This window comes from Catellatospora paridis (assembly GCF_009720365.1).
In the GTDB taxonomy this organism is placed as follows: domain Bacteria; phylum Actinomycetota; class Actinomycetes; order Mycobacteriales; family Micromonosporaceae; genus Catellatospora; species Catellatospora paridis.
This window is the reverse complement of sequence record NZ_WBZD01000044.1, coordinates 54151-111198: the sequence shown is the minus strand read 5'-3', so window position 1 is coordinate 111198 and position 57048 is coordinate 54151. Positions and strand designations below refer to the sequence as shown.

The following is a 57048-nucleotide window of genomic DNA, read 5'->3' as shown; positions in this document are numbered from 1 at the left end:
CGCGGCGATCACCGTGACGCCGATGCCGACCGCGAACGCGCTGATCACCGCGGCGAGCGGCAGGCTGATCGAGGCTAGCACGAGGCTGCTGAAGTCGGCGGCGAGCTTTGCCAGCAGCGCGCCGACGCCGACGCCCGCGGCCAGGCCCAGCACCGAGGCGAGCAGTCCGATGGCCAGGGCTTCGACCATGACCGAGCCGATGACCTGGCGGCGGCTCGCACCCAGCGCCCGGCTGAGCGCGAGTTCCCGGGTCCGCTGCGCCACGATGATCGAGAACGTGTTGAGGATGAGGAAGGTGCCGACGAACAGCGCCACTCCGGCGAAGCCCAGCAGGATGTTGTTGAACAGCGACAGGATCGTCTTGAAGTCGCCGGCGATGGCCGCGGCGGCCTCCTGCCCGGTCTGCACGACGTACTTGTCGCCGAGCCGCGACTTGATCGCATCGCGCAGGGCGGCGGGGTCGGTGCCGGGCGCGGCGGTCACGCTGAGACTGGTGTACGCGCCCGGCGCGCCCAGCATCAGCTCCTGGGCCACCGGCTCGGTGAACCGGACCTCGTGCACGGGCCCTTGGCCGGGCAGCCCGCCCTCGTAGCCGAAGACACCGACCAGCGTGAACAGCTTCTTGGGCTGGGTGGTCAGCACGCCGACCCGGTCGCCGACCTTGAGCTTGCTCAGCTCGGCCAGGGTCACGTTGACGGCGATCTCGTCGGCGGAGGTCGGGCCGCGGCCCTCGCGCAGCTCCAGGCCGCCGGTCTCGCCGGTCCAGTTCGCGCCGAAGCGGGGCGGCCCGAACGAGGCGACGACCTTGCCGTCCGTGCCGATGACGCGGGCGCCGTCGGCCTGCACCACGCCGACGACTTCGGCGACGCCGGGCACGGCGGCCACCGCGTCGCGGTCGGCGGCGGCGAGCATGCCGGGCACCGACTCGCCCTCCAGTTCGGACACGTCGATGGCCGGCCGGGCCGTGACCAGCACATCGGTCTCGGCCATCGCGGAGGAGAACATGTTGTCGAACGAGCGGCCCAGCGCGTCGGTCAGCACGAACGAGCCGGACACGAACATCACGCCCAGCAGCACGGCCAGGCCCGACAGGACCAGGCGCAGCTTGCGGGCGAGCAGGCTCTTCAGGGTGGCGCGCAGCATCAGAGTTCGGTCCCCGGCTGCGCGGTGCGGTCCAGGCTCTTGAGGGTGTCCAGCACACGCTCCGGGGTCGGGCCGGTCAGCTCGGCGACGATCTGGCCGTCGGCGAGGAAGATGACCCGGTCGGCGTACGAGGCGGCCACGGCGTCGTGGGTGACCATGACGATGGTCTGGCCGTACTCGGTGACGCTGCGGCGCAGGAAGCCGAGCACCTCGGCGCCCGAACGGCTGTCCAGGTTGCCGGTCGGCTCGTCGGCGAAGACGACCTCCGGCCGGGAGACGAGAGCGCGGGCGCAGGCGACGCGCTGCTGCTGGCCGCCGGAGAGCTGGTTGGGGCGGTGGCCGAGCCGGTCGCCGAGGCCGACGGTGTCGATGACGGTCTGGAACCACTGCTGGTCCGGCTTGCGCCCGGCGATGGCCAGCGGGAGCAGGATGTTCTCCTGCGCGGTCAGCGTCGGCAGCAGGTTGAACTGCTGGAAGATGAAGCCGATCTTCTCGCGGCGCAGCCGGGTCAGCCCGGCGTCGTTGAGGCCGGTGACCTCGGTGTCGCCGACGAACACCTGGCCGCGGCTGACCGAGTCCAGGCCCGCCAGGCAGTGCATGAGGGTGGACTTGCCGGAGCCGGACGGGCCCATGATGGCGGTGAAGCGGCCGCGTTCGAGCTCGACGTCGACCCCGCGCAGGGCGACGACCTGGGCCTCGCCGGTGCCGTACACCTTCCACACCTGGGATGCGCGGGCGGCGGAGGTCTCCGCGCGCTGGCGGATCAGGGGCGGGGCTGCTGTTGTCATGAGTTCTTCCCTCGGCCGGTCGGCGACATGGACCGGCCGGCCGCGTTGCCAAGGCGGGGCACGCGACCGGCCGGTGTACTCATCGTCGGCGGGGAAACGCCCGCGGACCTCGGCCCGCGGGGTGAGCCTCCCCGGGCTTCCGCACGCGGGGAAGGCCCCACGCCCGGGTCAGGGGCGACCCTGACCCGGGCGGGCGGCTCACTCGTAGGAGATGGCGTCCAGCACGTTGAGGCGGGCCGCCATCCGCGCGGGGATGACCGCCGCCAGCACCCCGGCCACGACCGCGGCCAGGAGGTACTGCGCCAGTTCCAGCCACGGGATCGCGATCACCGTCGCGAACTCCAGCGTCATCAGCGCCTTGGTGAACGCGGCCCCTAGACCGACCCCGAGAGCCAACCCGAGGAAGACACCGAACACGGTGATCAGCACCGACTCGACGGTGACCATCCAGACCAGGCCGCCGCGGCTCAGCCCGACCGCGCGGACCAGGCCCAGCTCGCGGGTGCGCTCGACGATGCTGAGCACCAGCGTGTTCAGGATGCCCAGCAGCGCGATGACCAGGGCCACCAGCAGCAGGATCTGCACCGCGATCAGCAGGAAGTCGTAGCTGGCGGTGGCCTGGTCGACGTAGGACTGCCGGTCGCCGACCTGCACGCCCGGGTAGTCCTTCATGATCGTCTCGATCTGCGTGACCACCGGGGCCGCGTCGACGCCGTCGTTCAGCGAGACGAAGCCCTGGAACGCCAGCGGCCCGGGGAAGTCCGCGACCGCGGGCTCGCCGACCAGGATGCCCTGGATGAGCGGGGTCGCCCGGTACACGCCGACCACCGTGTAGTCGCGGGTCACCCCGCCGATCACCACCGGGGTCCGGTCGCCCGCCTTGAGCTTGAGCGTCTCGGCGATGTTGTCGTCGAGCACCAGCTCCTGCGCGGCCAGGGTGCGGATCGTGCCGTCGGTCGCGTCGATCGGGAACATGCGCGCGGCCTGGCCGACGTCGGTGGCGAAGATGCCGAACGCCTGCGGCTGCCCCGCCACGCTGACCCCCAGCGCGTCGAAGTGCCAGGCCGCGGCCTCCTTTACGCCTGGAATGGCGCGCACCTGCTCCAGCGCCTTCGGGTTGAAGCCCTGCCGCCCGTCGGGCGCGGCGGTGACGCTCGCCTGGATCATCACCTCCACGCCGATGTTGTCGCCCATGATGTCCGTAAGGCTCGTCTTGAAGGACTGGACCACGGTCGCGGTCATGCCGATCACGGTCACGCCGATGATGATCGCGGCGGCGGTGACGGCGGTGCGGCGCGGGTTGCGCGCCGCGTTGCGCACCCCGAGATTGCCCGCGGAGCCCCGGCCGACCAGCGCGCCCAGCCCTCGCACGATCGGGCGGGCCAGCAGCGGCGACAGCAGCAGCGCCCCGATGAACACCAGCACCGCGCCGCCGAGCAGCACCAGGAACGCGGTGCCGCCCAGGTCGGCGAACGCGCCGAACAGCACCAGGCCGACGCCGGGCAGCGCGAACACCGCGCCGACGATCGACAGTGCGGTCAGCGACTTGTCGGGGCGCACCACGTCGCGCATGGCGGCGACCGGCGGCACCGACGAGGCCCGCACCGCGGGCACGAACGCGGCCACCAGCGTCACCACGACACCCAGCAGGTACGCCAGGATCACCGTCAGCGGCGCGACGACCAGCCCGGCACTGGGCAGCGCCACCTCGCTGGTGATCGCCGCCTCGCCCGCCGCGGCGACGCCGATGCCGGCGGCGAGGCCGACGGTCGCGCCGACCAGGCTGACCACCAGCGCCTCCAGCAGCACCGAGCCGGCGACCTGACCCCACCCGGCGCCCAGCGCACGCAGCAGCGCCAGCTCCCGGGTGCGCTGCGCGACGATGATGTTGAAGGTGTTGAAGATCAGGAAGATGCCGACCACACCCGCGACCACCGCGAACCCGATCAGGATGTACTTGAACACGTCGAACAGCACGCCGACCTGCGCCGACTGCTCCTCGCTGCTCTCCTGCCCGGTCAGCGCCTTGAACCCGTCCGGCAGCTGAGCGGCGATCCGCTGCTTGAGCGCGTCGTCGCTGACGCCCTCCTCGGCGGCGAAGGACGCGCCGCCGTAGAGGCCGGTCGCGCCGTAGAAGGTCTGCTGCGCGAACGACTGCTGGAACATGACCACGACCTCGCCGGCGAGGCTGTCCCGGCCGCCGGAGTAGCCGGCCACGCCGACCACGGTGAACGTGCGCGGCTCGTTGAGCACCGGCAGGTACACCTTCAACTGCTCGCCGCGCTTGACCTTGGCCAGCTCGGCGGTGTGCGCGGTGATCGCGACCTCGCCCTCGGCGGTCGGCCAGCGGCCCTCGCGCAGCTCGACCAGGCCCAGCGGGTCGTCGTTGCCGTCCACGCCGAAGCCGAGCGCCGCGTCGGCGCTGACCGGCTCGCCGTCGGTGGCCCGGAACGGGATCACGCCCTGGGCGCTGACGTCCGGCGAGACCGCCCTGACGCCGTCGACCTCGGACAGGGCGCGCAGCTGCGCGTCGGTCAGCCGGGCAGGCTCGACCGCTTGCGGGTCCTTGGCCTGCACCACCACCGACACGTTCTGGTTGATGGTGCTGAACAGGGCGGTGAACCGCGCGTTCAGGGTGTCCGACAGCACCAGGCTGCCGGCCAGGAACGCCACCGACAGCACGATGGCGAAGACGGCCAGCGACAGGCGCAGTTTGCGCTGCAGCAGGCCGCGGAGGCTGGCCTTGATCATTCCGTGGCCCCCGTGGCGGTCGCTGACGGGGAGTCCTCGACGGTCCGCTGTCCAGGCGGGCCGTCGGGACGAGCCGTTGGCGAAGACATGACGTCCAGGCGCTTGATCCGGTCCAGCACCGCGTCGGCGGTCGGTTCGAGCAGCTCGTCGACGATCTGCCCGTCGGCCAGGAAGATGACCCGGTCGGCGTAGCTGGCCGCGTTCGCGTCATGGGTGACCATGACGATGGTCTGGCCGTGCTCGGTGACGCTGCGGCGCAAAAAGCTCAGGATCTCCGCACCGGACCGGCTGTCCAGGTTGCCGGTCGGCTCGTCGGCGAAGATGACCTCGGGCTGCGACACGAGCGCGCGGGCGCACGCGACGCGCTGCTGCTGGCCGCCGGAGAGCTGGTTGGGGCGGTGGCCGAGCCGGTCGCCGAGGCCGACGGTGTCGATGACGGTCTGGAACCACTGCGGGTCCGCTTTGCGCCCGGCGATGGCCAGCGGGAGCAGGATGTTCTCCTCCGCAGTCAGCGTCGGCAGCAGGTTGAACTGCTGGAAGATGAAGCCGACCTTCTCCCGGCGCAGCCGGGTCAGGCCCGCGTCGCCCAGCCCGTTCAGGGCCGTGTCGCCGATCGTGAGGTGGCCCCGGGTGGCCGAGTCCAGGCCCGCCATGCAGTGCATCAGGGTGGACTTGCCGCTGCCGGAGGGGCCCATGATGGCGGTGAACCGGCCGCGTTCGAGCTCGACGCTCACCCCGCGCAGGGCGATCACCTGCGCCTCGCCCGAGCCGTACACCTTCCAAAGATCTGCCGCGCGGGCCGCGGCGCCGGCGCCCGCGGCGGGTGTGTCGATTACCGGAGAAGTCATGCCCCACAGGCTGTCAGCGCCTGTCCACCCCTCCCTCAGACCTCGGGACGGTCTTGCGGGCGGCGGCCTCCTCCTCAGGTAGTAGAGCCGGGTCGTACCAGGCCGGTCTCGTAGGCCAGCACCACGGCCTGCACCCGGTCACGTAATCCCAGCTTGGTAAGCATGTGCCCGACGTGCGTCTTGACCGTGGTCTCGCTCACCGTCAGCGCCCGCGCGATCTCCGCATTGGACAGTCCGCGGGCCACGTTCACCAGCACCTCGCGCTCGCGCTCGGTCAGCGTGCTCAGCGAGTGCGGCACGGTCGCGTCCGGGTCGGGCAGCAGCCCGGCGAAGCGGTCCAGCAGGCGGCGCAGGATCCGCGGCGCGACCACCGCCTCGCCCGCGGCGACGGTGCGGATCGCGGCCACCAGCTCGTCGGCGGGCACGTCCTTGGCCAGGAAGCCGCTGGCCCCGGCGCGCAGCGCGCCGACCACGTAGTCGTCCAGGTCGAACGTGGTCAGGATGAGCACGTGCACCGGCAGCTTCGCCGCGGTGATGTCCCGGGTGGCGGCCACCCCGTCCCGGCGCGGCATGCGCACGTCCATCAGCACCACGTCGGGCAGCAGCCGCCGGGCCAGGTCCACGGCCTCCGCGCCGTCGGCGGCCTCGCCGACGATGTCCAGATCCGGCTCGGCGCCCAGCACCATCCGGAAACCGCTGCGCAGCAGGGGCTGGTCGTCGGCGAGCAGCACCCGGATCGGCTTCACCACGCCACCACCGTCACCCTGCGACCTCCGCTTCCGCCTCGGGGGCCGCCGCGCCGGCCGCCCCTGCCTGTTCGATGGGGATCCGCGCGTGCACCCGGAACCCGCCGCCGGGCCGGGGCCCGGTGCGCAGGGTGCCGCCGTACACCGCGACGCGCTCGCGCATGCCGAGCAGGCCGTGGCCGGTGACCGCGCCGATCGTGATCCCGTCCGCGGACAGGGTACGCGCGTACGGTCCCCGGCCGGTGTCGAACACCTCGATCGTCAGCAGCCGGCCGTCGACGGTCAGCCGCACCTCGGCCCGCGCCGGCCCGGCGTGCTTGAGCGCGTTGGTCAGCGCCTCCTGCACGATCCGGTACGCCGTCAGCGCCACGCCCGGGTCGACCTCGCCCAGCTCGCCGTCGACCCGCAGCGAGGTGGACAGCCCCGCCTCGCAGACCTGCTCGACCAGCGTGCGCAGCGCGGACAGGCCCGGTTGCGGGCTGCGGTCGGCGTCGTCGTCCCGGGCGCCCTCGGAGCGCAGCACGAACAGCAGCCGGCGCAGCTCGCGCAGGGTGGTGCGGCTGGTCTGCTCGATGGTCGCCAGGGCCTCGTCGGCGGCGGCCGGGTCGCGGTGCAGCATGCGCCGCGCGCCGGTGGACATCACGCCGATCACGCTGACGTGGTGGGCCACCACGTCGTGCAGCTCCCGGGCGATCCGCCGGCGCTCCTCGGCGACCGCCTGCTCGGCGTGCGCCTGCCGGCTGCCCTCGGCGGCCAGGGCCCGTTCGGCCAGCGCCGCCGACGCCTCCCGGTGTGCCCGCACGGTGCGCCCGATCAGGAAGGTGATCACCATCACCACGAGGTTGATGACGATGCCCGCGGACATCGAGATCAGTTTGGTGCCGTCGGCGGCGACCATGAAGTCGTGCTGGTACGCCCAGACCCAGATCAGGTCGTTGACCAGCCACAGCGCCGCGGTGCCGAGCAGGGCCCGCCACCAGCGCTGGTGCGCCGCCGCGGTGTAGGCCAGCACCCACAGCGCGACGCCCTGCCCGCCCAGCAGCGAGTCCGGCCACAGCAGGCCGACCGCGGTGAACGCCGCGGTCGCGCCGATCGCGAGCCACAGGTGGGTGCGGCGGATCACCACCGGCAGCAGGGTGACCGCGCTCCACAGCACCGTGGTCAGGTCGGTCCGCATCCGCCAGCCCGGCTGGGCGTACGCCAGCAGCACCTGCACCCCGAACAGCCCGGCGGCCAGCGCCGCGTCCGCGCGCAGCGGCGTCCACCAGGCAGGCTTCCACCAGCTCAGGCGCTGCGTCAGCGGGGTCAGGGGCACGCGGGCAGGCTACCTGGTCGGGTCACGCCTCGGGCTGGGCCGCGGCCAGCCGGGCCTGCCGGCTGTCGACCGTCTGCACCGTCACCTGTTGCGGGAACGGCGGCATGGTGCCCCCGAACTCCGGGCAGCGCTGCTGGTGGCTGCACCACGCGCACAGCTTGCTGGGCTTGGGCCGGAAGTCCTGCGCGGTGGTCGCGGTCTCGATCGCCTTCCACAGCGCGAACAGCGTCTTCTCGAACCGGGTCAGCTCCTCGGCGTCCGGGGTGTAGTCGCACACCTCGGCGTCCTTGAGGTAGAGCAGCCGCAGCACCCGCGGCACCACGCCCCGGGTGCGCCACAGCACCAGCGCGTAGAACTTCAGCTGGAACAGCGCCCGCGCCTCGAACGCCTCGCGCGGCGCGCCGCCGGTCTTGTAGTCGACCACCCGGATCGCGCCGTCCGGGGACACGTCGAGCCGGTCGATGTAACCGCGGATCAGCAGCTGCTGCTCGCCCTCGGCGCCGAGCACGGCCTCGATGAGCTGCTCGCGCTCGGCCGGCTCCAGCCGCCGCGGGTCCTCCACCGCGAAGTAGCCGCCGAGCAGGTCGGTGGCCGAGGACAGGAACTCCTCGCGGCTCATCGACTCCTCGGCGTCGAACAGGGTCGCCAGCTCTGGCTGCTCCTCGACCAGCCGCTCCCACTGCGGCGTGACCATCTCCTCGGCGACCGGCCGGGTGCGCTGGGCCGCGGGGGAGTCGAACAGCTTCTCCAGCACCGCGTGCACCAGCGTGCCGCGCACCTGCTCGGGGGTCGGCTGCTCGGGAATGCGGTCGATGCTGCGGAACCGGTAGAGCAGGGGACAGGTCTTGAAGTCGGCCGCACGGGACGGCGACAGCGAGGGGAGGGGGAGACGTGCCTGCTCGGTCATGACCCACAGGTTAGGGGAGCGGTACGACGGGGCCGAGCTCGCCGCACGACATAGCATGGTCACGATGGAGACGACGTCGTGAGCGATTCGACACCCAAGTCCGCTTCGCGTGGCGAGCGGAAATCCGGCTTCCAGGTCGGCCGCATCCTCGGCTTTCCGCTGCGTCTGAGCGTCTCCTGGGTGATCATGTCGGTGCTGATCACCGTCTGGTACGCCGACCGTCTCGGCGAGACGCTCCACCTGGAAGGCGCGGCGCGTTACCTGGCCGGGCTCGGCTTCGTGGCCTGCCTGCTGCTGTCGGTGTTGTTACACGAACTCGGCCACGCGCTGACGGCCCGCCACTACGGCATCGGCGTCAAGGGCATCACCCTGGACCTGCTCGGCGGCTACACCGAGTTCGACCACGACTCCCCGCGGCCCGGCGTCGAGCTGGCCACCGCGCTGGCCGGGCCCGCCGTGTCCGCGCTGCTCGGCATCGGCTCGGTGATCGCCACGCTGCTGCTGCCCAACGGCACCATCGCCGACCAGATCGCCTTCCAGCTCGCGCTGTGCAACATCATCGTCGCGATCTACAACGCGCTGCCAGGCTGGCCGCTGGACGGCGGCCGGGCGCTGCGAGCCGTGGTCTGGGGCATCAAGGGCGACCGGGACGCGGGCCTGATGGTGGCGGGCTGGTCGGGCCGGGTCGTCGCGGTGGCCACCGTGCTGATCTCGGTGTGGCTCTACTTCACCGGCTGGTACCAGCTGGCCGGGGTGCTGGTCGGCCTGTTCGTCGCGTTCAGCATCTGGCAGGGCGCGGCGGGCGCGGTGATGACCGCCCGGGTGCGCTCGCGCTACCCGCTGGTCGACCCGGTGCGCCTGGCCCGGCCGCTGTTCACGGTGCCGACCGGCACCTCGCTGGCCGAGGCGAGCCGGCGCGCGGCCGAGGCCGGGCACACCGCCCCGGTGCTGGGCGTCGCGGACCCGGACGGGCGACTGATCGCCCTGGTCGTGCCGGAGCGCGCGGCGGCCGTGCCGGAGCAGCGCAGGCCCTGGGTGACCGTGGAGACGCTGGCCCGCGCCATCGACGCGGTGGCCACCATCCCCTCGGGCGCCCGCGGCGCGGACGTGATCAAGCTCTTGCGGGGGGACCCGGCCACTCCTTACCTCGTGGTCGACGGGGAGAATGTGCTGGGCGTGCTCACCGTCATGGACGTGGTGCAGGTGCTCGACCCCGCGGCGCTCAAAGCCGCAGACTGACGTGAGACAGGAACCTGACGGATCATGACCGAACCGACGAATGAACATGGCTCGTCCCGGGGCGCCGCCGCTCTCGCGGCGCCCCAAGCGACTCCCCACGTTCAGCCCGCGCGACGCGGCAACTTCGTCGCCGGCGACCGGGTGCAGCTGACCGACCCGAAGAACCGCATGCACACCATCGTGCTGGAGCCCGGGAAGGCCTTCCACACCCACCGCGGCATCCTCGCCCACGACGACCTCATCGGCCTGCCCGACGGCAGCGTCGTGCACTCCTCGGGCAGCACCGCCTACCTGGCGCTGCGCCCGCTGCTGGCCGACTACGTGCTGTCCATGCCGCGCGGCGCGCAGGTGATCTACCCCAAGGACGCGGCACAGATCGTGGCCATGGGCGACGTCTTCCCCGGTGCGAAGGTGCTGGAGGCGGGCGTCGGCTCGGGCGCGCTGTCCTGCTCGCTGCTGCGCGCGGTGGGGTCGCAGGGGCAGCTGTGGTCTTACGAGCTGCGTGACGACTTCGCCGCGGTGGCCCGCAAGAACGTGCAGAACTGGTTCGGCAGCACCTGGGCGGACGACGGCAAGCCCGCCGACCCGCTGCAGCCGTCGTGGCACCTGAACGTCGGCGACGTCGCGGACAACACCGAGACCGGTTTCGACCGGATCATCCTGGACATGCTCACCCCGTGGGCGGCCCTCGACATGGTCGAGCGGTGCCTGCTGCCCGGTGGCGTGTTCATCGGCTACGTGGCCACCACGCCGCAGCTGTCCGAGCTGGTCGAAGCGCTGCGCGAGCGCGGCTTCACCGAGCCGCTGGCCTGGGAGTCGCTGGTGCGCGACTGGCACGCCGACGGCCTGGCCGTCCGCCCGGACCACCGCATGATCGCGCACACCGCGTTCCTGGTCCGCGCCCGCAAGCTGGCCCCCGGGGTCACCGCGCCGCCGCGCCGCCGCAAGCCGAGCAAGGGCCGCGAGGCGTACGAGCTGCGCAAGAAGGCCGCCGCCCCCGCTGAGACACCCGACGCCGGCGCTGTCGCCGACGAGGTCTGGGAGTAGGAGAGACACCCGTGAACGTGCCCTCGGCCGTGTTCCCCGACTGGTCGCCGTACCCGGACCTGGACAGCGCGGCCCGGGCATACCTGCGTGATCCGGAGGTCGCGCTGGACGCCCTGGAGGGCGTCCTGCGCGGCACCCAGGTGCTCGGGTTCACGCTGGAGCGATTCGTCAACGAGTTCAACGGCGTGTGGCAGGAGGTCGTCGTCTGCGACGGCTCCCGGCTGCTGCTGTGGCACGGCGAGGACACGGCCCCCGGGGACGGGCCCGCCGGCTCGATGATCTCGTCGCTGCGGGTGGTCCCGCTGTCGGTCATCACCGAGGTCGGCTGCCGCCGGCGCCTCAGCCGCACCGCCGGCAACCACCTGCGCGTTGACAGCGTCGACGTGTACCTGCTGCTCAGCTCGCTGGACGAGTCCAGCAACGGCCATCCGCTGGACGACCCGCAGCACGTGGTCCGCCAGGACGCGCTCCGCTTCGGCAAGACCCTCGAAGACGGCGGCTCCGGCCAGATCGCCCGGCTGGAGGAGTTCGCCCAGCTGGTCGCATCCCTCGCCGGCCGCCCGATGCTCTGACGGCCGCCGCGCCGCCAGGCCGCTGACCCGCCGCCGGGTGGAGATCGCTGGTTCGTGTCGGAAAGTGCGGTCAGACCGTACTTTCCGACACGAAACGCCGATCATGGACACCGGCCCGGGGGCGGTGGGTGACGGCGGGGGTCCGGGTGTCCGGATGGTGGGACGGGGGAAGGTCAGCGGAGCGTGGCGCGTTCTTCCTCGGACAGGGGTTCCCCGTCATGGGTGCGCTGGATGTGGATGCACTCGCCGGGGCACTCCTGGGCGGCATCGATGACCTCCAGGCGCAGATGGGCCGGAATCTCGACGGTCGCACCCGGGCTGAGCAGCAGTTCCCCGTCGTCGCCCTTCACGTACGCGAGGCCGTCGACGTCGAACTCGAACACCTCGGGGGCGTACTGCACGCACAGGCCGTCGCCCGTGCAGAGGTCCTGATCCACTCGCACCCTCAGCTCACTCACGTGTCCGACCCTAGCGCCCCGCTCCGAGCGGATCCGGGGGAGGTCGGCCGACAGGGCAGATTCTCGATCGAGTTCTGGGTACGGGGGTGTCGGGAGGGTTCAACTGAGGCGATCAGCCGCTAGTGTTAGGAGCACCCTAAACGTCGGCCGAACGAGGTAGGACCGGCGGGAGGACACCCCCGGGGAGGTGGGACGTGGCAAAGAGCGACGACGCGGATGCGCGCGCCGCGCGGTGGGAGAAGGAAGCCAACGATCTCTCCACTCAGGTCGCGTTCCTGCAAGAGGAGCTCGCCCTGTTGCGGCGCAAGTTGAGTGAGAGCCCGCGGCACGTGAGGCAACTGGAGGAGCGGCTCGCCGCGACCCAGGCCCAGCTGTCGCGGCTCACGGAGAACAACGAGCGGTTGGTGGCCACGCTCAAGGAGGCGCGCGCCCAGATCGTGACGCTCAAGGAGGAGATCGACCGGCTGGCGCAACCGCCCAGCGGGTACGGCGTCTTCCTCGCGCGGCACGAGGACGGCACGGTGGACGTCTTCACGGGCGGGCGCAAGCTGAGGGTGGCAGTGTCGCCGTCGCTTGACGTCGATGCGCTGCAACGGGGACAGGAGGTGCTCCTCAACGACGCCCTCAACATCGTCGACGCGCTCGGTTTCGAGCGGGCCGGCGAGGTGGTGACGTTGAAGGAGATCCTCGACGGGGGCGACCGGGCACTGGTCGTCTCGCACGCCGACGAGGAGCGGATCGTCCTCCTGGCGGAGGGCCTGATCGGCGGTGCGCTGAAGTCCGGCGACTCCCTCATGATCGAACCCCGGTCCGCATACGCCTATGAGCGCATCCCCAAGAGCGAGGTCGAGGACCTGGTTCTGGAGGAGGTGCCGGACGTCGACTACCACGACATCGGTGGCCTGGTCTCCCAGATCGAGCAGATCCGCGACGCCGTGGAGCTGCCCTTCCTGCACGCGGAGCTGTTCCGCGAGCACCAGCTGCGCCCGCCGAAGGGCGTGCTGCTCTACGGTCCTCCCGGCTGCGGCAAGACGCTGATCGCCAAGGCGGTCGCGAACTCCCTGGCCAAGAAGATCGCCGAGCGGCGCGGCGAGGAGAAGAAGACCAGCTACTTCCTCAACATCAAGGGTCCGGAGCTGCTCAACAAGTACGTCGGCGAGACCGAGCGGCACATCCGGCTGATCTTCCAGCGGGCCCGGGAGAAGGCCTCGGAAGGCACGCCGGTGATCGTGTTCTTCGACGAGATGGACTCGATCTTCCGTACCCGTGGCTCGGGTGTCTCCTCGGACGTGGAGAACACCATCGTTCCCCAGCTGCTCAGCGAGATCGACGGTGTCGAGGGCCTGGAGAACGTCATCATCATCGGCGCCTCGAACCGCGAGGACATGATCGACCCGGCCATCCTGCGGCCGGGGCGACTCGACGTCAAAATCAAGATCGAGCGTCCGGACGCCGAAGCGGCCAAGGACATCTTCAGCAAGTACATCCTGACCGGCCTGCCGTTGTCTCCGGACGACCTGGCCGAGCACGGTGGCTCCGCCGAGGCGTGCGTGCACGCGATGATCAATTCGGTGGTGCTGCGGATGTACTCGGAGACCGAGGAGAACCGCTTCCTGGAGGTCACCTACGCCAACGGTGACAAGGAGGTCCTTTACTTCAAGGACTTCAACTCCGGCGCCATGATCCAGAACATCGTGGACCGCGGCAAGAAGATGGCGATCAAGGAGTTCCTGTCCTCGGGCAAGAAGGGCCTGCGCCTCCAGCACCTGCTGGACGCCTGCCTGGACGAGTTCCGCGAGAACGAGGACCTGCCGAACACCACCAACCCCGACGACTGGGCCCGCATCTCCGGCAAGAAGGGCGAGCGGATCGTCTACATCCGCACGCTGGTCTCCGGCGGCAAGGGCACCGAGTCGGGCCGGTCGATCGAGACCGCCAGCAACACCGGTCAGTACCTCTGACCGCAGGCGCAAAGATGGCGCCCGTCCCCTTCCGGGGCGGGCGCCATCGCCGTCCGCGGGCCGCGGTCAGCGCGCGAGGACCGGCTCGGCAGCCTCCGCCGAGTCGTACCCGACGATGTACGTCGGACGGCCCTTGACCTCGGCGTACAACCGGCCCATGTACTCACCCAGCAGGCCCAGGCACAGCAGCTGCACCCCGCCCAGGAACAGGATCGCGGTGAACAGCGACGTCCAGCCGCTGACCGTGTCGTGCATGACGAAACGCGCCACGCTGTAGCAGCCGAGCACGAAGCACGCGAAGAAGCTCAGCAGCCCCGACCAGGTCGCCAGGCGCAGCGGCGCGGCGGAGAAGTTCGTGATGCTGTCGATCGCCAGCTTGACCATCTTGCTCAGCGGATACTTCGTGCTGCCCGCGGCACGCACGTCCCGGCGGTAGGTCACCTCGCCGCTCGGGAAGCCCAGCCACGGCACCAGCAGCCGGTACACCGGCTGGCTCTCCGGCATCGTGCGCAGCGCCTCCACCGCGGCCCGGCTCAGCAGCCGGAAGTCGCCCGCGTTGTGCGGCACCTTCTTGCCGACCAGCCGCCGCATCACCCGGTAGTAGGCCTGCGCGGTGTGCCGCTTGAAGAACGTGTCCGTGGTCCGGTCGTCGCGCACCCCGTACACGATGTCCAGCGACTCGGCCCGCGCCAGCGCCAGCATCTCCAGGATCTTCTCCGGCGGGTCCTGCAGATCCGCGTCGATGCTCGCCACGTACTCGCCCCGCGCCCGGTGCAGGCCCGCGGTCAGGGCCGCCTGGTGGCCGCTGTTGCGCCGCAGCCGCACCACCCGCAGCCGCGCCCACTCCCGGCAGGCCAGCAGCAGCATCGGCGCGGTCGCGTCCGAGCTGCCGTCGTCGACCGCCACGACTTCGTAGTCCAGCCCGGCTCCGTCCAGCAGCGGGCGCAGCCGCGCGATGAGCAGGGGGAGCACCTCCTGCTCGTTGTACATGGGGATTACGACAGACAGCGTCGGAGGGGTCATCGCGGGGTCCTTCATTGCAGTGCCGAGTACAGAACGGGGATGGTATCCCGGTCGCCCGCCGCCCGCGGGAGGGTGGCGATCGCAGGTGGCATGCGGGTGTACGAAAGGCGCTGAACCTCCCAGGCTGGCCCGAACACGGATGCTCTCCTCGTCTCACCGGTCAGGGTGTGAGAGGCTTCGTTGCATGAGCGTGCGGCGGATCATGGGTACCGAGATCGAGTACGGGATCTCCGTACCGGGACAGCCCGGGGCCAACCCGATGGTGACCTCGTCCCAGGTCGTGAACGCCTACGGGGCCCGCCCCGAACTGGCCCGCGGCGGCCGTGCCCGCTGGGACTACGAGGAGGAGTCGCCGCTGCGCGACGCGCGGGGCTTCAGCTACACCGGCGCGGCGTACGACCCGGCGGAGGCGCTCGCCGACGAGGACCTGGGCCTGGCCAACGTCATCCTGACCAACGGCGCCCGGCTCTACGTCGACCACGCCCACCCGGAGTACTCCACCCCCGAGGTGACCAACCCACTCGACGTGGTGCGCTGGGACAAGGCCGGCGAGCAGGTGATGGCCGAGGGCGCACGCCGCGCCGCGACCATCCCGGGCAGCCACCAGATCCACCTCTACAAGAACAACACCGACAACAAGGGCGCCTCGTACGGCGCGCACGAGAACTACCTCATGCGCCGGCAGACCCCCTTCGCGGACATCGTCACGTACCTGACCCCGTTCTTCGTGACGCGGCAGATCTTCTGCGGCGCCGGCCGGGTCGGCATCGGCCAGGACGGCAGCCAGGCCGGGTTCCAGATCACCCAGCGCGCCGACTTCTTCGAGGTCGAGGTGGGCCTGGAGACCACGCTGAAGCGGCCCATCATCAACACCCGCGACGAGCCGCACGCCGACGCGGACAAGTACCGCCGCCTGCACGTGATCATCGGTGACGCGAACCTGTCGGAGATCTCGACCTACCTCAAGGTCGGCACCACCGCGCTCATCCTCACCATGATCGAGGAGAAGGCGCTCACCGCCGACCTCGGCATCGCCGACCCCGTCGCCGAGCTGCGCGCGGTCAGCCACGACCCGACCCTCAAGCACACCATGCGGCTGCGCGACGGCCGCCGGCTCACCGCACTCGACCTGCAGTGGGCCTTCTTCGAGCGGGCACACGCCTTCGTCGAGGCACGCACCGGCGCCGACACTGACGAGCAGACCCGCGACGTGCTCGAGCGCTGGGAGAGCGTGCTGAGCCGGCTCGGCGACGACCCGATGCAGCTCGCCGACGAGCTGGACTGGGTGGCCAAGCTGCGCCTGCTCGAGGGCTACCGCGAGCGGGAGAACCTGGGCTGGGCGTCGTCCAAGCTCCAGCTCGTCGACCTGCAGTACAGCGACGTGCGCCCGGAGAAGGGCCTCTACCACCGCCTGGTGGCCCGCGGCGCGATGAAGACGCTGCTGGACCCCGAGTCGACCCGCGCCGCGATGACCGAGCCGCCGGACGACACGCGGGCGTACTTCCGCGGTCGCTGCCTGGCCAAGTACGCGTCCGAAGTGGTCGCCGCGAGCTGGGACTCGGTCATCTTCGACGTGGGCCGCGAGGCCCTGGTCAGGGTGCCCATGATGGAGCCCGAGCGCGGCACGAAGAAACACGTCGGCGCGCTTTTCGACCGTTGCCCCAGCGCAAAGGATCTTCTTGAAGTGATCACCGCCGGGTGATCGCTTTCGTCGGTCCCGCGCGCTACGTTTAAGGCCCACAGGCGACGTCAGGGAGGCGCAGATGGCCACGCAGGACGGTGGACAGTCACAGTCGGGCCGCTCGAAAGGTGAGCAGGAGGCCGAGTCGGTCGCGCCCGAGGTGAACCCCGAGGTTGCCGAGCGCGTCGAGAAGATCGGCGAGGACGTCGACGACATCCTCGACGAGATCGACGCCGTCCTCGAGGAGAACGCCGAGGAATTCATTAGGGGCTATGTTCAAAAAGGGGGGGAATAGTCCCGAATGTCCGTTTCACCGGATGAGGCGCAGAAGAAGTGTCCCCAGTGCGAACGGATGCTCTCCAGCAGCCAGTTCTACAGCAACAAAAGTCGGCCCGACGGTCGCAGCTACTACTGCCGATCCTGTACCAGGGCGCGGCTGGAGGGCTACCGCCGGGCCAACGGTGTCGCTCCGCAGAAGAAGGCAGACCGTGAGGTGCCCGATGGTGCCAAGTGGTGTCCGGACTGTGCTCAGATCAAGCCGATCGCAGAGTTCGCCAAGTCGCGGACGAAAGCCAGCGGGCTGCACTCCTACTGCCTTGATTGCCACAATCGGCGAGGTGTGACAACTAAGGAAAAGCACCACGGCAGTACACGCGAATACCACCTCCGGCGTCGGTACGGCATGACGCAGGAGGACTTCGAGACGCGGCTCGCGTGGCAGGGCGGCGTGTGCGCCATCTGCGGCGCACCGGACCCCGAGCACGTTGACCATGACCATGAATTCGGTAACGTACGTGGCATCCTGTGTTTCAACTGCAACGGCGGTCTTGGACAGTTCAAGGACAACGACCAGTCACTTGCCAGGGCGATCGAGTATCTGAAGGAGACAGCGTGTCAGCTGGTCTTGGTTCACCCGGGCGTCTACCAGCTAGTTTCACCACGCCGGGAACGTCGTCTTTCACGGACTTCCTGACCCAGGTCGCGCCGGAGATGCTGCCCGGCCGACGGACCCTGCCCGCGGGCATGAACGCCGACCTGGCCCCCCACGCCACCACGATCGTCGCGATCAGCACGAACGAGGGCGTCGTGATGGCCGGTGACCGGCGCGCCACCATGGGCAACCTCATCGCGAGCCGCGACATCGAGAAGGTGCACCCCGCCGACCCGTACTCGCTGATCGGCATCGCGGGCACGGCCGGCGTCGGCATCGAGCTGATGCGACTGTTCCAGGTGGAGCTGCAGCACTACGAGAAGATCGAGGGCGCGATGCTCTCGCTCGACGGCAAGGCCAACCGGCTGGCCACGATGATCCGGCAGAACCTCGGCGCGGCCATGCAGGGGCTGGCCGTGATCCCGCTGTTCGCCGGGTTCGACCTCGACGCGAAGACGCCCGGCAAGGTGGGGCGCATCTTCAGCTTCGACATCGCCGGGGGCCTGTACGAGGAGCACGGCGGCTACGACGCGATCGGCTCCGGTTCGCTGTTCGCGAAGTCGTCGCTGAAGAAGCGCTACAAGCAGGGGCTGGGTATCGCCGAGGCGGCGCAGCTCGCGGTGGAGGCGCTGTTCGACGCGGCCGACGACGACACCGCCACCGGCGGCCCCGACGTCATCCGCAAGATCTTCCCCGTGGTCATGACCGCGACGGCAGAGGGCACGCAGCGCCTGACCGACGAGGAGACGGCGGCCATGGCCCAGACCGTCATCGCGGCGCGGGCTCTGCAGCCGGGCGCCTGACCCTCATCCGCTCTCCCGAAACTCCATAAGGAGAAGACACGCCGTGGCCATGCAGTTCTACGCCTCGCCTGAGCAGATCATGCGGGACCGCTCGGAGTACGCCCGCAAGGGCATCGCGCGCGGTCGCAGCGTGGTCGTGCTGACGTACGCCGGTGGTGTGCTGTTCGTGGCGGAGAACCTCTCCACCACGCTGCACAAGGTGAGCGAGATCTACGACAAGATCGGGTTCGCGGCCGTGGGCCGCTACAACGAGTTCGAGAACCTCCGCAACGCCGGCGTGCGCATGGCCGACCTGCGGGGTTACTCCTACGACCGCCGGGACGTCACCGGGCGGGCGCTGGCCAGCGCGTACGCGCAGACCCTGGGCTCGATCTTCAGCGAGCAGGGCAAGCCGTACGAGGTGGAGATCTGCGTCGCCGAGGTGGGGACCGCGCCGGAGCACGACGAGCTGTACCGGCTGACCTATGACGGCTCGGTGCAGGACGAGCCGGGGTTCATGGCGATGGGCGGGCAGGCCGAGGCGATCGGCAACATTCTGCGCGCTGAGCACAGCGTGTCGCATACCCTCGGCGACGCGCTGAAGCTGGCGGTCAAGGCGCTGAGCAGCGTCGGTGGCGAGGGCGGCGCGGCGCGTACGCTGGCTCCCGAGCAGCTGGAGGTCGCGGTGCTGGAGCGGGCCCGGCCGGGCCGCAAGTTCCGGCGCGTGACGGGCGCGGCGCTGACCGCGCTGGTGAACCCGGCGAAGGCTGATGCGCCGAAGGCTGATACGCCTAAGGCGGAGGCGCCGAAGGCCGAGCCGCCCAAGACGGAACCGCCCGCGGCGGAGTAGCCGCGCCCGACGATCAGACGAGCTGACGCCCGTGCCGAGTAGGCACGGGCGTCAGCTCGTTGCCGAGGGTGGGTCGCCGCGGTGGGTGGTCTGCGGGGTGTGGCCGCCGGGCGTGGCGAGCCGGGTGCGCACGTGATGGGGCGCCGAGGAAGCCCGCGCCGCCGGTGGCCCGAGTTTCCTGACAACGGAAGTTGAAGTCACGTTCCGTGGCGACCCGTGCGCGACCTGCGGTTGCGGCGGTGGTCGGGGATCCGTCGCGATTACACCGGCGACGTCAGACCGTACGAGAGTGACCTTGGGCGTTCGGGCGGCTAGTGTCTGTGTATGGACCGACGAATCTTCGGACTCGAGACCGAGTACGGCGTCACCTGCACCTATCGGGGACAGCGACGGCTGTCGCCCGATGAGGTGGCGCGCTACCTCTTCCGTCGGGTCGTCTCATGGGGACGGTCCAGCAATGTGTTCCTGCGCAACGGCGCACGCCTCTACCTAGACGTCGGTTCCCACCCCGAGTACGCGACCCCCGAGTGCGATTCGGTGGTCGACCTGGTGGCGCACGACCGGGCCGGGGAGCGGATCCTGGAGGGTCTGCTCGTCGACGCGGAGAAGCGGCTGCACGACGAGGGGATCGCAGGTGAGATCTACCTCTTCAAGAACAACACCGACTCGGCGGGCAACTCCTACGGCTGCCACGAGAACTACCTGGTGTCGCGGCACGGGGAGTTCGGCCGGCTGGCGGACGTGCTGATCCCGTTCCTGGTGACGCGGCAGCTGATCTGCGGTGCGGGCAAGGTGCTGCAGACCCCGCGAGGGGCGGTCTACTGCCTGTCGCAGCGGGCCGAGCACATCTGGGAGGGCGTCTCCTCGGCGACCACCCGGTCGCGGCCGATCATCAACACCCGGGACGAGCCGCACGCCGACGCCGAGCGTTACCGGCGGCTGCACGTGATCGTCGGCGACTCGAACATGAACGAGGTCACCACGCTGCTGAAGGTGGGCAGCGCGGACCTGGTGCTCCGGATGATCGAGACCGGGGTGGCCATGCCCGACCTGGCGCTGGAGAACCCGATCCGGGCCATCCGGGAGGTGTCGCACGACATCACCGGGCGCCGTAAGGTGCGGCTGGCCAGCGGCAAGGAGGCCAGCGCGCTGGAGATCCAGCGGATCTACCACGAGAAGGCGACCGAGTTCGTGGCGCGCCGCAACGGCGACCCCGCCGCGCAGCGGATCATCGACCTGTGGGGCCGGGTGCTCACCGCGGTGGAGTCGGGCAACCTGGGCGACGTGGGCCGGGAGATCGACTGGGTGACCAAGTTGCGGGTCATCGAGGCGTACCAGCGCAAGCATGATCTGCCGCTGTCGAGCCCGCGGGTGGCGCAGATGGACCTGGCGTACCACGACCTGCGCCGCGGCCGGGGGCTCTACCCGCTGCTGGAGAAGCGCGGCAAGGTCGACCGGGTGGTGACCGACCTGCGCACGTTCGAGGCGAAGGAGACTCCGCCGCAGACGACCCGGGCGCGGCTGCGCGGCGAGTTCATCCGGCACGCCCAGGAGAAGCGCCGCGACTTCACCGTCGACTGGGTCCACCTGAAGCTGAACGACCAGGCCCAGCGCACCGTCCTGTGCAAGGACCCGTTCCGCGCCCACGACGAGCGCGTGGAACGCCTCATCGCCAGCATGTGACGTGAGGAAGGGCACCTTCTTATCGCTCCGCGATGTAGAAGGTGCCCTTCCTCGGTGGTCCGTGGGGCGGTGTGGTGGGACAGGGCGGCCGGTGGTCGGGGCGGGGTGGGGCTGGCTAAGCTCGCTGCACTATGAGCGAGCACCACGATCCGCGGACCGAATCGGTCGAGCGCACCGGCGAGGAAGTGCGATCCAACTGGGTCCAGCGCCGCCGGGACAAGATCTACAACGAGATCTCCGCCAACCGGCGCGGCGAGTACACCGTGCCGACCTGGGTGCTGGCCGCGCTGCTCGGCCTGTTCGTCGCCGGCTGGGTCGCGCTGGTCGTCCTCAAGTAGGCCCGGCTTGCGCCACTGAATCCGCAGCTCAGCCGCCTCCGGCGGATGGGAAGGTGCCCTTCCTCTACGCCCGGCGTTAAGAAGGTGCCCTTCCTTCAGGGGGTGGCGAGGGCGGCGGCGTGGCGGCCGGCGGCTGCGCAGGCCAGGAAGTAGGCGTGGTCGCCGTCCAGGTCGCGGCCCATGGTCGACAATTTGACGGGTGCGGCGCGCAGTGCCTCGTCGAGGCCTGTGGTGGGCACGGTCACGATGCGGTGGCGGACCGCGAGGGGCGCCAGGGCGCGGGCGACGTCGGTGGCGAGCGGCTCGGGCAGGTCAGCCGGGACCACGAGGTCCGCGGGGGCCAGGGCGACCCGGCCGAAAGAGGTCAGGCTGTGGTGCGACACGCCGCGGTGGCGGGGGCGCGGGTCGGCGTCGGAGATGCGCAGCGCGCCGACGGGCCGTCCGCCGAGCACGGCTGCGGCGTTGACCGCCTCCCCGGCGGCGACGCCGGAGAATCCCCAGGCCGTACCCGTCCCGAGGTTGCCGGGGCCCTGGCTGAGGATGGTGATGTCGGCGCGCAGCACGTGCCGGGCGGCGAGCAGCCCGGTGTGCACGTTGACGGCCTCCAGGTCGCCGCCCCAGGCCTGCCCGGTCGATACCGTGCCCGCCAGCCGGTCGCGCAGCGCGTCGAGGGTGCGGGAGAAGCCGGCTGCCAGTGCGCCGCCGTCGGTGAGCAGGTAGGCCACCCGGGCGGTCGGCGCGTCGGCGTGGATGCCGGCCAGGATCGCGGGCAGCGCCGAGTGCAGGTCGGCCACGACGACCGGCATGCCGCCGAGGTCCTGTGCGGCGGCGAGCACCGCGCGGTGCGGGGAGGCCTCCTCGTCGGCGGCCACCCGGATCGTCTGCAGGGGGCTGTAGCGGGCCTTGACGATGTGCCCCGGCACGGGTGTGTCCTCGGGCAGCCGCCCCGGCAGCGCGACGACCATGGCGTAGCCGCCGGTGCCGAGGCCGAGGGCGAGGGCGTTCGTGTTCAGCAGCACCTCGTCGCCGACTTCGGGCTGCCCGACCAGGTCGGGGTAGGCGAGCGCGCGTACCGTCGCGGGGTCGTCGGGGGTGCGGGCGACGAGGGCGACGGTGAGTTCCTGCGCGCCGTGCCAACTGCGGCCGAGCCGCTCCACCGTGCCTGTCCGCCACCGAATCACGCCCCGACCCTATCGGCCCGCCCGCTGCCCCCCGCCCACGACGCCCCAGCGGCCGCGCCCCGACGCGCGCCCTGGCCGTCATGGCGGGGCGGGCGGTGGGCGGCGTGCCGAGGCGAGGGGTCGTGACGGGGTGTGGTGGGGTGGCCGACGGGGGGTGAGCAGGTGTCGGACAATCGGTGCGCGGGTGGGGGAACAGGCGCTTGCCGGTTACCGCTCCGAGCGCTTGCGCTGCTAGCGTGGCGGACGTGTCGCGCAGTCGAACCGAACGCCTGGTCAACCTTGTGATCTGTCTGCTGTCCACGCGGCGCTTCCTGACCGCCGCGCAGATCGCCGCCACCGTGCCCGGATACGAGCACAATGCCGACGACGCCCGTGAGCACGAGGCGTTCCAGCGCAAGTTCGAGCGGGACAAGGCCGAGCTGCGCGCGCTCGGCGTGCCGCTGGAGACCGGCACCGCCAGCGTCTTCGACACCGAGCCCGGTTACCGCATCGCCCGGCGCGACTACGCGCTGCCCGCGATCCCGCTGGGGCCCGACGAGGCCGCCGCGGTCGGCGTCGCGGCGCGGCTGTGGCGTCACGCCGGGCTGGCCGCCGCAGCGACCTCGGGTCTGGCCAAGCTGCGCGCCGGCGGGGTCGACGTCGACCCGCACGCGACCCTGGGCGTCGAGCCGGTGCTCGCCGTCGACGCCGCGTTCGAGCCGCTGACCGGCGCAGCCCGGGCCCGCCGCGAGGTGACCTTCCCCTACCGGGTGCCCGAGGACGACGCGCCCACCACCCGGCACCTGCAGCCGTGGGGCGTGGTCTGCTGGCGCGGCCGGTGGTACGTCGTCGGCCACGACACCGTCCGCGACGCGCCGCGCTGCTTCCGGCTGTCGCGCATCGTCGGCCCGGTGCGCCAGGTCGGCGAGGAGCGCGCCTTCGAGCCGCCGGCCGACCTCGACCTCATCAGCTACGTGGCCCGCTGGTCCGGGCCGGTGGAGCGCAACCGCACCACCCGGGTGCTGGTGCGGCCCGGCCGCGCGGCGGGCGTGCGTCGCTGGGCGGCGAACTGCACGTCCACCCCCGAGGGCGACGTGCTGGAGCTGCGCTACGCCGACGCGGACGGCTTCGCCGCCTGGCTGGTCGGCTACGGCGCGGATGTGACGGTGCTGGAGCCGGCCGAGGTGCGCGAGGCGACCATCGCCCGGCTGCGCGAGATCGCCGGTGTGAGCGCCGCCGCCGAGCTGGCGGAGGTGGCCTGATGAGCGAGCGAATCAGCAGGCTCGGTGATGCCGCCGACGAGCGCAGCGAGGAGAAGGCATGAGCAGCGCCAAGACGTCCGCCGACCGGCTCGCCCGGCTGCTGAACCTGGTGCCCTACCTGCTCGCCCGGCCGGGTATCGAGCTGGTCGAGGCCGCCGCCGACCTGGGGGTGTCCGAGCGGCAGCTGCGCGAGGACCTGGAGCTGCTGTGGGTGTGCGGCCTGCCGGGTTACGGACCGGGTGACCTGATCGACATGTCGTTCGACGGGGACCGGGTGACCATCACCTACGACGCGGGTATCGACCGGCCGCTGCGGCTCACGCCCGACGAGGCGACCGCGCTGGTGGTGGCGCTGCGTATGCTGGCCGAGACGCCGGGCGTGGCCGACCGGGACGCGATCCACCGCGCCCTGACGAAGATCGAGCAGGCCGCGGGCGAGATCGACGCGCCGGTCGCGGTGCGGCTGCCCGGCAACGACGACCGGCTGGCCGACCTGCGCTCGGCGCTGGAGCGCGGCAACGCGCTGCGGCTGAGCTACTACTCGGCGGCGCGGGACGTGTCCAGCGAGAGGGTCGTGGACCCGATGCGGCTGCTGTCGGTGTCCGGGCGCTCGTACCTGGAGGCCTGGTGCCGTTCGGCGGGCGCGGTGCGCATGTTCCGGGTGGACCGCATCGACGCGCTGGTCGAGCTGGACGAGCGGGCTGCGCCGCCGGCCGAGGCGCAGTCCGGTGACGTCGCCGAGGGCGTGTTCCAGCCCGACCCGGACGCGCCGACGGTCACCCTGCGGGTGGGCCGGGGCGGGCGCTGGATCACCGAGTACTACCCGTGCGAGTCGGTGGTCGAGGTGACGCCGGAGGAGTGGCTGGTCTCGCTGCGCGTCAACGACATGGACTGGGCGCGCCGGCTGGTGCTCGGGCTCGGGCCGCAGGTGGTCGTGGTCGCTCCGGCGGAGCTGGCCGAGGCGGTGCGCGACAGCGCGGTGCAGGCGCTCGCGGCGTACGCGTAGGCCACGGCGGCACGGCGGTCCGCGCCGCGCGGCGCACGCGTTAGGCTGCTGACGTGGTGGCGTGGATCGTGGTGGCCGTGGTGTTGCTGAGCCTGGTGTTCCTGGGGCTGGTGCTGCGCGTGCTGCTCTGGCGCCTGGCGGGGCTCAAGGAGGCCGCAGCCGAGCTCCAGCTCGTCGCCGTTCGGGCGCAGGAGCTGGCCAAGGTCGCCGAGGGGCTGCAGGCGCACGGCGACTCGTTGCGCGTCCGGGTCGAGCTGACCCAGGAGCGGCTCAACCTGATCAAGGAGAGCAAGGACTCCCTCAAGATCAAACGAGGTTGATCCCGGTTCATCCGGCGGTCGATGGCTGGTCACTACCGTTGCTGCAGGAATCTGCAGCACCTCCCGCATCGCGTTGACGCTGCTTCCGGTGATGGTCGACACTTCACCTGCGGGCACACCCCGCCGGGCCGCGTACCATTAGTCCGGAACAAGTTGGTTCAACCCCCTCATCTTTCTGACTGGAGCAATCATGGGCGCCCTTAAGCCGTGGCACCTCATCCTCGTGGTCGTGGTGCTGGTGATCCTCTTCGGCTCGAAGAAGCTGCCGGACGCGGCCCGTTCGCTCGGTCGCTCGATGCGCATCTTCAAGGCCGAGACCAAGGCGCTGTCCGAGGACGGCAAGGACGGCAAGGACGCGACCGCCGAGAAGGCCGACGCCCAGGTGACGGCGCAGCAGCCGCTCGACGGCCAGGCCTCCGCCAAGCCGGTCGTGGACCCGGTCCAGCGCCAGCAGTCCTGAACCCCCTCCCCGGGCTGAAGACGTGAAGAACCCCCTGGCACGTCGCGGGCCGTCCCAGCGTGACCGCGCTGCGGACGGCTCGATGACTCTCATCGAGCACATCCGGGAGCTGCGCAGCCGGCTGTTCAAGGCCTCGCTGGGCATCATCGCGGGTCTGATGGTCGGCCTGTACTTCGCCGAGCCCATCCAGGACTTCATCAACGCGCCCTACTGCAACTTCAAGGGCGATGTGATCTGCCAGTTCAACTCGACGTCGCCGGTCGACCCGTTCCTGCTGCAGCTGAAGATCGGGCTGTACGCGGGACTGATCATCGCGTCGCCGATCTGGCTCTACCAGCTGTGGGCGTTCATCGCCCCCGGCCTGCACAAGCACGAGAAGCGCTACAGCTACCTGTTCACGGCCATCGCCGTGCCGCTGTTCGCGATGGGCGCGTTCCTGGCCTTCTTCGTCGTCACGAAGAGTCTCGTGTTCTTCCTGCAGATCTCCGACGGCTACGAGATCAACGTCGACCTGACCGGGTACTTCGACTTCGTCACCGGAGTGATGCTGCTCTTCGGTTTCGGGTTCGAGTTCCCGCTGATCCTGTTGATGCTCAACGTGGCCGGGGTGCTCACCGGCAAGCGGATGCTCGGCTGGTGGCGGGTGGCCATCTTCCTGATGTTCCTGTTCGCCGCCATCGTGACGCCCACGCCGGACCCGTTCGGCATGACCGCGCTCGCGCTGGCCATGGCGGTGCTCTACTTCATCGTCGTCGGTGTGTCGATGCTGAACGACAAGCGCCGCAACCGCGGCAAGTCGATCTACGAGGGCATCGAGGACGACGAGACGTCTTCACTCGACGACTACGACACCGATAGCATCACGCCCGGCGAGCGCATCGAAGCGGTCGCGCCGGTCGCCTCCGCGGAGCCGATCGAGCGGCGCTTCGACGACATGACCTGATCGCGGCGGCTCGTCCCGCGGCACGAGGAGCGGGCATGAGCGAGATCGTGGTGCTGAGGAACCCCGGCGCCGGCAGAGGCCGGCACCGGGGTTCTCTGCCTGGAGTGCTGGAACGCCTCGGCGCGGCCGGCCGCCCGGTCCGCGTGCTCGACGCGCCGACCGCCGTCGAGGCCGAGCAGGCCTGCCGCGACGCCGTCGCCGCGGGCGCGGGCGCGCTGGTCGCGATGGGCGGCGACGGCACCGTGCACCTGGCCCAGCAGGCCGTGGCCGGCACCGGCGTGCCGCTGGGCGTCATCCCCGCCGGCACCGGCAACGACTTCGCCACCAGCGTGGGGGTGCCCGCCGACCTGTACGCGGCCGCGGACGCGATCGCCGCCGCGCTGCGCGAGGGCCGCACCCGGGCCCTGGACCTGGCCCGCATCACCTGCCTCGACGGCACCGTGCGCTGGTACGGCGCGGTGCTCGCGGCCGGCTTCGACGCCATCGTCAACGAGCGCGGCAACCGCATGCGCTGGCCCCGCGGGCCGATCCGGTACGACCTCGCGGTGCTGCTGGAACTGGTCAGGCTGCGGCCCCGCCGCTACACGGTGACCGTCGACGGGCAGACCAGCGTGCTGGACGCGGTGCTGCTGGCCGTCGGCAACACCGCGGCGTACGGCGGGGGCATGCGCATCTGCCCCGACGCCGACGCCACCGATGGCCTGCTCGACATGGTCTGGGCCGAGCCGGTCTCCCGGGCCACCCTGATCCGCATCAAGCCCCGCGTCTACCAGGGCACCCACATCACCCACCCGAAGGTGCGCTCGCTGCGCGCCCGCGAGATCACGCTCGCCGCCGAGGGCATCGTCTGCTACGCCGACGGCGAGCGCATCGGCCCGCTGCCGGTGACCATCACCGCCGTCCTGCGGGCGGTCCACCTGCTCGGCTGAGTCGGCGCCGCCCCGCCTGACAATGACGTCGGCCTATCTGGATGACTTCGATCGAAGATTTCTCATCCAGATAGGCCGACGTCTATCAGCGGGAGGGAGGGCCGGCGCCCGGCGGTGCGACAGGTCAGGCCGGGAGCACGCCGTCGTAGGCCACCGGGAGGTGGATCGGACCGCGCAGCACGGGGCTGGGGCGGTACGGCGGCGGGTCGGCCAGCAGGCGCGGGTTCTGCAGGCGCTTGGCCAGTTGGGTCAGCGCGAGCTGGGCCTCCAGGCGGGCCAGCGGAGCGCCGAAGCAGTAGTGCACGCCGTTGCCGAAGGCCAGGTGCACGTTGTCGGCGCGGTCGGGGTCGAACCGGTCGGCGTGCGGGATGCACTCGCCGTCGCGGTTGCCCGACGCGAGCACCAGCACGACCGGGTGGCCCTTCCTGATCGTGGTGCCGCCGATCTCGATGTCGGCGACCGCGATGCGGTTGGGCACGAAGTGCACCGACGGCTCGTACCGCAGCAGCTCCTCGACCATGCGGATGCTGAAGTCGGGCTCGGTGCGCAGCCGCTGCAGCGCCTCAGGATGGCGCAGCAGCGTCAGCCAGCCGTTGGCGATCAGGTTGACCGTCGTCTCGTGTCCGGCGATGAGCAGCAGGATCAGCGTGGCGAACAGGTCGCCGCCCTCCAGCTGCCCGTCCGGGCCGTCGTCGGTGACGTATCCGGACAGCATGTCGTCGCCGGGATCGGCCTTGCGGCGCTGCGCCAGCTGGAACATGTACATACCGAGCTGCTGAAACGCCTCCTTGGCCTGCTCTTTGCTCTCGGGCGTGGGCTGTCCCGCCGAGTTCACGATCGGGTCGACCCAGGCGCTGAAGCGCGGCTCGTCCTCCTCCGGCACGCCGAGCAGTTCGCAGATCACCGCCACCGGGAACGGGTACGCCACGTCGTCGACGAGGTCGCACTGGTCCTTGCCGACGAGGCCGTCGACGAGCCGCGTCACGATTGCCTCCAGCGCGGGCACCAGCTTGTCGATGCGGTCGGGGCGGTGCGGCGGGCCGAACTGGCGCATCGCGATGCGGCGCAGCGTGTCGTGTCGTGGCGCGTCGGTGCGGATGAAGCTGGGCGGCAGCGCGCCCCCGCCGTCGGAAAGCGGCCCGGCCTTGTGGGCGAACTCGGGCAGCAGGTTGGCCGCGTCGGAACTGATCCGCGGGTCGTGGAACAGCGCGTAGATCTCCCGGAACGTGCTGACCACGAAGGTGCCGTCGGCCTCCTGCCATACCGGCTGGGTGCGCAGCTTGTCGTAGAGCGGCCACGGGTTGGCCCGGTTGTGGAAGTCGACGATCTCGTCGAACACGCTGGGCTCGGTCATGACGGTTCCTCGCTTCGATCGTGACCGCCATGCGGTACGGGGACTGCCTGCCTCATGACGACCCTTCAGCGCCGCCGGGACGGCCGGACCAGGGTGGCCCGGCGCTCGCTGGGGTCGTGCCCGGTGACCACGACGGTCGCCTCGCGGCCTGGGTACTGCCGATCCGGGAACTCCGCCGGGACCGGCACGGGGTCCGGCGGCGGGTTGGTCATGTCGTACGGCAGCGGGAACGGCGCCGCCTGCTCGATCAGCTGCTGGTAGAAGTCCAGCCACTTGCCCTGGTTCCAGCTGACCGCGCCGACGACCCGGCCCTTGTAGCCGTATGCGGCGACGAACTGCCGGCTCTCCACGGACCCCTGCGTGATCGCGATCTGGTCCGCGATCGGCGGCACGCCCACCGACTTGATGTTGTGGCCGAACTGCAGTGACCAGAACGCGGGCATCTCCAGGTGCGGCCAGCGGTCGGTCTCGCTGCTGATCATGTTGTGCGCGGCGACCTCGGCCTGGGTGACCGCGTTGCCCCAGTGCTCCATCGCCAGGAACTGGTAGCCGAACATCGGCTGCGGCTGGCGGGCCACGTCCCCGGCGACGAAGACGTCGTCGGTGACCAGCCCCGCGGCGGTGAACGCGCGGCAGCCGGCGTCGCAGGCCAGGCCCCATACGCCCACGGCGAGCCCGGAGCTCTCCAGCCACTCCACGTTGCGGATGCCGCCCAGGGCGACCACGGCCACGTCCACGTCCAGCGTGGTGCCGTCGGACAGCGCCGCCCGGCGCAGTTTCCCGTCCTCGCCCTGCAGGGAGCTCACCTTCGTGTGGGTACGCAGATCCACGCCGTGCTCGCGCATGATGCCCGCCGAGATCCGGCCGATGACCCCGCCCAGCGCCCCCGACAGCGGCGCCGGTCCGGCCTCGGCGACGGTGACCGGGATGCCCAGCTCGACGCAGACCGAGGCCATCTCGGAGCCGGTGAACCCGGAGCCGATGACCAGCACCCGCTTCGGGTGCGCCAGCAGCCGCTCGCGCAGCCCGGCGGCGTCGCCGCGGGTGCGGATGGTGAACACGCCGTCCAGCGCGGCCTCCTCCGGCACCGGCCACGGCCGGGCGCGCACCCCGGTGGTGACGAGCAGCCGGTCGAACTCGACCTCCTGCCCGTCGGCCAGCACGACGCGCTTGCGTTCCAGGTCCAGGCCGGTGGCGGCGACGCCGAGCTTCCAGTCGGCGGCGATGTCGCGCCGCCGCGGCAGCGTGGTGTCGGCCGAGGCGACGAAGCCGGTCTGCACCTGCTTGGACAGCGGCGGCCGGTCGTAGGGCTCCTCCGGCTCGTCGCCGATCACGGTGAGCGTGCCGGTGAACCCATCGGCGCGCAGCTGCTCGGCGGCCTTCAGCCCGGCCAGGGACGCTCCGACGATCACGATGCGCCCGTCGCGGCGCAACCGGTCGCCCTTGGCCGCCACGAGCGGCTCGGCGGGCGGCTGCTGCGGCAGGTCGGCCATGTCGACCTGCAGCGCCTGCACCGGGCAGGCCGCCGCGGCACGCAGCACCTTCACCCGCTGGTCGGCCGACGGCGCGGGGTCGAACATGAGCGCCTCGTCGCCGACCATCCGGAACGCCTCGGGAGCCAGGAACGCGCACTGCGCGTACCCCTGACACTTGGTCAGATCCACCACCACACGCATGGCCTCATTGTTCGCGCCGGACGCCTCGAACCGGCCCGAATCAGGCAATTTGCTGCTGGGATCAGCTGCGGGGGAGAGCGAGGGAGACGGCGCGATGAAGGCCGTTGGGGCGGCCGGGGGAAGCGGCGGGCACGACCAGGGCGGCGCAGCCGGCATTGACCGCGCCCGCGTCGGCGGGGGTATCGCCGATCATGAGGACGCGCTCGGGGTCGACCGACAGCAGGCCGCAGGCCCTCAGGAAGATCTTGGGATCGGGCTTGGTGCAGCCCACCTCGTACGACAGGACGAGCGTGTCGAACAGTGCGGTCAGCCCCCAGGCGTCCAGCAGCGGTCGCAGGTCGAAGCCGATGTTGCTGACCAGCGCGGTGCGCACCCCGGCGGTCCGCAGGGTCGTCAGCGTGTTCATCACATCGGGGTACGGCGTCCAGCCGGCCGGCGTCAGCACCCGGGCGTAGAGGGCGTCGGCCAGCCCGGGGACGTCGTTGGGCACGGTCGCGGCCAGCCCGGTGTACACCTGACGGTGGGCGTGCTCGTACAGGTCGCGGTCGGCCCACGCCTCGGCCAGCTGCGGGGGCACCCGCACCGGGGGCGCCACGCCCGGCAGCGCACCGGCCGTGGCCAGCCGGTCGGCCAACACCGTGGCCTTGCCGCGGTCCAGCGTGACGCCGCAGTCGGCGGCCGCGGCGCTGACCCAGGCCACCGGGTCCACGGTCGTGGCCAGGGTGCCGTGGAAGTCGAAGAACACGGCGTCGAGGGCACGGTGACCGTCGATCCGTGCCGGGTGGGCGTACGGCTGCGGCGGGGACTCGGGCACGTCAGCAGGATACCGACCTGCGCCGACTGGCCTCTTTCGCCTAGCCTTTGCGGTATGACGAGCCCCGCCGAGCGGCGACCCGGCACCGGGTCGGACGCCGGAACCGCCCGACCAGCGACCACCTCCGAAGGCCGTAAGACCCCCGCCGCCTCCCCACTGGTCGACGAGTTCGCCGCCGGGCTCAGCTTCGCCCTGGACCCGTTCCAGCGGACCGCGTGCGCGGCGCTGGAGCGCGGCAGCGGCGTGCTGGTGTGCGCGCCCACCGGCGCGGGCAAGACCGTCGTCGGCGAGTTCGCCGTGCACCTGGCGCTGCAGCAGGGTCGCAAGTGTTTCTACACGACGCCGATCAAGGCACTGTCCAACCAGAAGTTCCACGACCTGGTGGCTCGCTACGGCGCGGACAAGGTCGGCCTGCTCACCGGGGACAACTCCATCAACGGCGACGCGCCGGTGGTCGTGATGACCACCGAGGTGCTGCGCAACATGCTCTACGTCGGCTCGTCCGCGCTGACCGGACTGTCGTACGTGGTCATGGACGAGGTGCACTACCTGGCCGACCGGTTCCGCGGCGCGGTGTGGGAGGAGGTCATCATCCACCTGCCCGCCTCGGTCACGCTGGTGTCGCTGTCGGCGACCGTGTCCAATGCCGAGGAGTTCGCCGACTGGCTGGTCACCGTACGCGGCCGGACCGAGGTCGTGGTGAGCGAGCACCGTCCGGTGCCGCTGTGGCAGCACATGCTCGTCGGCAAGCGCATGTACGACCTGTTCCACGACTCCGAGGCGGCCCGCGCCCACGAGGTGCACCCTGAGCTGCTGCGGCAGACCCGGGAGATGGCCCGCCGGATGGACGCGGTCGACCTGCGCCGCGGGCGCGGCGGCCGGGGGCGGCGCGGGCCGGGCCCGAACCGCCCCGAGATCGTCGACAAGCTCGACGGCGAGGGGCTGCTGCCGGCGATCCTGTTCGTGTTCAGCCGGGCGGGCTGCGACGCGGCCGTGCAGCAGTGCCTGCAGTCGGGCATGCGGCTGACCTCGCCCGAGGAGCGCACCGAGATCCGCCAGGTGGTCGAGCGGCGTATCGCGAACATCCCCGGTGAGGACCTGGCCGCGCTGGGCTACTGGGACTGGCTGGACGGGCTGGAGCGAGGCCTGGCGGCCCACCACGCGGGCATGCTGCCGGCGTTCAAGGAGGTCGTCGAGGAGCTGTTCGTCCGCGGACTGGTCAAGGCGGTGTTCGCCACGGAGACGCTGGCGCTGGGCATCAACATGCCGGCCCGCTGCGTGGTGCTGGAGCGGCTGGTCAAGTACAACGGCGAGGCCCACGTCGACCTGACACCGGGGGAGTACACGCAGCTCACAGGCAGGGCAGGGCGGCGCGGCATCGACGTGGAGGGCCACGCGGTCGTGGTCTGGGGGCCGGAGGTGGACCCGCGCCACGTGGCCGGTCTGGCCTCCACCCGGACGTATCCGCTGCGGTCGAGCTTCCGGCCGTCGTACAACATGGCAGTGAACCTGGTCGGCTCGGTCGGCGCGGCGCGTGCCCACGACCTGCTGGAGTCGTCGTTCGCGCAGTTCCAAGCGGACCGCTCCGTGGTCGGCCTGGCCCGCCAGGTGCAGCGCAACAACGAGGTGCTGGCGGTGTACGACACCGAGCTGGCCTGCGAGCACGGCGACTTCGCCGAGTACTTCGCGCTGCGGGTGGCCATCGCCGACCGGGAGAAGCAGCTGACCCGCAACAGCCAGCAGGAGCGCCGCGCCGCCGCGGTCGAGTCGCTGGAGCAGCTCAAGGTCGGTGACGTGATCAAGATCCCGTCCGGCAAGCATTCGGGCCTGGCCATCGTGCTCGACCCCGGCGTGGGCGGGTTCGGCGAGCCGCGCCCGGTGGTGCTGACCGAGGACCGCTGGGCGGGGCGCATCTCGGCCGGCGAGTTCGCCGGGACGGTCGAGGTGGTGGGCCGGGTGCGGGTGCCGCGCCACTTCAACCACCGCGCCCCGGCCGAGCGGCGCGACCTGGCCTCCTCGCTGCGCAACCTCGACGTGGCCCGGGGCGCCGGGCGGCGCCGCCGCGGCGGCAACGGCAGCCACGAGGACCGCGAGCTGCTGGCGCTGCGCAAGGCGATGCGGGCGCACCCGTGCCACGCCTGCCCGGAGCGCGAGGACCACGCCCGCTGGGCCGAGCGCCGGCAGCGGCTGTTCCGGGACACCGAGAACCTGCGCGACAAGGTGAGCAACCGCACCGGGTCGCTGGCACGGGTCTTCGACCGCATCTGCGAGCTGCTCACCGAGCGCGGCTACCTGGGTGCCGACGGCGAGGTGACCGCGCCGGGCCGGATGCTGGCGCGGATCTGGACCGAGGCCGACCTGCTGGTCGCCGAGTGCCTGCGCACCGGGGTGTGGGAGGGCCTGGAGCCGCACGAGCTGGCCGCGGCCGTCTCCGTGGTGCTCTACGAGGCCCGCCGGGACGTGGACGAGCAGGCGTCGGTGCCGCGCGGTCCGGTGGCCTCGGCCGTCGATGCGACCGTGCGCACCTTCTACCAGCTGGGCGTGGACGAGCGGCGGCTCGGCCTGACGCAGACCAAGGAGCCGGATCTGGGCTTCGTGTGGCCGATGTACCGCTGGGCCAAGGGCGAGCCGCTGGCGAAGGTGCTGGCCAGCGGGCACAGCCTGGACGGCGACATGCCGGCGGGCGACTTCGTCCGCTGGGCGAGACAGGTCATAGATCTTCTCGGACAGATTGCCGACGCGCAGGGCGCGCCGTTGTCGCTGCGTGAGACCGCGCGGACGGCAATGGACGCGGTCAATAGAGGGGTACTTGCGTATACTGCGGTCGTCTGACCGAGTTGCCAGGGCAAACACTCTTCCGGGATCATGCGAAAGCGAGCGCCGCTCACTGTATGCGAACCGAAGGGGTCGACCGCCATGGCCGACGTGTATCACTTCACCCACGGACTGGTGACGCCCGGTGTGGCGTACGCGCTGTCCATCCTCGGCTCGTCGTTGGGCCTGATCTGCACGGCCCGCATGCGCACCGCGACCACCGGCAAGCAGCGATTCTGGTGGATCGTGCTGGCCGCCTGGGCGCTGGGCGGCACGGCGATCTGGGCCATGCACTTCATGGCCATGCTGGGCTTCAGCGTGGCCGGGGCGCAGATCCGCTACGACATCCCGTGGACCGCGCTGAGCGCGCTGGTCGCGATCGTCGTCGTCGGCCTCGGCCTGTGGATCGTCGGGTTCGGTAAGCCGAACGTCGGCCGCATCGTCGTCGGCGGCGTCTTCACGGGCGTCGGCGTGGCCGGCATGCACTACCTGGGCATGTTCGCGATGCGGCTGGACGGGGAGGTGTCGTACGACGCCGGCCTGGTCGCCGCCTCGGTGATCATCGCGGTGGTGGCCGCGACGGTGGCGCTGTGGTTCACCGTCGTGCTGAGGCGGCCGCTGGCGATCGCCGGTGCGGCCCTGCTGATGGGCGTCGCGGTGTGCGGCATGCACTACACCGGCATGGCCGCGATGTCGGTGCGGCTCACCGCGCCGACGCTGGGCGGCGGGGCCGGCGGCACGTCCGCGGCGAACCTGCTGGTGCCGATCGGCGTGCTGGTCCTGCTGGTGATCGGCGGCCTGGTCTTCTCGATCGGCGCGGCCCCCACCGAGGAGGACATGGCCGCCCGCGAGTACCTCGACCGGGTGCAGGCCGCCCGCGAGGAGGCCGCGATCGGGCAGCAGCGCGGCACCGTGCGCCGTCCCACCGCGTTCACCCCGCGCGGAAAATGAACGCCCGACCCGTCGGCTGACTTCGCAGACCGCCCGTGCCGCCACGGTGGCTCGGGCGGGCTGCTGCCGTTTGCGCCGCCGGGGTCGCGGCCGTCGGGGCGGCCGCGTGCGCGGTGGGTGTCCGGGCCTTGTGGCAGGCTGTCAGGCATGACCGCACCCCTGCTCGCCATCGACGCGCCGAGCCTGTACTTCCGCGCCTTCCACGGTGTGCCCGCCAAAGCGGCGATGGCCCCGGACGGCACCCCGGTCAACGCGGTGCGCGGTTTTCTCGACATGGTCACCACGCTGGTGAAGGGCCGCCGGCCGGGGCGGCTGGTGTGCGCGCTGGACTACGACTGGCGGCCCGCCTGGCGGGTGGCGCTGATCGGCACGTACAAGACGCACCGGGTGGCCCCCGCGGGCGGCGAGGAGGTGCCCGACGAGCTGGTGCCGCAGGTCGACCTGCTGCTGGAGGTGCTGGACGCGTTCGGCATCGTCGCCTACGGGGTGGACGGCAACGAGGCCGACGACGTGCTCGGCACGCTCGCCGCGACCCAGGCCGCGCCGGTCGAGGTGGTCTCCGGCGACCGTGACCTGTTCCAGCTGGTCGACGACACCCGCGGGGTGCGGCTGCTCTACGTCGGGCGGGGCGTGGCCAAGCTGGAGGACTGCGACGAGGCCGCGGTGCTGGCCAAGTACGGCGTCCCGGCGGGCGGCTACGCCGACTTCGCGGCGCTGCGCGGCGACCCGAGCGACGGCCTGCCCGGCGTGGCGGGCGTGGGGGAGAAGACCGCGGCCCGGCTGATCGAGCGCTACGGCAGCCTGGACGCGATCGTCGCGGCGGTGGCCGACCCGGCGGCCGACTTCGCGCCGGGCCTGCGCACCAAGCTGGAGGCGGCCGCCGGCTACCTGGCCGTCGCGCCGAAGGTGGTCCGGGTGGCCACCGACCTGAAGCTGCCCGAGCACGACCTGACCCTGCCCGCGGCGCCGCGCGACCCGGACCGGCTGCTGGCGCTGGCCGAGCAGTGGAACCTGGCGAGCCCGTGCCGCCGGCTGGTCGACGCCCTGGCGGGCAACGCTGCGGGCAACGCCGGGTAAACGCCCGTCGCCGAGTCGGCATGGACCTCCGCTTCCGCGGGCATACCCTGGGGATGCGGAGGCTGACAGTGACTGACATCGACGGCGACCGGCGGCCGGAGCCGACGGAGGACCCGGACGAGCGGTGGAACCGCAACTACTCGGAGCTGCTGCAGGAGCTGCGGGTGGCACAGACCGGCGTGCAGATCCTGTTCGCGTTCCTGCTGACGCTGCCGTTCTCGGTGGGCTTCGAGAAGATCAACGGCACCGAGCGGGTGCTGTACGTGGTCACGTTCGTCTGCAGCGCGCTCGCCGCGTCCCTGCTCATCGCCCCGGTCAGCTACCACCGGCTGTCCTTCCGGGAGGGGCGCAAGCCGCAGATCGTGCGCACCGCGCACGTGCTGGCGCAGTTCGGCCTGTTCTTCGAGATGACCGCGATCGTGCTGGCGATCTACCTGGTGGTGGACGTGGTGGCGGGGGTGCGCTGGGCGGGCTTCCTGGGCGGCGGCATGGCCCTGATCTACATCCTGCTCTGGTACGTGCTGCCGCTGGCCACCAAGCCGTCGCAGCCGGGCGACTGAGCCCGGACATACGGGAAGCCCGGCTTATCTCACTTATGAGATCGGTCGGGCTTCACTTCTCAGGTTAGACCGGCATATCCGTCATGTCAACTCTTGGCCTGGATTATTTCTTAGCCTCGCCGCGGTGGTGCGCGACGACCACCGGGCACCCCGCGTGGTGGATCAGCGCCTGACTCACGGACCCCAGCAGCAGGCCGGTGAACCCGCCCAGTCCCCGGCAGCCGACCACCACCAGCAGCGCGCCCATGGACTGCTCGGTCAGCGCGGCCGCCGCCGACGACTCCATGGTGATCCGCTGCAGGTCGACGTGCGGGTAACGGTCGTGCCAGCCCGCCACCGCCGTCTCCAGCACCGACTCCTCCTGGGCGCGCAGCGTGTCGACGTCGTACACGAACGGCATCCCCGCCGCGCCGGTGGTGATCGGTCCCAGCCAGGCGTGCACGGCGGTGATGCCGCAGCCGCGCCGGTCGGCCTCGTCGAAGGCGAACGCCAGCGCGGCGCCCGACTGCGGCGAGCCGTCCACGCCGACCACGATCCGGCCCACCGCGCCCACGCCCGCCTGCTCCGGAGCGGCCGGCGGGCGCACCACCGCGACCGCGCACCGGGCGTGCATGGACACCTGCAAGCTCGTCGAGCCGAGCATCAGGTCGTGGAATCCGCCGTGCCCCCGGCTGCCGACGACCACCACGGCCGCCGATGCCGACTCCCTGATCAGGCCGTGCGCGGGATCGTCGCGCAGCACCTCGCTGGTGAGGGTGATCTCCGGCCGCATCGCGCGGACCTCGGTCATCGCGTGTTCGGTCACCGAGTGGCCCGCCGAGGAGAGGGCCGCCTCCGCGACGCCGTCGCCGAGCCGCGGCCCGGGGTCCTCGCTCACGTAGACGATCTTCAGGGGCAGTCCGCGCAGTGCGGCCTCGTCGGCTGCCCAGCGCAGCGCCGTCGTGGCGGCCGGTGAACCGTCCACGCCCACCACGATCGGCCCGGTCAGCCCGACGCCCATGGCCCGCCTCCCTGCCCCCTCAACTCACTTCCACTATGTCCTTTCCCGCCCCCGTCTGGTCGGAAACGGCGCCGTCGGGGTCCCCGCAAGATCGGTGTTCGGTGTCAAGACCTCGGGTCTGACCGCAGTTTTCGACACGAGACGCCGATCTTGACCGGTGGGCGGAGGGACGCCGGGAACCGGCCGGGCGGATGCACCTAACGACCGTTAAGCTGGCTGCATGCCCAGCGTTACCCGACTGCTTCCCACCCCCGAAGCACACGACCTGCTCGAACTCACCCGCGAGATCGCGGACAAGGAGCTCGCGCCGCACGCCGACGACTTCGAGGCGCGCGGGGAGTTCCCCCGCGAGCTGATCCGCACCCTGGGCCGCTCCGGCCTGCTCGGCCTGCCCTACTCCGCCGAGTACGGCGGCGCGGAGCAGCCGTACGAGGTCTACCTGCAGGTGCTGGAGATCCTCGCCAGCCGCTGGGTCGCCATCGCCGAGACGGTCAGCGTGCACACCCTGGCCTGCTACCCGCTGGCCCACCACGGCACCGCGGAGCAGCGCGAACGCTGGCTGCCCGACCTGCTCGGCGGCGAGCTGCTCGGCGCGTACTGCCTGTCCGAGCCCGCCGGCGGCTCCGACGCGGCCAACCTGGCCACGAAGGCGACGCGCGACGGCGACTCCTACCGGGTGAGCGGCACCAAGGCGTGGATCACCCACGCGGGCGTGGCCGACTTCTACAACGTCTTCTGCCGCACCGGCGGCCCCGGACCGAAGGGCATCTCCTGCCTGCTGGCTCCCGCGGACACGCCCGGCCTGAACCCGCAGACGCGGGAGAAGACCATGGGCCTGCGTTCGTCGCCGGTCGCCCAGATCGCGTTCGACGACGCGGTGGTGCCCGCCGAGCGGCTCATCGGCGGCGAGGGCGAGGGTTTCCGGATCGCGATGGGCGCGCTGGACTCGGGCCGCCTGGGCATCGCCGCGTGTGCGATCGGTCTGGCCCAGGGTGCGCTCGACTACGCGGTCGGCTATGCCCGGGAGCGGGTGCAGTTCGGCAAGCCGATCATCGACCTGCAGGGTCTGGGCTTCATGCTGGCCGACTCGGCGACGCAGATCTCCGCGGCGCGGGCGCTGATGCTGCACGCGGCCCGGCTGCGCGACGCGGGCCTGCCGTACTCGATCGAGGCGGCCAAGACCAAGTTGTTCGCCACGGACATGGCCATGCAGGTCGCCACCGACGCGGTGCAGGTGCTCGGCGGGGCCGGCTACGTGGCCGACCACCCGGTCGAGCGGTACTTCCGCGAGGCCAAGGTGCTGCAGATCGTCGAGGGCACCAACCAGATCCAGCGCATGGTGATCGCCCGGTCCCTCGCCAAGGACTGACCCCTTTCCGCGTACGCCGATCCGGATCGTGGCCCGCGCCACGAACCGGATCGGCGTTTCCTGTTGTGCCCGGCCCGACCTGGTGGTGTAATTCCTACAAAGCCGCTAGGAAAAGCAGGTGATCTGAAATGATCGTCGCCACCGGGGTCCGGGCCGACCATCTGAGCACGGCCCGCCGACTGGCCGACAACCCCGCCGACTGGCCGGTCGCGCCGCGATTCGACCCGGTGCAGCGCTGGTATCACCGGCTGCTCGCCGGGTCCGGCGTCGAGGCGTGGCTGCTGACCTGGCTGCCCGGCCAGGAGACCGACCTGCACGACCACGGCGGCAGCGCGGGCGCGTTCGTGGTGGTCTCCGGCACGCTGACCGAGCGCACCGTGACCGGAGCCGACGGCTCCGCCGCGCTCACCGGTCGCGCACTGAGCGCCGGCGCGGCCCGCCAGTTCGGCGAGCACCACGTGCACCAGATCGTCAACGCCGGCCCGGAGCCCGCCGTCAGCGTGCACGTGTACGGGCCCGAGCTGACGAGCATGACCCGCTACCGGCTCCAGCATGGACGGTTGCTGGTGGCGGCCGTCGATCGGGCGGGAGCACAGTGGTGAGCGTGCAGACCGAATCGATCGCGCCCGCCGGATCGCGCGGCATCGACGAGATCCTCGCCGCGGCCCGTTCCCGGCTGGACCGCCTCGACGCGGCGCAGGCCGCGGCCGCCCAGGGGGACGGGGCGCTGCTGGTGGACATCCGGCCCGCCGCGCAGCGTGCCGCGCACGGCGGCATCCCAGGCGCGCTGATCGTCGAGCGCAACGTCCTCGAATGGCGGTTCGACCCGCGCAGCGACGCCCGGCTGCCGGTCGCCGGCCGGTACGACCTGCCGGTCGTGGTCTTCTGTCAGGAGGGTTACACGTCGTCGCTGGCGGCGGCGGCGTTGCAGGACCTGGGCCTGCACCGGGCCACCGACCTCGCGGGCGGCTTCGCCGCCTGGCAGACCGCGGGCCTGCCCACCACCCCCTGACCAGCCCGCCCCCACCCGCCGCGACTCCTGACGACTCGCGGCTACCAGGCCGGGACGACCTCGCGACTCTTCAAGAGTTGTGGCAGGCGAGTCCGGCCCGCGGCCGGAGGTGGCCGGTTCGGCTGAGTCGTTCCCGGTCACTCGGAGGAACCCGTTGGGCGCATGTGCTGATCTTGCGGGAGCGCTGCGACCGTGGCAGGCTGCCGGGAGCGCCGTCGCCGAGGAGGAGGGCACGACATGGCCGTCGACCCCCAGACGCTGGTCGAGGAGTGGGACGCCTGGCGTGCCGCCCGTGAGCAGGAGCTGCGTGAACCGCACGGCTGGCTGAGCCTCACCGCACTGCACTGGCTGCCAGCCGAGGAGGTCGCGCTGCCCGGCGTGCCGGCGCGCTGGGGCGTGCACGCCGACGGCGCGCTGCTGCTGGCCGACGTCGCCGACGGGCTCAGCCATGCGGGTGAACCCGTCGAAGGCGACCTGGTGCTCAGCCCGGTCGAGGGCGGCGCCGGCATCACGCTCGAACACGGCGACCGGCTCATCGAGATCATCCAGCGCGGCGGGGCGTACGCCCTGCGCGTGCGAGACCCCCAGGCGCCGACCCGGACCGGCTTCACCGGCGTGCCGATGTTCGCACTCGACGCGCGCTGGGCGCTGGACGCGGTCTTCGAGGCCTACGACACGCCTCGCCCGGTAACCGTCGGCGCCGTGATCCCGGGGCTCACCCACGACCAGATCGCCCGTGGCGTGCTGCGCTTCGAGCTCGACGGAGCGCAGCTGGCGCTGACCGCCATGGACGCCGGTGACGGCAGCCTGTCCGTGCTGTTCCGCGACGCGACCAGCGGCTTGTCGACGCACGGCGGAGCCCGCTCGCTGTCGGTGCCCGAGCCGGGCATGGACGGCGCGGCGGTCGTCGACTTCAACCGCGCCGTCAACATGCCGTGCGCGTTCACCGAGTACGGCACGTGCCCGCTGCCGCCGCCGGAGAACGTGCTGGCCATCGCGGTGGAGGCGGGGGAGCGTACGCCCCGCTGAGCCTCACCAGTGCTGGCCGCCGTGCCCGGAGGCCAGCGCCTCGGCGTGCGCGCGGCTCTTCTTGAGCTTGCGCGGGATCCGTTCCTTCTTGTGCTTGCCGTTCTGGTGTGAACTCAGCCCGGCCAGTGCCGTGTAGCTGTCCTCGGTCGCCTGGGTGCGGCGGCGCCGGTACGCCATCACGGCGCCCACGCCCGCGGCCGCCGCGGACACCAGCCCGGCGGTGATCCAGCTGATCTTGCTCGTTGCCATCGCCCTCTCCTTCGTGCCGCCCGCGGAACGTGGACGGGCCGCCGAGCCGCGAGCGTGGCGGCGCACCGGACGAGCCATGTTCCGCTGCTCGACCATAGCCCGAAGGGAGCAGATATGAGGCGATTTGCGCATTCGGCTACGCCGCCCGACCACCACTCGGGTCGCAGACGACTCCGCCCCCGGCTGCCGGGCAGCCGGGGGCGGAACACCGCGAGGGACGCGGATCAGGCGGGGTTGACCCCGAGCACGTCGACGACGAAGCGCAGCGGGCCGGGCAGCCGGGAGTCCGGGCCGTCGCCGTACGCCAGGTTGGACGGGATGTCGAGCTGCACCCGGCTGCCGACCTTCACGCCGACCAGACCCTGGTCCCAGCCGGGGATGACCTGGCCGACCCCGATGGTCACCGGGTACGCCTGCTTGCTGTCCCAGGACGCGTCGAACTGCTCGCCGGTGGGGTACTTGACGCCGACGTAGTTCACCGTGATGTTGTCGCCCGACTTGACCGTGGCACCCTTGCCCTGGATCAGCGTGGTGACCTTCAGCTCCTTCGGGGTGCCCTCACCCTTGGTGACCACCGGCTTGGTGCCCAGCGCGGGGTCGGCGCCCGGGGGCAGCGGCGGGAACTTCGCATCGGGCGCGGGGGCATTCGGGTCGGCGGGGGCGTTGGGGTCCGCCGCCGGGGTCGTACCGGGGCTGGCCGAGGCGTTGGGCTGCGCGGCCGCGGAGTTGTCGCCACCGTCCTTGAACACCACGAAGGCGAAGCCGATCAGCAGGATCGTGCCGAAGAACGTGCCGAGCATGCCGTACACGATCTTCCTGCGCTTGGCCGCCCGTGCCGCGGCGACCCGGGCCTCCCGCCGCTCCGCCTTGGTCGCCCGCCGGGCTTCCGTCTGGTCCTTCACCTGTCCGCTCACGAATCCTCGAATCTCCGCCGACCGTCATGTCTGTCGTGTGGCACCTGCCACGGCTGGGCACACGCTACCGGTTCACGCGCCGGTCCGCGCGCGTCACTGCCCGGCGATCCGGTGCGGCTCGTAGGGCTTCTCCAGCGCGGCCACCTCGTCCGCGCTCAGCGTGAGGTCCAATGCCGCCACCGCGTCCTCCAGATGCTGCGGTCTCGTCGCGCCGACGATCGGCGCGACCACGCCCGGCCGGCTCGCCACCCAGGCCAGCGCGATCTGGGCGCGGGGCACGCCGCGCTCACGCGCGATCCGGCCGACCTCGGCGATCACCGCCCGGTCGGCTGCCTCGGTCGCGGCGTACAGGCCCTCGCCGAAGGCGTCGTCCTGGGTGCGCGCGGTGACGGTGTCGGGCTCGCGGGTCAGCCGGCCGCGGGCCAGCGGGCTCCACGGGATCACGCCGATGCCCTCGTCGAGGCAGAGCGGCAGCATCTCCCGCTCCTCCTCGCGGTAGATCAGGTTGTAGTGGTTCTGCATGGTGGCGAACCTGGTCCAGCCGTGCGCGTCGGCGGTGTGCAGGGCCTTGGCGAACTGCCAGGCGTACATCGAGGACGCGCCGAGGTAGCGCGCCTTGCCAGCCTTGACGACGTCGTGCAGCGCCTCCAGGGTCTCCTCCAGCGGCGTGTGCGGGTCGAACCGGTGGATCTGATACAGGTCGACGTAGTCCGTGCCGAGCCGGCGCAGGCTGTGGTCGATCTCGGTCATGATCGCCTTGCGGGACAGGCCGCGGCCGTTGGGACCCTCGCGCATCGGACCCCACACCTTGGTGGCGATGACGACCTCGTCGCGATCGGCGAAGTCGCGCAGCGCCCGGCCCAGGATCTCCTCGCTGCTGCCCAGCGAGTACACGTTGGCGGTGTCGAAGAAGTTGACCCCGAGCTCCAGCGCCCGCTTGATGAACGGGCGGGACTCGTCCTCGGGCAACGTCCAGGTGTGGCTGCCGAGGTTCGGCTCGCCGTAGCTCATGCAGCCCAGACTCAGCCGGGACACGTCAAGGCCGGTGCGGCCCAGCTTCACGTACTCCATACCGTTTGATCCTTCACGCTCGGGCGGTGACCCGCGACAGGTCCGCGAAGAAACCCGGGTAGGTCTTCGCGACGCACCGCGGATTGTCGATCTCGATGCCGGGCGAGCGCAGGCTCAGCAGCGACAGGCTCATCGCCATCCGGTGGTCGCCGTACGTGTCGAAGCGCGTCGGCGCGGGGCGGCCCGGCCGGACGGTGAAGCCGTCCTCATGCTCGGTCGCGTCGATGCCGGCCCGGCGCAGCTCGGTGACGACCGCGGCTAGCCGGTCGGTCTCCTTCTCACGGATGAAGCCGATGCCGCGCACCCGGGTCGGCCCGTCGGCGTGCACCGCCACCGCGGCCAGGGTCTGCGCCGTGTCGGAGATGTCGGCCATGTCGACGTCGACGCCGCGCAGCGGGCCGCCGCCGGTCACCGTGATGCCGTCGGCGGTCCGCGACACCCGCGCGCCCATCCGCTCCAGCACGTCGGCGAAGCGCACGTCTCCCTGCAGGCTGCCCGCGCCCAGCCCGGCCACGGTGATCCGCCCGCCGGTGATCGCCGCCGCGGCCAGGAAGTACGACGCGGCGCTCGCGTCGGGCTCGATCGCGTACTCGGCGGCCCGGTAGCGGCCCGGGGCGACGCCCAGCCCGTCGGCTCGCACGCCGAACGCGGCCATCACCGCGGCGGTCATGGTCACGTACGGCACCGAGACCAGCGGCGAGGTCAGCTCCACGGCCAGCCCGTCGCGCATCAGCGGCCCCGCCATCAGCAGCCCGGACAGGAACTGGCTGGACAGGTGCCCCGGCAGCGGGACCCGGCCGCCGTGCACCGGGCCGGTCACGGCCAGCGGCAGCCGGCCCGCCTCGGCCGGTTCCTCGACCCGCGCCCCGAGCGTGCGCAGCGCCTCGACCAGCGGGCCGAAGGGTCGGGCGCGCAGCTGTGCGTCGCCGTCGAGCACCCCGCGCGCCGGGCGCAGCGCGAGCGCGGGAAGCACGAAACGGGAAGTGGTGCCGGACTGGTTGGCGTGCACCGTCACCGGCCCGGTCGCGGCACGCGGATCGGTGCCCCGCACCGTCACCTCGGCCGCTTCTTCGTCGGCCGTGACGTGTGCGCCCAGCGCGGCGACCGCGCCCAGCATGGCCCGGGTGTCGTCGGCGAACAGCACCCCGGTCAGCGTGCTCGTCCCCTCGGCGAGCGCGGCGCACAGCAGCGCCCGGTTGGTGATGCTCTTGGAACCCGGCAACCGCACCGTGGCGTCCGGCGGCTGCTCCACCGGCGACAGTGCGATCACGGACGGCAACGAGGTCTCAGACACGGCCGCCAGTATGCGCCGCCGACGACCTTGGCAACGCCCGCTGACCACGCACTGAGATCACCCGCACTCATGATCGCGACGATCTTGCGCGAACTGTTGCACTTATGGGGCTTTCGAGTGTGCCATCCCCACCGTCCACGCAAGATCGTCGCAGGTCAGGGGGTGGCATCGCCTGTCAGGGGGTGGCGGAGCGCCAGGCGGTGGTGGGGAGGGGGTGGAGGCCGGGTGGGTAGGTGGAGCCTTCCGTGATGGTCCAGGCGAGGGAGGCGATCATCAGGGCTTCGGTGGTGTCGAAGACGTTGAGGCTGTCGCCGTCGCCGGCGACCAGGTTGGCGATGCGGCCGCCGGCGAAGAGGAACAGTTCGCGGTCGCCGTAGCGGTGGGCGGTGAGGTGGGGGATGACGGGGCGGCCGGGGCCGAGCGCGTCGACCTCGATCTCGTCGTCGGTGTGGCCGGAGTTGAGCAGGAGGCAGCCGTCCTTGGCCTGGCCGAGCAGGCGGGCGGGCACCGAGCCGGGGCGGCCGGTCGCGGTGACGACGACGTCGGCGTCGGCGATCAGCTCGTCGACCGTGCCGACGCGGTAGCCCTCGTAGGAGGCGACCGCGCGGCGGGACGGGTCGGGTTCGGCGACGAGGACCTGCGCGCCGTACGCCCGCGCGGTGCGAGCCAGCCCCGCGCCCACCTCGCCGTAGCCGACCACCAGCACCGACTTGGCGTGCAGCGTCACGTTGGTGCGCGCGGTCAGGGTGGCCCAGGTGCTGGTCCCGACGGCGAAGCGGTTGTGCAGGACCGTCTTGAGCGGCACCGCGTCCAGGTCGAACACCGGATGGCGCACCTCGACCCGGAACAGCCGGTCGACACCGGTGCGGGTGACCTCGACACCGGCCGACAACCCGGTGTATCCCGCCCGCGCGGCCGCGGTCATCACCACCGCGCCCATCTCCAGTGCGTGCGTCGGGGCCCACTCCACACACGCCGCGGCCGCCCGCTCCTCCTCGGCGAACCGGGTGAACGCCGTCTCCACGCCCTCGGCGTGCAGCCAGCCGACCACGTCCCACTGCGTGGTGTGCGGGTTGGCGGGCACGACCGCCACCTGCGCGCCCGCCCGCACGAATGCCTCGATCGCCAGCAGGATCTTCAGGTCCAGGTGCACGGTGCAGGCCAGCCGCACCCCGTGCATCGGCGGCAGGGCCGCCGCCGTGCGCGCGGTCAGCACCATGTTGCGGCGGGCCCACGCGATGCGCTCGTCGAGCGGGACCGCCTGCCACGCGGTGGGCGCCTGCGACGCCTGCGACACGGGGTCACCGGTCCGGATAGAGGATCTTCGCGAGCTCGCCGAACAGCGGCGTCGCATGGTCGGTGTCCAGGGCGGACCGGTTGACCTCGACCACGATGACCGCCCCGGTCTCCGGCAGGTAGAACATCGCCGTGTTGTAGCCCAGGATGGTGCCGTTGTGGCCGAGCCAGCCGCCCCAGTCGGCGATGCCCAGCCCGTACGACACCTGGGCGCCCTGGGCCAGCGGCACCGTCTGCAGCCGCTCGCGCTGCAGGCGCTCGCTGATCAGCGCGCCGTTGGCCAGTTCCGCGGCCCAGATGCGCAGGTCGCCCAGGTTGGACGTCATCGCCCCGGCGGCCCCGGCGTAGCCGGGGTTGGATTCGGTGACGTCGCGCAGCGTCTCGCCGTCACCCGGGTCGGGTGTCTCGTCGTAGCCGCGCGCGTACGGCGGTTCGAGCGCGGGGGTGGTCGGGTAACCGGTCGAGGCCAGCCCGAGCTTGTCGACGATGCCCTCCTCGATCAGATCGCCGATCGCCCGGCCGGTGACCCGCTCGACGACCGTCTCCAGCAGGATGTAGTTGGTGTCCGAGTAGTGGAAGCCCTTGCCCGGCGGGAAGTAGGGCTCGTGGTTGCGGGCGATGTCGAGCGCGTCGCGCGGCCCGAAGGAGCCCGCCGGATCGGCCTGGTAGCGCTTCTGGAACTCCGGGTCCTCGGTGTAGTCGTAGACGCCGGCGGTCATGTTCAGCAGCTGCCGGATCGTGATCGCGTTGCCGTCGGGCCAGTCGACGTACCGGCTGAGCGGCTCGTCCAGGCCGATCAGCCCGCGGTCGACCAGTTGCAGCACGGCGGTCCCGGTGAACGTCTTGGTGATGCTGCCGACGCGGAACCGGTCGGCGGCGTTCATCGTCCGCCCGGTCTCCTGATCGGACACGCCGATCACGCAGATCCAGCTGCCGCGGCCCGGCACGAACACCCCGGCGGCGATCCCGGGAGACTTCGCGTCGGCGCGGGTCTTGTCGACGGCGGCGCGCATCCGGTCGCGCTCGTCTGTCGAGAAGCCGAAGGCCGCCTGCGGGCAGCCGTCCGGGCCCGCCGCGCGGGCCGGGAACAACCCGATGGTCAGGGTCAGCACGGCCGCGGCGGCCAGCGCCGCCACCATGTGCCAGGTCTTCACACCCGTTCCCCCGTCCTTTCGGGGCGCAGCCCGTCCGGGGCACAGCTGTCGGGCTCAGTTTACCGGCGACGTATCCCTAACATGGACAAAACGCCATGGCGTGTACCCGACGCGACCAGGACCTCAGCGCCGCGACCGTGCACCCGTCGGCACTGGCCGGCTGAGCTCGCGGTATCCGCTGCGCGGCCTGACCGGCGCTCGCCGGGCGGCCGTGTCACAGTCCGCCATGGACGCCGCGGTCATCGGAGGAATTCGTGCCGTCACGGCATAGTTGCGCGCAGTGTAATTTTGCGCACTGCGCAAGATTATGCGAGGCTGCGTGGCATGAGCACCGTGTCCCCACCCGTACGCATGAACCACCGCGAGATCCTGGAGTCCCTGAGCGGGCTGCTGCTCGTGCTGTTCGTCGCCATGATCAGCTCGACCATCGTGTCGACCGCACTGCCGCGCATCGTCGGCGAGCTGAACGGCACCCAGACGCAGTACACCTGGGTCGTCACGTCGACTCTGCTCGCCGCGACCGCCACCACGCCGGTGTGGGGCCGTCTGGCGGACATGTTCAGCAAGAAGCTGCTCGTCCAGATCGCCATCGGCATCTTCGTGCTGGGCTCGCTGATCAGCGGCTTCGCCCAGGACACTCCGCAGGTCATCGCCGCGCGCGCGGTCCAGGGCATCGGCGTCGGCGGCCTGCAGGCCCTGGTGCAGATCGTGATCGCGGCGATGATCCCGCCGCGCGAGCGCGGCCGCTACAACGGCTACCTCGGCGGCGTGATGGCCGTGGCGACGCTGGCCGGGCCGCTGCTCGGCGGCCTGATCGTGGACACCTCGTGGCTGGGCTGGCGCTGGTGCTTCTTCATCGGCGTGCCCATCGCCGTCATCGCCTTCTTCCTGCTGCAGTTCACCCTGCACCTGCCGGCGGGCGCCCGGTCGAAGGGCAAGGTGGACTACCTCGGGGCAGGGCTGATCGCCGTCGGCGTGAGCACGCTGCTGATCTGGGTGTCGTTCGTCGGCAACTCGTTCGCCTGGCTGTCCTGGCAGACCGCCGACATGGTGCTGTCCGCGCTGGTCGTGCTCGGCCTCGCCGTGGTGGTCGAACGCCGTGCCGAGCGGCCCGTCGTGCCGCTGGACGTGATCCGTCAGCGGGTGCCCGCCCTCGCCATCCTCGCCAGTCTCGCCGTGGGCATGGCGATGTTCGGCGGCGCGGTGTTCCTCGGCCAGTACTTCCAGGTCGGGCGCGGGTACACGCCGACTGAGGCGGGTCTGCTCACCATGCCGCTGATGCTCGGCGTCCTGATCTCCTCGACGGTCACCGGCCGCATGGTCACCAAGTCCGGCAAGGTCAAGCCCTACATCGTCACCGGCGCGATCATCCTGGTCGCCGGGTTCCTCGGGTTGTCCTTCATCGACCACGCCACACCGCTGCCCGTGCTCAGCGTGGGCATGCTGCTGGTCGGTCTCGGCGTCGGCATGACCATGCAGAACCTGGTGCTCGCGGTGCAGAACACCGCCGCCATGAAGGACCTGGGCGCGGCCACCGGCGCGGTCACCTTTTTCCGCTCCCTGGGCGGCACCATCGGCGTGTCCGTGCTCGGCGCGATCCTCGCCGAGCGGGTCAAGACGAGCATCCTGTCCCACCTCGCGGCAGCGGGCCTGCCGGCCGGGGCGGGCGGCGGATCGCTCAACCTCCAGGCCCTGCCCCCCGCCGCCCAGGCGATCGTGCGGGAGGCGTACGGCGACGCCACCGGCCACATCTTCCTGGTCTCCGCTGCCATCGGCGTCGTCGGCGTCATCGCCGCGCTGGCCCTGCCGAAGATCACGCTGCGGTCAAGCGTCGACCTGCCCGCAGCCGAGCCGGAGTCCGCGCCCGCGCTGGCCAAGGTCTGACACTCATCGCGCATGAACACCCGGGACGGTGCGGGCTCAGGGAGGAAGCGGACATGTCCTGGGGCGCGCTGACGGCCGGGCTGCTCGCCTTGCTGACGTCGGTACTGGCCAGGCGCCGGTGCCGGCCGCGGCCGGTGCCGCCACCGGGCCCGACGGCGCCCGCCGCGTGCGTGCCGGCGCGCGGTCGAGGCGGACGTCCGACCCGCGGTCGGACGCGGCCGGCGAGGGCAGCCCGGCGGCCGCGCAACCGCAACGCCGCCGGGGCGCGGTGACGGTCAGACCGTGGTCGTCGGCTGCCCCGGCCGCAGGGTGGAGAAGCTGGTCTCGATCTCGGCGTGGTGAGAGACGTACGAGCGGCCCGGCCACGACCCGGTGCGCGGCATCGACGTCACCGCGACCCGCCGCCGCATCCGGGTCGAACGCGAGCTGCCCATGAAGGATGCGTATCGCACCCTGATCGAGCAGGTCGCCGTCGGGCTCAGTCCAGCGCCTTGATCGCCGGGATGATCGTCTCCCCGTATGCCGCCAGCGTGCGGTCCATGTCGTCGTGCTGGAGGTAGACGGCGAACTGGTCCACGCCCAGCTCCTTGAGCCGGGTCAGCTTCTCGATGTGGGCCTGGGCGGGGCCGAGTACGCAGAACCGGTCCACGATGTCGTCGGTGACGAACGCGGTGTGCGCGTTGTCGGCGCGGCCGTGCTCGGCGTAGTCGTAGCCCTGCCGGCCCTTGATGTACTCGGCCAGCGCGTGCGGGACCGCGCCGCGGTCGCCGTACCGGGCGACGATGTCGGCGATGTGGTTGCCGACCATGCCGCCGAACCAGCGCACCTGGTCGCGCTGGTGGGCCAGGTCGTCGCCGACGTATGCGGGCGCGGCGACGCAGATCTTGACCGCGGCCGGGTCGCGCCCGGCCTGCTCGGCGGCGCGCCGCACGTGTTTGATCATCCACTCGGTGATGTCGAGGTCGGCGAGCTGCAGGATGAAGCCGTCGCCCACCTCGCCGGTCACCTTGATCGCCTTGGGGCCGTACGCGGCGACCCATACCTCCAGGGCCGACTCCTTGACCCAGGGCAGCTGCATCTCGATGCCGCGGTGCGTCGCCTCGCGCCCGTTGGCCAGGGCGCGGATCACGCCGACGGCTTCGCGCAGGTGCGCGATGTCGACCGGGGGCAGGCCGAGGGTGCGGCGGGCGGAGTCGCCGCGACCGATGCCGCAGATGGTGCGGTTGCCGTACATCTCGTTGAGGGTGGCGAAGGTGCTGGCGGTGACGGTGACGTCGCGGGTGCCGGGGTTGGTCACCATCGGCCCGACGATCACCCGCTTGGTGGCGGCGAGGATCGCGCTGTAGATGACGTAGGGCTCCTGCCACAGCAGGTGCGAGTCGAACGACCACACGTGGCTGAACCCGGCCGCCTCGGCCCGCTGGGACAGTTCGATCACTCGCCGCGCGGGCGGGTCCAGCTGGAAGACGACCCCGATGTCCACTGTGCGCTTTCCTTTCGAGCTGACGTCTGAGCTGCTGACCGGGGGTGGCGAGTTCCTTCAGAGCAGGTAGGTGGAGAGGCCTCGGGGGAGGTAGCGGCCGTGGCCTTTGTGGCCGTGGAACTCGTTGTTCGCGACGAGGACGGTGCCGCGGGAGATGACGGTGTCGACCCTGCCGGCGATCTCGTAGCCCTCGTAGGCGGAGTGGTCCATGTTCATGTGGTGGGTGGCGACGCTGATGCGGGTGCGGCCGTGGGGGTCGTAGACGACGATGTCGGCGTCGGAACCGGGGGCGAGCACGCCCTTGCGGGGGTAGAGCCCGAACATGCGCGCCGGGGTGGTGGCGAGGGTTTCGACCCAGCGGGACAGGGAGAGCTTGCCGTCGACGACGCCCTGGTAGAGCAGGTCGACGCGGTGTTCGACGCCGCCGATGCCGTTGGGGATCTTCGAGAAGTCGCCGAGGCCGAGTTCCTTCTGGTCCTTGAAGCAGAACGGGCAGTGGTCGGTGGAGACCACGGCGAGGTCGTTGGTGCGCAGGCCGCGCCACAGGTCCCGCTGGTGCGGCTCGTGCTTGGAGCGCAGGGGAGTGGAGCAGACCCACTTGGCACCCTCGAACCCGGGTGCGCCGAGCTGGTCTTCGAGAGTCAGGTACAGGTACTGGGGGCACGTCTCGGCGAAGACGTTGCGGCCGGTGTTGCGGGCTGCCGCGACCGCTTCGAGAGCCTGGCTCGCCGACAGGTGGACGATGTAGAGCGGGGTGCCGCCGGCGACCTGGGCCAGGGAGATTGCGCGGCGGGTGGCTTCGGCCTCCAGCTCCGCCGGGCGGGTCAGGCCGTGGTTGATCGGGTCGGTCTCGCCGCGGGACAGGGCTTGGCCGATGAGGACGTCGATGGCGATGCCGTTCTCGGCGTGCATCATAATCATGGAGCCGTTGTCGCGGGCCTTCTGCATGGCGCGCAGGATCTGGCCGTCGTCGCTGTAGAAGACGCCGGGGTATGCCATGAACAGCTTGAAGCTGCTGATGCCCTCGGCGTCGACCAGCGAGTCCATGGCTTTCAGCGACTCGTCGTCGACCCCGCCGATGATCATGTGGAAGCCGTAGTCGATGTGGCAGTTGCCGTCGGCCTTGGCATGCCAGGCGGCCAGCCCGTCGGGGACCCGTTCACCGGTGCGCTGCACCGCGAAGTCGACGATGGTGGTGGTGCCGCCGAACGCCGCGGCGCGGGTGCCGGTCTCGAAGGTGTCCGAGGCGGCGGTGCCACCGAAGGGCAGCTCCATGTGGGTGTGCACGTCGACCGCACCGGGGATGACGTACTTGCCGCTCGCGTCCACCACCTGTGCGCCCTCGACGGGCGGGGTGCTGTCCGGCGAGAACAACCCGGCGATCTTCTCGCCCTCGACCAGCACGTCGGCGGGATGCGCGCCGGTCGCGGTGACGACCGTGCCGCCCTTGATCAGCAGGTACACGCCGTGCCTCCTCAGTCCTGGGTCAGCGGGCCGTAGGCGTCGGGGCGGCGGTCGCGGTAGAACTGCCAGCGGTCGCGCACCGTCTCCAGCAGGCCCAGGTCCAGGTCTCGTACGAGCAACTCCGGCTGGTGCGCGTCGGCCGTGTCGCCGACAAACGCTCCCTCGGGATCGACGAAGTAGGAGGTGCCGTAGAAGTCGTCGTCGCCCAGGTCCTCGATGCCGACCCGGTTGATCGCCCCGATGAAGTACTCGTTGGCCACCGCCGAGGCCGGCTGTTCCAGTTGCCACAGGTAGGACGACAGACCCCGGCTGGTCGCCGACGGGTTGAACACGATCTGCGCTCCGTTGAGCCCCAGCGCCCGCCAGCCTTCCGGGAAGTGCCGGTCGTAGCAGATGTACACCCCGACCTTGCCCACCGCGGTGTCGAACACCGGGTAGCCGAGGTTGCCCGGCCGGAAGTAGAACTTCTCCCAGAACCCCTTCACCTGCGGAATATGGGTCTTGCGGTACTTGCCCAGGTAGGCGCCGTCGGCGTCGACGACCGCCGCCGTGTTGTACAGCACGCCGGGCTGCTCCTGCTCGTACATCGGCAGCACCATCACCATGCCCAGCTCACGAGCCAGCGCCTGGAACCGCTCCGTCGTCGGACCGGGGATCGACTCGGCGTAGGAGTAGTACTGCGCGTCCTGGACCTGGCAGAAATAGGGGCCGTAGAACAGCTCCTGGAAACAGATCACCTTCGCGCCCTGCGCGGCGGCCTGGCGCGCGTACTCCTCATGGGCCTTGATCATGGATTCCTTGTCACCGGTCCAGGTCGTCTGGACCAGCGCGGCACGGATCACGCGCGACATGCGGCACCTCCTGCGAGCCTGTTGAGCCGGTACTCCAGGTAACCAGGCGAAGTGTGCCGGTGTGCCCCGACGTGCCGGATAAGCAAGCATAATCTGCGCGAATGCCGCGAAGTCCTGCGGGCGCTGTCCGGGTCGCCCGGCGAAAGTGCAGGTGGCGCGTAATGGGGCTGCGGGCGGCGGCCGGTGCCGGAAGAATGTCGCGCCATGAGTCGAGAAAGCTCATCGCTGCCCGAGTGGATGCGCAAGGACGCCGAACCCGCGCGCACCACGCTGTACTGGCGGGTCTCCCAATGGCTGGGCAGGCGATGGTGGTTCGGCGGCGTCTTTCGGGCGGTGCGCGACCGGCCCCGGGTGTCGCTGCGCTTCCCGCGCACGTACGCCGTCGTGGCGTGGCTGCTGGCCGTCGTGATCGCATTCTTCTTCGGCTACAAGATCATCGAGTACTACAACCTGATCATGATCGGCGCAGTGTAGCGATCGGCTCAATGGAGTATTGCCATATGTCTCTGTGGCGCTGGACACTCGTGCATCGTCGAGCGCCAGAAGGGGCAGCCATGAGTGATCCCGCGCAGACAACCGACAGCGACACCGCACGACTCGCCGAACTCGGCTACAAGCAGGAACTGCACCGTGGGTGGAGCGGCTTCTCCAACTTCGCCATCTCGTTCTCGATCATCTCGATCCTGGCCGGCTGCTTCACCACGTTCGGCCAGGCCTGGATGAACGGCGGCCCGATCGCCATCTCCTGGGGCTGGCCGATCATCTCCGCGTTCATCCTGATCATCGGGCTGTGCCTGTCCGAGCTGGTCTCGGCGTATCCGACCGCGGGCGGCATCTACTGGTGGGCGGCGAAGCTGGGCCGGCCGGTGCACGGCTGGTTCACCGGCTGGTTCAACCTGATCGGGCTGGTCGCGGTGACCGCGTCGGTCGACTACGGCTGCGCCACCTTCCTCAACCTGGTGCTGGCCAACACCGTGCCGGGCTGGGCGGGCACCTTCACCCAGGCGTTCTACCTGTTCCTGGGCATCCTGGCGCTGCACGCGCTGATCAACATCTTCGGTGCCCGGATCATCAACCGGCTGCAGGACATCTCGGTCTGGTGGCACGTGTTCGGCGCGGCCGTCATCGTGGCCATCCTGATCGTGGTGCCGACCAGCCACCAGAGCCCGTCCTTCGTCTTCACCGAGACGATCAACGGCAACGGCTTCAACGGCGGCAGCACCTCAGGCCTCGGCTTCTGGCTCTACGTGCTGCCGCTGGGCGGGCTGCTCACGCAGTACACCATCACCGGGTTCGACGCCTGCGCGCACGTGGCGGAGGAGACCCGCGGGGCGGCGCTGAATGCGGCCAAGGCGCTGTGGCGGTCCATCTTCTACTCCGCGATCGGCGGCTGGATCCTGCTGCTGGCGCTGCTGTTCGCGGTGCAGGACGCGGGCGCGGTCACCGACGGCTACGGCTTCGTCGGGGTGCTGCTGCAGGGCGCGCTGTCGTCCGGCTTCTTCAAAGTCGTGATCATCATCTCCGTGGTCGGCCAGTTCTTCTGCGGCATGAGCTGCGTGACGTCCATGTCGCGGATGATGTACGCGTTCAGCCGTGACGGCGCGGTGCCCGGCTGGCGGCTGTGGACCCGGCTGGACCGCAACGGCACCCCGGTCTGGGCCGTGGTGGCCGGGTGCGTGGCGGGCGGCCTGCTCACCCTGCCCGCGCTGTACCAGAAGAACGGCGCCCCGATCGCCTTCTACGCGGTCGTCTCGGTCGCCGTGATCGGGCTCTACCTGGCCTTCCTCATCCCGATCATGCTCCGGCTGAAGGCCGGCGACAGCTTCGAGCCGGGCCCGTGGACGCTGGGCAGGCGCTACAAGGTGCTGGGCTGGATCGCGTCCATCGAGATCATCGTGATCTCGGTGTACTTCATCCTGCCGACCGTGCCGGCCGGGGTGCCGTTCAGCGACGAGTTCGACTGGTCCGCGGTGAACTACGCGCCGATCGCAGTCGGTACGGTGATGCTGCTGATCGGGGTGTGGTGGATCGTGTCCGCGCGGAAGTGGTTCACCGGACCCCGGCGTACTGTGGATCTCCCCGCCGGGGTCGCGACCGCCGACGCCCCGGTAGCGGTGCTGGACTGACCGCCGGGCCGCGCGGCTGCCGTCAGGCGCCGCGCGGCCCCGGTGTCGCCGGGACGCCGAACGGGGAATCACCGTCGGGCGGTGGCTGAAGAAGGTGGAATGAGGTGTGGCTAGGCGAGACGATCCACCCACACGCGCGCACGGCGAGCAGCTGGCCGCGGAATGGGTGACGTTCCGCGACCTGCTGGTGGCGGGCCGGTCGGCTGACGCCATCGCGCTCGCCGACCACATCGTCGCCGAGTCCGGTGATCCGCTGCGGGTCGCCCAGGCCCTCATCGAGAAGGTCGCGGGCCTGCTCAACCAGGGTGGCGCCGCGCGCCCCGCACCGCTGCTGGACCGGATCGCCGAGCTGCTGCGGCAGGCGGGCCACAGCCCGCGGCTGTCCGGCGAATACCACGTGCTCGCCGCGTACGCGGCGTTCGCCGACGGGTCCATGAGCACCGCGGTCAGCAACCTGGTGCAGGCCGAGCGGGTGCTGCGCGGCATGACCGAGGCGAACCAGGCGGCGGTGAGCACCTGGCACGACATGTCGGTGACGTACTCGGCGATGGGTTTCCACGCCAAGGCGGTCGACGCGATGCGGGCGGGGCGGCGCGTGTGCGTGGCCGCGGGCATCGCCGAGGCGAACTGCGCCTGCCTGGAGACGCTGGTGCGCTCGGCGGTGGCGCGCGACCACCAGGGTATGTCCGAGGACTGCGTACGCGAGCTGTGGGAGGTCGTGACGTTCGGCCGTACGGCCGAGCCGGACCTGACCGTGTCCGACCGCACCTACCTGCGTTATGCCGCGGCCCGGCTGGCCGTGTTCGGCCACCGCTCCGCGGGCGGCGAGCCGGTGCCCGGCGGCACCACTCCGGACAGCCCGGACCGGTCGTTCTCGCAGGTCGTGTACCTGACCGAGGTGTGCGAGGCGATCGCCGAGGACCGTCCCGACGACGCGCTGCGCCTGCTCGGCGAGCCGGCGGCGTCCGGGAGCTGGCTCGGCGAGGCCGAACCGCACCGGCTGCGCTCGATCGCGCTGTCGCGCATCGGCGACCACGCGGGCGCGGTCGAGGCCGAACGGGCCATGCTGCGCATCATCACCCGTGACGACGGCACGCTGCGGGACCGCTACATCGACAGCGTCAACGCCCGCCTCGACCAGGACCGGCTGCGCCAGATCGCCCAGGAGCACGCCGACGCGGCGATGAGCGACCCGCTGACCGGCCTGCCCAACCGGCGGCGGATCACCGCGTTCGCCGCCGAGCTGGCGGCCCGTGGCGCGGACGCGGCCGTCGGCCTGATCGACCTGGACGGGTTCAAGGCCGTCAACGACACCCACGGCCACAGCTCCGGCGACCTGGTGCTGCAGCGGATCGCCGGGCTGCTCGCGCAGAGCGTCCGCGGCCAGGATCTGCCCGCCCGGTTCGGCGGCGACGAGTTCATGGTCCTGCTGCCGGAGACCGGGCTTGCCGAGGCACGTGAGGTCGGCGGGCGCATCACCGCGTCGGTGGTGGGGGAGGACTGGGACGCGCTGGTGCCCGGCACCCCGGTGGGCATGAGCATGGGCTGGGCGGCGCTGCCTGCGGGTGGCGACCTCGACGCCGTGGTCCGGGCCGCCGACGAGGAGCTTTATCGCGAGAAACGCGCCCTCCGCCCCGCCTGACCGCCCCGCGCCCGACGGTAACTCGACACCGTCACCGGGACCGTCCACGACCGTGCGACACGGCGTCCATTGGCGTAGTTCGGGTGCGCATGCGTGTTACATTCCCCGAGTTATAACCTCGTCCTCCCGTATACCGAAGCGCCCGCGAAACGACCCGGGCGCTGTCCGCATTGGCGCGGTGCGGGAGGCGAAGAGTTCACACGGAGTGGACTCGCAGCCTCACCAAGGAGTATCTGACATGGCTGTCGGCACCGTGAAGTGGTTCAACGCGGAAAAGGGCTTCGGCTTCATCACCCCGGACGGCGGCGGAGCGGACGTGTTCGCGCACTTCTCCGCGATCCAGTCCAACGGCTACCGGAGCCTCGACGAGAACCAGCGGGTCGAGTTCGAGATCACCCAGGGCCAGAAGGGCCCGCAGGCCGCAAACATCCGCAAGGTCTGAGTACGCATAAAGCCGAGGGACGGGCGTCACGCCCGTCCCTCGGGTGTTCCGCGGGCGACGTGCCGTCCACTCGCGAGGCGCGGCCGGTCGAATGACGTGCAAACCGGGATAGGGTAGGCAGATGGCACGGCTGACCTATGACCGGTACTGCGACGAGGTGTCCGCCCAGACCGCGCTGCTGCGCGAGGTGCTGCCCGGCGACGACCTGAGCGCCAAGGTGCCGACCTGCCCGGACTGGACCCTGGCCGACCTGGTCCGCCATGTCGGCGGCAATGTTCACATGACCGACGCCGCCGTGCGCGGCGAGCCGGGCCCGCGCCCCGCGATCGGCGACCCTACGCGCGCCGGGGTGCCCGACACCGACGACCCGGACACGCTG

The 57048-nt window shown here is 71.2% G+C and carries 54 protein-coding genes and 1 pseudogene (2 of these 55 cut by a window edge); 31 read left to right on the top strand and 24 right to left on the bottom strand.

Annotation, left to right across the window (positions count from 1 at the left end; translation table 11 throughout):
• From F9C41_RS39145 to F9C41_RS39115, 7 genes and pseudogenes are all read right to left on the bottom strand, one after another.
• On the bottom strand, nt 1-1143 hold the 5' portion of the coding sequence (locus F9C41_RS39145) for an ABC transporter permease (RefSeq protein ID WP_155391895.1). The gene continues 1401 nt to the left of window position 1, outside the view; only the first 1143 of its 2544 coding nucleotides appear in the window; the start codon lies at nt 1141-1143; the stop codon falls past the left edge of the window.
• Nucleotides 1143-1931, bottom strand: a complete 789-nt coding sequence (locus F9C41_RS39140) for an ABC transporter ATP-binding protein (protein WP_155391894.1) — start codon at nt 1929-1931, stop codon at nt 1143-1145. The genes F9C41_RS39145 and F9C41_RS39140 overlap by 1 nt, the downstream gene beginning before the upstream one ends.
• Nucleotides 1932-2129: 198 nt before the next feature.
• A complete protein-coding gene (locus tag F9C41_RS39135) occupies nt 2130-4682 on the bottom strand; it encodes an ABC transporter permease (protein ID WP_155391893.1) in 2553 nt (850 codons plus the stop codon).
• 92 nt (nt 4683-4774) lie between these two features.
• Nucleotides 4775-5530 (bottom strand): annotated as a pseudogene (locus F9C41_RS39130) (ABC transporter ATP-binding protein); the annotation flags it as partial.
• A 74-nt stretch (nt 5531-5604) separates the two neighbouring features.
• Nucleotides 5605-6279 carry a response regulator gene (locus F9C41_RS39125; protein ID WP_230690352.1) on the bottom strand — a complete coding sequence of 225 codons (675 nt, stop codon included), beginning with the start codon at nt 6277-6279 and terminating at the stop codon, nt 5605-5607.
• A gap of 10 nt (nt 6280-6289) precedes the next feature.
• Nucleotides 6290-7591 (bottom strand): sensor histidine kinase, encoded by a 1302-nt coding sequence (locus F9C41_RS39120; protein ID WP_230690351.1) that lies wholly within the window; start codon nt 7589-7591, stop codon nt 6290-6292.
• A 22-nt stretch (nt 7592-7613) separates the two neighbouring features.
• Nucleotides 7614-8498: a RecB family exonuclease gene (locus F9C41_RS39115; protein ID WP_155391891.1), complete on the bottom strand. Its 885-nt coding sequence runs from the start codon at nt 8496-8498 to the stop codon at nt 7614-7616.
• Nucleotides 8499-8642: 144 nt separating this feature from the next.
• Here F9C41_RS39115 and F9C41_RS39110 point away from each other — a divergent pair, with 144 nt between their 5' ends.
• The 3 genes from F9C41_RS39110 to F9C41_RS39100 are packed head-to-tail and all read left to right on the top strand — an operon-like array spanning nt 8643 to nt 11356.
• Complete coding sequence (locus tag F9C41_RS39110) at nt 8643-9737, top strand: M50 family metallopeptidase (RefSeq protein ID WP_230690359.1); 1095 nt, start codon at nt 8643-8645, stop codon at nt 9735-9737.
• A gap of 24 nt (nt 9738-9761) precedes the next feature.
• Entirely contained in the window at nt 9762-10784 is a 1023-nt protein-coding gene (locus F9C41_RS39105) for a tRNA (adenine-N1)-methyltransferase (protein WP_155391890.1), read from the top strand.
• A gap of 17 nt (nt 10785-10801) precedes the next feature.
• Entirely contained in the window at nt 10802-11356 is a 555-nt protein-coding gene (locus F9C41_RS39100; protein WP_230690357.1) for a hypothetical protein, read from the top strand.
• Between the two features lie 173 nt (nt 11357-11529).
• Here the strand turns inward: F9C41_RS39100 and F9C41_RS39095 are convergent, their stop codons facing one another.
• The gene (locus F9C41_RS39095; protein ID WP_230690350.1) at nt 11530-11814 is read right to left on the bottom strand and encodes a ferredoxin; all 285 of its coding nucleotides are present in this window, start codon (nt 11812-11814) and stop codon (nt 11530-11532) included.
• 194 nt (nt 11815-12008) lie between these two features.
• Here F9C41_RS39095 and arc point away from each other — a divergent pair, with 194 nt between their 5' ends.
• Entirely contained in the window at nt 12009-13775 is a 1767-nt protein-coding gene (gene arc, locus F9C41_RS39090; protein ID WP_155391888.1) for a proteasome ATPase, read from the top strand.
• Between the two features lie 66 nt (nt 13776-13841).
• On the opposite strand, the gene F9C41_RS39085 is transcribed toward arc, so the two are convergent.
• The gene (locus tag F9C41_RS39085; RefSeq protein ID WP_269059027.1) at nt 13842-14798 is read right to left on the bottom strand and encodes a glycosyltransferase family 2 protein; all 957 of its coding nucleotides are present in this window, start codon (nt 14796-14798) and stop codon (nt 13842-13844) included.
• Nucleotides 14799-14982: 184 nt separating this feature from the next.
• Here F9C41_RS39085 and dop point away from each other — a divergent pair, with 184 nt between their 5' ends.
• From dop to F9C41_RS39050, 7 genes are all read left to right on the top strand, one after another.
• Nucleotides 14983-16500, top strand: coding sequence for a depupylase/deamidase Dop (gene dop, locus F9C41_RS39080; RefSeq protein ID WP_155391886.1), 1518 nt, complete (start codon nt 14983-14985; stop codon nt 16498-16500).
• A 61-nt stretch (nt 16501-16561) separates the two neighbouring features.
• A complete protein-coding gene (locus F9C41_RS39075) occupies nt 16562-16774 on the top strand; it encodes a ubiquitin-like protein Pup (RefSeq protein ID WP_120315588.1) in 213 nt (70 codons plus the stop codon).
• A gap of 57 nt (nt 16775-16831) precedes the next feature.
• Nucleotides 16832-17452: an endonuclease VII domain-containing protein gene (locus F9C41_RS39070; RefSeq protein WP_230690348.1), complete on the top strand. Its 621-nt coding sequence runs from the start codon at nt 16832-16834 to the stop codon at nt 17450-17452.
• Nucleotides 17371-18213 carry a proteasome subunit beta gene (gene prcB / locus F9C41_RS39065; protein WP_186316148.1) on the top strand — a complete coding sequence of 281 codons (843 nt, stop codon included), beginning with the start codon at nt 17371-17373 and terminating at the stop codon, nt 18211-18213. Before F9C41_RS39070 ends, prcB begins: the two co-directional genes overlap by 82 nt.
• A gap of 43 nt (nt 18214-18256) precedes the next feature.
• Nucleotides 18257-19042, top strand: coding sequence for a proteasome subunit alpha (gene prcA, locus F9C41_RS39060; RefSeq protein WP_155391884.1), 786 nt, complete (start codon nt 18257-18259; stop codon nt 19040-19042).
• 324 nt (nt 19043-19366) lie between these two features.
• Nucleotides 19367-20725 carry a Pup--protein ligase gene (gene pafA / locus F9C41_RS39055; RefSeq protein WP_155375633.1) on the top strand — a complete coding sequence of 453 codons (1359 nt, stop codon included), beginning with the start codon at nt 19367-19369 and terminating at the stop codon, nt 20723-20725.
• Between the two features lie 131 nt (nt 20726-20856).
• On the top strand, nt 20857-21063 hold the full coding sequence (locus F9C41_RS39050) for a hypothetical protein (protein WP_155391883.1): 207 nt from the start codon (nt 20857-20859) through the stop codon (nt 21061-21063).
• A gap of 95 nt (nt 21064-21158) precedes the next feature.
• Here the strand turns inward: F9C41_RS39050 and F9C41_RS39045 are convergent, their stop codons facing one another.
• Entirely contained in the window at nt 21159-22244 is a 1086-nt protein-coding gene (locus tag F9C41_RS39045) for a DUF3866 family protein (protein WP_155391882.1), read from the bottom strand.
• Nucleotides 22245-22489: 245 nt separating this feature from the next.
• Here F9C41_RS39045 and F9C41_RS39040 point away from each other — a divergent pair, with 245 nt between their 5' ends.
• The 6 genes from F9C41_RS39040 (at nt 22490) to F9C41_RS39015 (ending at nt 27143) form a co-directional block, all read left to right on the top strand.
• Nucleotides 22490-23485, top strand: coding sequence for a helix-turn-helix transcriptional regulator (locus tag F9C41_RS39040; RefSeq protein WP_155391881.1), 996 nt, complete (start codon nt 22490-22492; stop codon nt 23483-23485).
• A gap of 58 nt (nt 23486-23543) precedes the next feature.
• A complete protein-coding gene (locus F9C41_RS39035; RefSeq protein ID WP_155391880.1) occupies nt 23544-24491 on the top strand; it encodes a helix-turn-helix transcriptional regulator in 948 nt (315 codons plus the stop codon).
• 53 nt (nt 24492-24544) lie between these two features.
• The gene (locus tag F9C41_RS39030) at nt 24545-24811 is read left to right on the top strand and encodes a hypothetical protein (RefSeq protein ID WP_155391879.1); all 267 of its coding nucleotides are present in this window, start codon (nt 24545-24547) and stop codon (nt 24809-24811) included.
• A gap of 190 nt (nt 24812-25001) precedes the next feature.
• Complete coding sequence (tatA, locus tag F9C41_RS39025; protein ID WP_120315579.1) at nt 25002-25271, top strand: Sec-independent protein translocase subunit TatA; 270 nt, start codon at nt 25002-25004, stop codon at nt 25269-25271.
• Nucleotides 25272-25353: 82 nt separating this feature from the next.
• On the top strand, nt 25354-26214 hold the full coding sequence (tatC, locus tag F9C41_RS39020; protein WP_407924781.1) for a twin-arginine translocase subunit TatC: 861 nt from the start codon (nt 25354-25356) through the stop codon (nt 26212-26214).
• Nucleotides 26215-26249: 35 nt separating this feature from the next.
• Nucleotides 26250-27143, top strand: coding sequence for a YegS/Rv2252/BmrU family lipid kinase (locus F9C41_RS39015; protein ID WP_155391877.1), 894 nt, complete (start codon nt 26250-26252; stop codon nt 27141-27143).
• 124 nt (nt 27144-27267) lie between these two features.
• On the opposite strand, the gene F9C41_RS39010 is transcribed toward F9C41_RS39015, so the two are convergent.
• From F9C41_RS39010 to F9C41_RS39000, 3 genes are all read right to left on the bottom strand, one after another.
• Entirely contained in the window at nt 27268-28497 is a 1230-nt protein-coding gene (locus F9C41_RS39010) for a cytochrome P450 (protein ID WP_155391876.1), read from the bottom strand.
• A gap of 65 nt (nt 28498-28562) precedes the next feature.
• Nucleotides 28563-30173: an FAD-dependent oxidoreductase gene (locus F9C41_RS39005; protein ID WP_155391875.1), complete on the bottom strand. Its 1611-nt coding sequence runs from the start codon at nt 30171-30173 to the stop codon at nt 28563-28565.
• A gap of 61 nt (nt 30174-30234) precedes the next feature.
• On the bottom strand, nt 30235-30987 hold the full coding sequence (locus F9C41_RS39000) for an HAD family hydrolase (protein ID WP_155391874.1): 753 nt from the start codon (nt 30985-30987) through the stop codon (nt 30235-30237).
• A 54-nt stretch (nt 30988-31041) separates the two neighbouring features.
• Here F9C41_RS39000 and F9C41_RS38995 point away from each other — a divergent pair, with 54 nt between their 5' ends.
• The 4 genes from F9C41_RS38995 (at nt 31042) to F9C41_RS38980 (ending at nt 36389) form a co-directional block, all read left to right on the top strand.
• A complete protein-coding gene (locus F9C41_RS38995) occupies nt 31042-33819 on the top strand; it encodes a DEAD/DEAH box helicase (RefSeq protein WP_155391873.1) in 2778 nt (925 codons plus the stop codon).
• An 84-nt stretch (nt 33820-33903) separates the two neighbouring features.
• Complete coding sequence (locus F9C41_RS38990; RefSeq protein WP_155391872.1) at nt 33904-34752, top strand: MHYT domain-containing protein; 849 nt, start codon at nt 33904-33906, stop codon at nt 34750-34752.
• Nucleotides 34753-34899: 147 nt separating this feature from the next.
• Entirely contained in the window at nt 34900-35829 is a 930-nt protein-coding gene (locus tag F9C41_RS38985) for a 5'-3' exonuclease (protein ID WP_155391871.1), read from the top strand.
• Between the two features lie 68 nt (nt 35830-35897).
• Nucleotides 35898-36389 (top strand): DUF6328 family protein, encoded by a 492-nt coding sequence (locus F9C41_RS38980; RefSeq protein ID WP_230690347.1) that lies wholly within the window; start codon nt 35898-35900, stop codon nt 36387-36389.
• A gap of 103 nt (nt 36390-36492) precedes the next feature.
• Here F9C41_RS38980 and F9C41_RS38975 read toward each other — a convergent pair whose 3' ends face one another.
• Entirely contained in the window at nt 36493-37389 is an 897-nt protein-coding gene (locus tag F9C41_RS38975) for a universal stress protein (RefSeq protein ID WP_155391869.1), read from the bottom strand.
• A gap of 220 nt (nt 37390-37609) precedes the next feature.
• Here F9C41_RS38975 and F9C41_RS38970 point away from each other — a divergent pair, with 220 nt between their 5' ends.
• The 4 genes from F9C41_RS38970 to F9C41_RS38955 all read left to right on the top strand — a co-directional run bounded on the left by F9C41_RS38970 (nt 37610) and on the right by F9C41_RS38955 (nt 40799).
• The gene (locus F9C41_RS38970) at nt 37610-38758 is read left to right on the top strand and encodes an acyl-CoA dehydrogenase family protein (RefSeq protein ID WP_155391868.1); all 1149 of its coding nucleotides are present in this window, start codon (nt 37610-37612) and stop codon (nt 38756-38758) included.
• A gap of 128 nt (nt 38759-38886) precedes the next feature.
• A complete protein-coding gene (locus tag F9C41_RS38965) occupies nt 38887-39360 on the top strand; it encodes a cysteine dioxygenase (RefSeq protein ID WP_155391867.1) in 474 nt (157 codons plus the stop codon).
• Nucleotides 39361-39362: 2 nt separating this feature from the next.
• Nucleotides 39363-39770: a rhodanese-like domain-containing protein gene (locus F9C41_RS38960; RefSeq protein WP_155391866.1), complete on the top strand. Its 408-nt coding sequence runs from the start codon at nt 39363-39365 to the stop codon at nt 39768-39770.
• Between the two features lie 237 nt (nt 39771-40007).
• On the top strand, nt 40008-40799 hold the full coding sequence (locus F9C41_RS38955) for a DUF1684 domain-containing protein (protein ID WP_155391865.1): 792 nt from the start codon (nt 40008-40010) through the stop codon (nt 40797-40799).
• A gap of 3 nt (nt 40800-40802) precedes the next feature.
• Here the strand turns inward: F9C41_RS38955 and F9C41_RS38950 are convergent, their stop codons facing one another.
• The 6 genes from F9C41_RS38950 to F9C41_RS38925 form a co-directional block, all read right to left on the bottom strand.
• Nucleotides 40803-41048 (bottom strand): hypothetical protein, encoded by a 246-nt coding sequence (locus F9C41_RS38950; protein ID WP_155391864.1) that lies wholly within the window; start codon nt 41046-41048, stop codon nt 40803-40805.
• A gap of 224 nt (nt 41049-41272) precedes the next feature.
• On the bottom strand, nt 41273-41962 hold the full coding sequence (locus F9C41_RS38945) for an FKBP-type peptidyl-prolyl cis-trans isomerase (RefSeq protein WP_230690346.1): 690 nt from the start codon (nt 41960-41962) through the stop codon (nt 41273-41275).
• Nucleotides 41963-42055: 93 nt separating this feature from the next.
• Nucleotides 42056-43033 (bottom strand): aldo/keto reductase, encoded by a 978-nt coding sequence (locus tag F9C41_RS38940; protein ID WP_155391863.1) that lies wholly within the window; start codon nt 43031-43033, stop codon nt 42056-42058.
• A gap of 13 nt (nt 43034-43046) precedes the next feature.
• Nucleotides 43047-44327, bottom strand: a complete 1281-nt coding sequence (gene aroA, locus F9C41_RS38935) for a 3-phosphoshikimate 1-carboxyvinyltransferase (RefSeq protein ID WP_230690345.1) — start codon at nt 44325-44327, stop codon at nt 43047-43049.
• A 175-nt stretch (nt 44328-44502) separates the two neighbouring features.
• A complete protein-coding gene (locus F9C41_RS38930; protein WP_155391862.1) occupies nt 44503-45624 on the bottom strand; it encodes an NAD(P)-dependent oxidoreductase in 1122 nt (373 codons plus the stop codon).
• A gap of 4 nt (nt 45625-45628) precedes the next feature.
• Entirely contained in the window at nt 45629-46777 is a 1149-nt protein-coding gene (locus tag F9C41_RS38925) for a serine hydrolase domain-containing protein (protein ID WP_155391861.1), read from the bottom strand.
• A gap of 324 nt (nt 46778-47101) precedes the next feature.
• Here F9C41_RS38925 and F9C41_RS38920 point away from each other — a divergent pair, with 324 nt between their 5' ends.
• Entirely contained in the window at nt 47102-48661 is a 1560-nt protein-coding gene (locus F9C41_RS38920; protein ID WP_155391860.1) for an MDR family MFS transporter, read from the top strand.
• A gap of 275 nt (nt 48662-48936) precedes the next feature.
• On the opposite strand, the gene F9C41_RS38915 is transcribed toward F9C41_RS38920, so the two are convergent.
• From F9C41_RS38915 to F9C41_RS38900, 4 genes are read right to left on the bottom strand one after another with little or no spacing between them, the layout of a single operon-like run.
• Nucleotides 48937-49095, bottom strand: a complete 159-nt coding sequence (locus F9C41_RS38915; RefSeq protein WP_155391859.1) for a hypothetical protein — start codon at nt 49093-49095, stop codon at nt 48937-48939.
• A 44-nt stretch (nt 49096-49139) separates the two neighbouring features.
• Complete coding sequence (locus tag F9C41_RS38910) at nt 49140-50144, bottom strand: TIGR03842 family LLM class F420-dependent oxidoreductase (RefSeq protein ID WP_155391858.1); 1005 nt, start codon at nt 50142-50144, stop codon at nt 49140-49142.
• 57 nt (nt 50145-50201) lie between these two features.
• Nucleotides 50202-51608 (bottom strand): dihydropyrimidinase, encoded by a 1407-nt coding sequence (hydA, locus tag F9C41_RS38905; RefSeq protein ID WP_155391857.1) that lies wholly within the window; start codon nt 51606-51608, stop codon nt 50202-50204.
• 11 nt (nt 51609-51619) lie between these two features.
• Nucleotides 51620-52459, bottom strand: a complete 840-nt coding sequence (locus F9C41_RS38900) for a nitrilase-related carbon-nitrogen hydrolase (protein WP_155391856.1) — start codon at nt 52457-52459, stop codon at nt 51620-51622.
• 204 nt (nt 52460-52663) lie between these two features.
• Here F9C41_RS38900 and F9C41_RS38895 point away from each other — a divergent pair, with 204 nt between their 5' ends.
• From F9C41_RS38895 to F9C41_RS38875, 5 genes are all read left to right on the top strand, one after another.
• Nucleotides 52664-52933 carry a hypothetical protein gene (locus F9C41_RS38895; protein ID WP_155391855.1) on the top strand — a complete coding sequence of 90 codons (270 nt, stop codon included), beginning with the start codon at nt 52664-52666 and terminating at the stop codon, nt 52931-52933.
• A gap of 80 nt (nt 52934-53013) precedes the next feature.
• A complete protein-coding gene (locus F9C41_RS38890; protein WP_155391854.1) occupies nt 53014-54585 on the top strand; it encodes an amino acid permease in 1572 nt (523 codons plus the stop codon).
• A gap of 106 nt (nt 54586-54691) precedes the next feature.
• Nucleotides 54692-56227, top strand: coding sequence for a GGDEF domain-containing protein (locus F9C41_RS38885; protein WP_155391853.1), 1536 nt, complete (start codon nt 54692-54694; stop codon nt 56225-56227).
• Nucleotides 56228-56465: 238 nt separating this feature from the next.
• Nucleotides 56466-56669, top strand: a complete 204-nt coding sequence (gene cspE / locus F9C41_RS38880) for a transcription antiterminator/RNA stability regulator CspE (RefSeq protein WP_144127436.1) — start codon at nt 56466-56468, stop codon at nt 56667-56669.
• A 121-nt stretch (nt 56670-56790) separates the two neighbouring features.
• Nucleotides 56791-57048: the beginning of a maleylpyruvate isomerase family mycothiol-dependent enzyme gene (locus tag F9C41_RS38875; protein ID WP_155391852.1), read on the top strand. The gene runs 537 nt beyond the window's last position; only the first 258 of its 795 coding nucleotides appear in the window; its start codon is at nt 56791-56793; its stop codon lies off the right edge, out of view.

Bases quoted from the DNA above. Each gene is read 5' to 3' on its own strand.
- F9C41_RS39050 (WP_155391883.1), top strand. From the start codon at position 20,857: ATGAGCGAGCACCACGATCCGCGGACCGAATCGGTCGAGCGCACCGGC.
- F9C41_RS38890 (WP_155391854.1), top strand. From the start codon at position 53,014: ATGAGTGATCCCGCGCAGACAACCGACAGCGACACCGCACGACTCGCC.
- F9C41_RS39140 (WP_155391894.1), bottom strand. From the start codon at position 1,931: ATGACAACAGCAGCCCCGCCCCTGATCCGCCAGCGCGCGGAGACCTCC.
- F9C41_RS38915 (WP_155391859.1), bottom strand. From the start codon at position 49,095: ATGGGCAGCTCGCGTTCGACCCGGATGCGGCGGCGGGTCGCGGTGACG.
- F9C41_RS38895 (WP_155391855.1), top strand. From the start codon at position 52,664: ATGAGTCGAGAAAGCTCATCGCTGCCCGAGTGGATGCGCAAGGACGCC.
- pafA (WP_155375633.1), top strand. From the start codon at position 19,367: ATGGACCGACGAATCTTCGGACTCGAGACCGAGTACGGCGTCACCTGC.
- F9C41_RS38975 (WP_155391869.1), bottom strand. From the start codon at position 37,389: ATGGGCGTCGGGCTGACCGGGCCGATCGTGGTGGGCGTGGACGGTTCA.
- F9C41_RS39135 (WP_155391893.1), bottom strand. From the start codon at position 4,682: ATGATCAAGGCCAGCCTCCGCGGCCTGCTGCAGCGCAAACTGCGCCTG.
- F9C41_RS38920 (WP_155391860.1), top strand. From the start codon at position 47,102: ATGAGCACCGTGTCCCCACCCGTACGCATGAACCACCGCGAGATCCTG.
- F9C41_RS38950 (WP_155391864.1), bottom strand. From the start codon at position 41,048: ATGGCAACGAGCAAGATCAGCTGGATCACCGCCGGGCTGGTGTCCGCG.
- dop (WP_155391886.1), top strand. From the start codon at position 14,983: ATGAGCGTGCGGCGGATCATGGGTACCGAGATCGAGTACGGGATCTCC.
- F9C41_RS39075 (WP_120315588.1), top strand. From the start codon at position 16,562: ATGGCCACGCAGGACGGTGGACAGTCACAGTCGGGCCGCTCGAAAGGT.
- tatA (WP_120315579.1), top strand. From the start codon at position 25,002: ATGGGCGCCCTTAAGCCGTGGCACCTCATCCTCGTGGTCGTGGTGCTG.
- F9C41_RS39115 (WP_155391891.1), bottom strand. From the start codon at position 8,498: ATGACCGAGCAGGCACGTCTCCCCCTCCCCTCGCTGTCGCCGTCCCGT.
- F9C41_RS38965 (WP_155391867.1), top strand. From the start codon at position 38,887: ATGATCGTCGCCACCGGGGTCCGGGCCGACCATCTGAGCACGGCCCGC.
- F9C41_RS39035 (WP_155391880.1), top strand. From the start codon at position 23,544: ATGAGCAGCGCCAAGACGTCCGCCGACCGGCTCGCCCGGCTGCTGAAC.
- F9C41_RS38900 (WP_155391856.1), bottom strand. From the start codon at position 52,459: ATGTCGCGCGTGATCCGTGCCGCGCTGGTCCAGACGACCTGGACCGGT.
- F9C41_RS39005 (WP_155391875.1), bottom strand. From the start codon at position 30,173: ATGCGTGTGGTGGTGGATCTGACCAAGTGTCAGGGGTACGCGCAGTGC.
- F9C41_RS38970 (WP_155391868.1), top strand. From the start codon at position 37,610: ATGCCCAGCGTTACCCGACTGCTTCCCACCCCCGAAGCACACGACCTG.
- F9C41_RS38995 (WP_155391873.1), top strand. From the start codon at position 31,042: ATGACGAGCCCCGCCGAGCGGCGACCCGGCACCGGGTCGGACGCCGGA.
- tatC (WP_407924781.1), top strand. From the start codon at position 25,354: ATGACTCTCATCGAGCACATCCGGGAGCTGCGCAGCCGGCTGTTCAAG.
- F9C41_RS38990 (WP_155391872.1), top strand. From the start codon at position 33,904: ATGGCCGACGTGTATCACTTCACCCACGGACTGGTGACGCCCGGTGTG.
- F9C41_RS39070 (WP_230690348.1), top strand. From the start codon at position 16,832: ATGCTCTCCAGCAGCCAGTTCTACAGCAACAAAAGTCGGCCCGACGGT.
- F9C41_RS38940 (WP_155391863.1), bottom strand. From the start codon at position 43,033: ATGGAGTACGTGAAGCTGGGCCGCACCGGCCTTGACGTGTCCCGGCTG.
- F9C41_RS39105 (WP_155391890.1), top strand. From the start codon at position 9,762: ATGACCGAACCGACGAATGAACATGGCTCGTCCCGGGGCGCCGCCGCT.
- F9C41_RS38955 (WP_155391865.1), top strand. From the start codon at position 40,008: ATGGCCGTCGACCCCCAGACGCTGGTCGAGGAGTGGGACGCCTGGCGT.
- F9C41_RS39015 (WP_155391877.1), top strand. From the start codon at position 26,250: ATGAGCGAGATCGTGGTGCTGAGGAACCCCGGCGCCGGCAGAGGCCGG.
- F9C41_RS39085 (WP_269059027.1), bottom strand. From the start codon at position 14,798: ATGACCCCTCCGACGCTGTCTGTCGTAATCCCCATGTACAACGAGCAG.
- cspE (WP_144127436.1), top strand. From the start codon at position 56,466: ATGGCTGTCGGCACCGTGAAGTGGTTCAACGCGGAAAAGGGCTTCGGC.
- F9C41_RS39010 (WP_155391876.1), bottom strand. From the start codon at position 28,497: ATGACCGAGCCCAGCGTGTTCGACGAGATCGTCGACTTCCACAACCGG.
- F9C41_RS38985 (WP_155391871.1), top strand. From the start codon at position 34,900: ATGACCGCACCCCTGCTCGCCATCGACGCGCCGAGCCTGTACTTCCGC.